This is a genomic window from Martinezella calliandrae (genome assembly GCF_030272695.1).
In the GTDB taxonomy this organism is placed as follows: domain Bacteria; phylum Pseudomonadota; class Alphaproteobacteria; order Rhizobiales; family Rhizobiaceae; genus Rhizobium; species Rhizobium calliandrae.
In genome coordinates this window covers 1-57,046 of record NZ_JARFYN010000039.1, presented here as the reverse complement: position 1 = coordinate 57,046, position 57,046 = coordinate 1, and the positions used below count along the sequence as shown (strand labels likewise).

Annotated in this window: 53 protein-coding genes, 1 other RNA gene and 3 pseudogenes; 31 read left to right on the top strand and 26 right to left on the bottom strand. The window is 59.9% G+C overall.

Going from position 1 to position 57,046, the window contains the following annotated elements:
- Positions 1-316 precede the first annotated feature (316 nt).
- Complete coding sequence (locus PY650_RS37185) at positions 317-691, bottom strand: BA14K family protein (protein WP_432761578.1); 375 nt, start codon at positions 689-691, stop codon at positions 317-319.
- A gap of 897 nt (positions 692-1,588) precedes the next feature.
- Here PY650_RS37185 and PY650_RS25065 point away from each other — a divergent pair.
- The 5 genes from PY650_RS25065 to PY650_RS25045 all read left to right on the top strand — a co-directional run bounded on the left by PY650_RS25065 (position 1,589) and on the right by PY650_RS25045 (position 8,516).
- The gene (locus tag PY650_RS25065) at positions 1,589-3,217 is read left to right on the top strand and encodes an L-lactate permease (RefSeq protein WP_285882296.1); all 1,629 of its coding nucleotides are present in this window, start codon (positions 1,589-1,591) and stop codon (positions 3,215-3,217) included.
- Positions 3,218-3,230: 13 nt separating this feature from the next.
- A complete protein-coding gene (locus PY650_RS25060; protein WP_285882295.1) occupies positions 3,231-3,452 on the top strand; it encodes an EmrB/QacA subfamily drug resistance transporter in 222 nt (73 codons plus the stop codon).
- Positions 3,453-3,531: 79 nt separating this feature from the next.
- Positions 3,532-5,193 carry a gamma-glutamyltransferase gene (gene ggt, locus PY650_RS25055; RefSeq protein ID WP_285882294.1) on the top strand — a complete coding sequence of 554 codons (1,662 nt, stop codon included), beginning with the start codon at positions 3,532-3,534 and terminating at the stop codon, positions 5,191-5,193.
- 129 nt (positions 5,194-5,322) lie between these two features.
- Positions 5,323-7,137: an SLC13 family permease gene (locus PY650_RS25050; RefSeq protein ID WP_285882293.1), complete on the top strand. Its 1,815-nt coding sequence runs from the start codon at positions 5,323-5,325 to the stop codon at positions 7,135-7,137.
- 545 nt (positions 7,138-7,682) lie between these two features.
- Positions 7,683-8,516, top strand: a complete 834-nt coding sequence (locus PY650_RS25045) for a DUF3037 domain-containing protein (RefSeq protein ID WP_285882292.1) — start codon at positions 7,683-7,685, stop codon at positions 8,514-8,516.
- A 119-nt stretch (positions 8,517-8,635) separates the two neighbouring features.
- On the opposite strand, the pseudogene PY650_RS25040 reads toward PY650_RS25045, so the two are convergent.
- Positions 8,636-8,863: pseudogene (locus PY650_RS25040) on the bottom strand (TraM recognition domain-containing protein); the annotation flags it as partial.
- A gap of 8 nt (positions 8,864-8,871) precedes the next feature.
- On the bottom strand, positions 8,872-9,465 hold the full coding sequence (locus PY650_RS25035; RefSeq protein ID WP_285882291.1) for a LysE family translocator: 594 nt from the start codon (positions 9,463-9,465) through the stop codon (positions 8,872-8,874).
- Between the two features lie 205 nt (positions 9,466-9,670).
- Here PY650_RS25035 and PY650_RS25030 point away from each other — a divergent pair, with 205 nt between their 5' ends.
- Complete coding sequence (locus tag PY650_RS25030; protein ID WP_285882290.1) at positions 9,671-10,516, top strand: aldo/keto reductase; 846 nt, start codon at positions 9,671-9,673, stop codon at positions 10,514-10,516.
- Here the strand turns inward: PY650_RS25030 and PY650_RS25025 are convergent.
- From PY650_RS25025 to PY650_RS25015, 3 genes are all read right to left on the bottom strand, one after another.
- Entirely contained in the window at positions 10,513-11,487 is a 975-nt protein-coding gene (locus tag PY650_RS25025; RefSeq protein WP_285882305.1) for a capsular polysaccharide export protein, LipB/KpsS family, read from the bottom strand. The two genes, PY650_RS25030 and PY650_RS25025, sit on opposite strands and share 4 nt — an antisense overlap.
- 151 nt (positions 11,488-11,638) lie before the next feature.
- Complete coding sequence (gene ilvN, locus PY650_RS25020) at positions 11,639-12,211, bottom strand: acetolactate synthase small subunit (RefSeq protein WP_285882289.1); 573 nt, start codon at positions 12,209-12,211, stop codon at positions 11,639-11,641.
- A 117-nt stretch (positions 12,212-12,328) separates the two neighbouring features.
- Positions 12,329-14,122 carry an acetolactate synthase 3 large subunit gene (locus PY650_RS25015; protein ID WP_285882288.1) on the bottom strand — a complete coding sequence of 598 codons (1,794 nt, stop codon included), beginning with the start codon at positions 14,120-14,122 and terminating at the stop codon, positions 12,329-12,331.
- Between the two features lie 328 nt (positions 14,123-14,450).
- Between PY650_RS25015 and PY650_RS25010 the strand changes: the two genes are divergently transcribed.
- Positions 14,451-16,478: an ATP-binding protein gene (locus PY650_RS25010; RefSeq protein ID WP_285882287.1), complete on the top strand. Its 2,028-nt coding sequence runs from the start codon at positions 14,451-14,453 to the stop codon at positions 16,476-16,478.
- A 6-nt stretch (positions 16,479-16,484) separates the two neighbouring features.
- Here the strand turns inward: PY650_RS25010 and miaA are convergent, their stop codons facing one another.
- Positions 16,485-17,381 (bottom strand): tRNA (adenosine(37)-N6)-dimethylallyltransferase MiaA, encoded by an 897-nt coding sequence (gene miaA, locus PY650_RS25005; RefSeq protein WP_285882286.1) that lies wholly within the window; start codon positions 17,379-17,381, stop codon positions 16,485-16,487.
- Between miaA and serB the strand changes: the two genes are divergently transcribed.
- Genes serB through PY650_RS24990 form a run of 3 tightly spaced genes read left to right on the top strand, consistent with a single transcriptional unit; the run spans position 17,380 to position 19,445 of the window.
- Positions 17,380-18,270: a phosphoserine phosphatase SerB gene (serB, locus tag PY650_RS25000; RefSeq protein ID WP_285882285.1), complete on the top strand. Its 891-nt coding sequence runs from the start codon at positions 17,380-17,382 to the stop codon at positions 18,268-18,270. The two genes, miaA and serB, sit on opposite strands and share 2 nt — an antisense overlap.
- 36 nt (positions 18,271-18,306) lie before the next feature.
- Positions 18,307-18,870 carry a GNAT family N-acetyltransferase gene (locus tag PY650_RS24995; RefSeq protein WP_285882284.1) on the top strand — a complete coding sequence of 188 codons (564 nt, stop codon included), beginning with the start codon at positions 18,307-18,309 and terminating at the stop codon, positions 18,868-18,870.
- Complete coding sequence (locus PY650_RS24990) at positions 18,867-19,445, top strand: GNAT family N-acetyltransferase (protein WP_285882283.1); 579 nt, start codon at positions 18,867-18,869, stop codon at positions 19,443-19,445. Before PY650_RS24995 ends, PY650_RS24990 begins: the two co-directional genes overlap by 4 nt.
- Positions 19,446-19,451: 6 nt before the next feature.
- Here PY650_RS24990 and PY650_RS24985 read toward each other — a convergent pair whose 3' ends face one another.
- From PY650_RS24985 to thyA (PY650_RS24965), 5 genes are all read right to left on the bottom strand, one after another.
- A complete protein-coding gene (locus PY650_RS24985; RefSeq protein ID WP_285882282.1) occupies positions 19,452-21,524 on the bottom strand; it encodes a DegQ family serine endoprotease in 2,073 nt (690 codons plus the stop codon).
- A 194-nt stretch (positions 21,525-21,718) separates the two neighbouring features.
- The gene (gene hflC, locus PY650_RS24980; RefSeq protein ID WP_285882281.1) at positions 21,719-22,648 is read right to left on the bottom strand and encodes a protease modulator HflC; all 930 of its coding nucleotides are present in this window, start codon (positions 22,646-22,648) and stop codon (positions 21,719-21,721) included.
- Positions 22,648-23,781, bottom strand: a complete 1,134-nt coding sequence (hflK, locus tag PY650_RS24975) for an FtsH protease activity modulator HflK (protein WP_285882280.1) — start codon at positions 23,779-23,781, stop codon at positions 22,648-22,650. Before hflK ends, hflC begins: the two co-directional genes overlap by 1 nt.
- Before the next feature lie 161 nt (positions 23,782-23,942).
- Positions 23,943-24,461 carry a dihydrofolate reductase gene (locus PY650_RS24970; RefSeq protein ID WP_285882279.1) on the bottom strand — a complete coding sequence of 173 codons (519 nt, stop codon included), beginning with the start codon at positions 24,459-24,461 and terminating at the stop codon, positions 23,943-23,945.
- A gap of 8 nt (positions 24,462-24,469) precedes the next feature.
- A complete protein-coding gene (gene thyA / locus PY650_RS24965; protein ID WP_432761577.1) occupies positions 24,470-24,805 on the bottom strand; it encodes a thymidylate synthase in 336 nt (111 codons plus the stop codon).
- A 479-nt stretch (positions 24,806-25,284) separates the two neighbouring features.
- Here thyA (PY650_RS24965) and PY650_RS24960 point away from each other — a divergent pair, with 479 nt between their 5' ends.
- Both PY650_RS24960 and PY650_RS24955 read left to right on the top strand, forming a co-directional pair.
- A complete protein-coding gene (locus PY650_RS24960; protein WP_285882278.1) occupies positions 25,285-25,620 on the top strand; it encodes a type II toxin-antitoxin system PrlF family antitoxin in 336 nt (111 codons plus the stop codon).
- A 1-nt stretch (position 25,621) separates the two neighbouring features.
- Complete coding sequence (locus PY650_RS24955; protein ID WP_285882277.1) at positions 25,622-26,107, top strand: type II toxin-antitoxin system YhaV family toxin; 486 nt, start codon at positions 25,622-25,624, stop codon at positions 26,105-26,107.
- A 9-nt stretch (positions 26,108-26,116) separates the two neighbouring features.
- On the opposite strand, the gene PY650_RS24950 is transcribed toward PY650_RS24955, so the two are convergent.
- From PY650_RS24950 to PY650_RS24940, 3 genes and pseudogenes are all read right to left on the bottom strand, one after another.
- Positions 26,117-26,521 carry a hypothetical protein gene (locus PY650_RS24950; RefSeq protein ID WP_285882276.1) on the bottom strand — a complete coding sequence of 135 codons (405 nt, stop codon included), beginning with the start codon at positions 26,519-26,521 and terminating at the stop codon, positions 26,117-26,119.
- 92 nt (positions 26,522-26,613) lie between these two features.
- On the bottom strand, positions 26,614-27,546 hold the full coding sequence (gene thyA, locus PY650_RS24945; protein ID WP_285882275.1) for a thymidylate synthase: 933 nt from the start codon (positions 27,544-27,546) through the stop codon (positions 26,614-26,616).
- A gap of 356 nt (positions 27,547-27,902) precedes the next feature.
- Positions 27,903-27,983 (bottom strand): annotated as a pseudogene (locus tag PY650_RS24940) (thymidylate synthase); the annotation flags it as partial.
- A 147-nt stretch (positions 27,984-28,130) separates the two neighbouring features.
- Between PY650_RS24940 and ssrA the strand changes: the two are divergent.
- The 4 genes from ssrA to PY650_RS24920 all read left to right on the top strand — a co-directional run bounded on the left by ssrA (position 28,131) and on the right by PY650_RS24920 (position 29,697).
- Positions 28,131-28,502, top strand: a transfer-messenger RNA (tmRNA) gene (ssrA, locus tag PY650_RS24935).
- Positions 28,503-28,621: 119 nt separating this feature from the next.
- Positions 28,622-29,128 carry an SspB family protein gene (locus tag PY650_RS24930; protein ID WP_285882304.1) on the top strand — a complete coding sequence of 169 codons (507 nt, stop codon included), beginning with the start codon at positions 28,622-28,624 and terminating at the stop codon, positions 29,126-29,128.
- Positions 29,129-29,181: 53 nt separating this feature from the next.
- Positions 29,182-29,376, top strand: a complete 195-nt coding sequence (locus PY650_RS24925) for a DUF4169 family protein (protein ID WP_285882274.1) — start codon at positions 29,182-29,184, stop codon at positions 29,374-29,376.
- Between the two features lie 108 nt (positions 29,377-29,484).
- On the top strand, positions 29,485-29,697 hold the full coding sequence (locus PY650_RS24920) for a ribbon-helix-helix domain-containing protein (RefSeq protein ID WP_285882273.1): 213 nt from the start codon (positions 29,485-29,487) through the stop codon (positions 29,695-29,697).
- A 131-nt stretch (positions 29,698-29,828) separates the two neighbouring features.
- On the opposite strand, the gene PY650_RS24915 is transcribed toward PY650_RS24920, so the two are convergent.
- The 4 genes from PY650_RS24915 to PY650_RS24900 form a co-directional block, all read right to left on the bottom strand.
- Positions 29,829-33,536, bottom strand: a complete 3,708-nt coding sequence (locus tag PY650_RS24915) for an AsmA family protein (protein WP_285882272.1) — start codon at positions 33,534-33,536, stop codon at positions 29,829-29,831.
- Positions 33,537-33,788: 252 nt separating this feature from the next.
- Positions 33,789-35,201, bottom strand: coding sequence for an FAD-binding oxidoreductase (locus PY650_RS24910; RefSeq protein ID WP_285882271.1), 1,413 nt, complete (start codon positions 35,199-35,201; stop codon positions 33,789-33,791).
- Between the two features lie 145 nt (positions 35,202-35,346).
- Entirely contained in the window at positions 35,347-36,126 is a 780-nt protein-coding gene (locus PY650_RS24905; protein ID WP_285882270.1) for a hypothetical protein, read from the bottom strand.
- 107 nt (positions 36,127-36,233) lie between these two features.
- Positions 36,234-37,115 (bottom strand): AraC family transcriptional regulator, encoded by an 882-nt coding sequence (locus PY650_RS24900; RefSeq protein ID WP_285882269.1) that lies wholly within the window; start codon positions 37,113-37,115, stop codon positions 36,234-36,236.
- A 36-nt stretch (positions 37,116-37,151) separates the two neighbouring features.
- On the opposite strand from PY650_RS24900, the gene PY650_RS24895 reads away from it, so the two are divergent.
- Positions 37,152-37,559, top strand: coding sequence for a DUF2000 family protein (locus tag PY650_RS24895; RefSeq protein ID WP_285882268.1), 408 nt, complete (start codon positions 37,152-37,154; stop codon positions 37,557-37,559).
- A gap of 68 nt (positions 37,560-37,627) precedes the next feature.
- Here the strand turns inward: PY650_RS24895 and PY650_RS24890 are convergent, their stop codons facing one another.
- Entirely contained in the window at positions 37,628-38,293 is a 666-nt protein-coding gene (locus PY650_RS24890) for a YiaD family glycine zipper/OmpA-like lipoprotein (protein ID WP_285882267.1), read from the bottom strand.
- A gap of 204 nt (positions 38,294-38,497) precedes the next feature.
- Entirely contained in the window at positions 38,498-39,511 is a 1,014-nt protein-coding gene (locus PY650_RS24885) for a flagellin N-terminal helical domain-containing protein (RefSeq protein ID WP_285882266.1), read from the bottom strand.
- 421 nt (positions 39,512-39,932) lie between these two features.
- On the opposite strand from PY650_RS24885, the gene PY650_RS24880 reads away from it, so the two are divergent.
- A complete protein-coding gene (locus PY650_RS24880) occupies positions 39,933-42,398 on the top strand; it encodes an ATP-dependent helicase (RefSeq protein ID WP_285882265.1) in 2,466 nt (821 codons plus the stop codon).
- Between the two features lie 151 nt (positions 42,399-42,549).
- The gene (locus PY650_RS24875) at positions 42,550-43,023 is read left to right on the top strand and encodes a VOC family protein (RefSeq protein WP_285882303.1); all 474 of its coding nucleotides are present in this window, start codon (positions 42,550-42,552) and stop codon (positions 43,021-43,023) included.
- Positions 43,024-43,152: 129 nt separating this feature from the next.
- On the opposite strand, the gene PY650_RS24870 is transcribed toward PY650_RS24875, so the two are convergent.
- On the bottom strand, positions 43,153-44,034 hold the full coding sequence (locus PY650_RS24870; RefSeq protein ID WP_285882264.1) for an amino acid ABC transporter substrate-binding protein: 882 nt from the start codon (positions 44,032-44,034) through the stop codon (positions 43,153-43,155).
- 184 nt (positions 44,035-44,218) lie between these two features.
- Entirely contained in the window at positions 44,219-44,731 is a 513-nt protein-coding gene (locus tag PY650_RS24865) for a DUF6428 family protein (RefSeq protein ID WP_285882263.1), read from the bottom strand.
- Positions 44,732-44,773: 42 nt separating this feature from the next.
- Between PY650_RS24865 and PY650_RS24860 the strand changes: the two genes are divergently transcribed.
- From PY650_RS24860 to arsK, 5 genes are read left to right on the top strand one after another with little or no spacing between them, the layout of a single operon-like run.
- Positions 44,774-45,127, top strand: a complete 354-nt coding sequence (locus tag PY650_RS24860) for an ArsR/SmtB family transcription factor (RefSeq protein ID WP_285882262.1) — start codon at positions 44,774-44,776, stop codon at positions 45,125-45,127.
- Positions 45,124-45,570: an arsenic resistance N-acetyltransferase ArsN2 gene (arsN2, locus tag PY650_RS24855; RefSeq protein ID WP_285882261.1), complete on the top strand. Its 447-nt coding sequence runs from the start codon at positions 45,124-45,126 to the stop codon at positions 45,568-45,570. The genes PY650_RS24860 and arsN2 overlap by 4 nt, the downstream gene beginning before the upstream one ends.
- On the top strand, positions 45,567-46,262 hold the full coding sequence (locus PY650_RS24850) for an aquaporin (protein WP_285882260.1): 696 nt from the start codon (positions 45,567-45,569) through the stop codon (positions 46,260-46,262). Before arsN2 ends, PY650_RS24850 begins: the two co-directional genes overlap by 4 nt.
- 4 nt (positions 46,263-46,266) lie before the next feature.
- Entirely contained in the window at positions 46,267-46,695 is a 429-nt protein-coding gene (gene arsC, locus PY650_RS24845) for an arsenate reductase (glutaredoxin) (RefSeq protein ID WP_285882259.1), read from the top strand.
- The gene (gene arsK, locus PY650_RS24840; RefSeq protein ID WP_285882258.1) at positions 46,688-47,863 is read left to right on the top strand and encodes an arsenite efflux MFS transporter ArsK; all 1,176 of its coding nucleotides are present in this window, start codon (positions 46,688-46,690) and stop codon (positions 47,861-47,863) included. The genes arsC and arsK overlap by 8 nt, the downstream gene beginning before the upstream one ends.
- Positions 47,864-47,952: 89 nt before the next feature.
- Here the strand turns inward: arsK and PY650_RS24835 are convergent.
- Positions 47,953-48,216: pseudogene (locus PY650_RS24835) on the bottom strand (Atu4866 domain-containing protein); the annotation flags it as partial.
- Between the two features lie 445 nt (positions 48,217-48,661).
- Between PY650_RS24835 and fucP the strand changes: the two are divergent.
- From fucP to PY650_RS24820, 3 genes are all read left to right on the top strand, one after another.
- Positions 48,662-49,945, top strand: a complete 1,284-nt coding sequence (fucP, locus tag PY650_RS24830) for an L-fucose:H+ symporter permease (protein ID WP_285882257.1) — start codon at positions 48,662-48,664, stop codon at positions 49,943-49,945.
- A 110-nt stretch (positions 49,946-50,055) separates the two neighbouring features.
- A complete protein-coding gene (gene pncA, locus PY650_RS24825; RefSeq protein WP_285882256.1) occupies positions 50,056-50,679 on the top strand; it encodes a bifunctional nicotinamidase/pyrazinamidase in 624 nt (207 codons plus the stop codon).
- Positions 50,680-50,760: 81 nt separating this feature from the next.
- A complete protein-coding gene (locus tag PY650_RS24820) occupies positions 50,761-51,846 on the top strand; it encodes a glycosyltransferase family 4 protein (protein WP_285882255.1) in 1,086 nt (361 codons plus the stop codon).
- Position 51,847: 1 nt separating this feature from the next.
- Here the strand turns inward: PY650_RS24820 and PY650_RS24815 are convergent, their stop codons facing one another.
- Entirely contained in the window at positions 51,848-53,245 is a 1,398-nt protein-coding gene (locus PY650_RS24815; RefSeq protein ID WP_285882254.1) for a polysaccharide biosynthesis protein, read from the bottom strand.
- 185 nt (positions 53,246-53,430) lie between these two features.
- Between PY650_RS24815 and panC the strand changes: the two genes are divergently transcribed.
- Together panC and panB are read left to right on the top strand one after the other, a co-directional pair.
- Entirely contained in the window at positions 53,431-54,306 is an 876-nt protein-coding gene (gene panC / locus PY650_RS24810; protein WP_285882253.1) for a pantoate--beta-alanine ligase, read from the top strand.
- Between the two features lies 1 nt (position 54,307).
- A complete protein-coding gene (gene panB, locus PY650_RS24805) occupies positions 54,308-55,129 on the top strand; it encodes a 3-methyl-2-oxobutanoate hydroxymethyltransferase (RefSeq protein WP_285882252.1) in 822 nt (273 codons plus the stop codon).
- 342 nt (positions 55,130-55,471) lie between these two features.
- On the opposite strand, the gene PY650_RS24800 is transcribed toward panB, so the two are convergent.
- A complete protein-coding gene (locus tag PY650_RS24800) occupies positions 55,472-55,741 on the bottom strand; it encodes a DUF2164 domain-containing protein (RefSeq protein WP_285882251.1) in 270 nt (89 codons plus the stop codon).
- 138 nt (positions 55,742-55,879) lie between these two features.
- Between PY650_RS24800 and PY650_RS24795 the strand changes: the two genes are divergently transcribed.
- Both PY650_RS24795 and PY650_RS24790 read left to right on the top strand, forming a co-directional pair.
- Positions 55,880-56,602, top strand: a complete 723-nt coding sequence (locus tag PY650_RS24795; RefSeq protein ID WP_285882250.1) for an AzlC family ABC transporter permease — start codon at positions 55,880-55,882, stop codon at positions 56,600-56,602.
- A 2-nt stretch (positions 56,603-56,604) separates the two neighbouring features.
- Entirely contained in the window at positions 56,605-56,916 is a 312-nt protein-coding gene (locus tag PY650_RS24790; RefSeq protein WP_285882249.1) for an AzlD family protein, read from the top strand.
- The last annotated feature ends 130 nt before the right edge of the window (positions 56,917-57,046 follow it).

Sequence of the window (57,046 nt, the reverse complement as noted above, 5' to 3'; positions counted from 1 at the left end):
GCGATGCCGATGCGAAAATCAAGGAGAACGCTGCAAAGGCGAAGGGAGGGTAAGATCCTAGGCGTCATGGATGGCGCCCGTCCAATTGGCCCGTTCGGATGGTCTGCAGCACGGTGCCGAATTATGGGCTATTGACCGGCACGACTTGGCTCCTCCGAAGAAAATCCCAGGAATCATTCCCCATTGGAAAAGCGATTTCGCCTGTCATCGACTACATGACTGAAGGCGGTCAGGTCGCGAACAAGATCGCCGATCAGAAATTTCTTTTGCTTCTAACCGACGAAGTTTTCCATCGGACCGAGCCGCCCATAGACGCTCACCGATATGGTGAAACGCATTGCCGGCGAGGACCATTGTAAGGCTGGAACGTGTTGTCAGAGACACGGTAGGACCGGAACCTGTTCATGCACCAAGAAACATGCCGGGAATTACGCGAAGGCGCAGTGGTGTGGTGAACTGGACGCGGGCGCGACACAGCGCTTCCGACAACCACCCCAGTTGTAAATGCCGCGGCGGGGTACCACCAGCCATCGTTGCGCCGTCGGCATCCTCGGCACTGCGATCGAGAGCCGCGATATCCACGCCAATAGTGCGAGTTTGAACGCCCAGACGTTGTGTTTCGCCCAGAAGAGCGGCGACCCGACTGCACTTGGATAACGTCTGAAACGCTTTGCGGCTCCGTGATCGACATCCTTTGGATTGGCGCCGCCTCTGCAGACAAGAACCAAGCCGGAACCATGAGAAAACTTAGAAGTACTGTCAGAACGCTTTTCGCCATGCTTGCGCTCCTTTGGCCTCTTAGGAAGCATATGTAGCTGTTTCGGCTTGCGGCAATAGGCGCTTCACCACAGTCGTCTGCCTTTAAATTCCCCACTGCGGCCACCGTCGGCATGCGTTAAGCCACCGGACAACCGAGGCCGATGGCATTCGCGCCGGCCGCAAGAATTTTATGGTACATGGTAGGTTTGGTTGTCCCTCACGCTTCACATATTCCAGATCGGCACCGATTGGTGGATCAGCGGCTCAGCATGAGGATTCCACTTCTGCGAAAACAAAACCTCCGCCAGGCCCGTAGCCGGTATGATCCGAACGAAGCGCGAGCATGAACTGACCGACGGGCGCTAATTTGGCAAGAAGTTGAACCAGACGTTTAGCATGCTGCCAATGAAATCCGGAAGCGGCAGCTCGGGTCGGCGTCAGCTTCGCTGCGGCAGATGACGGATTTGCGGCCGCTTGCGGACTGTCCGCAGCTGCGATTCCTTACACGAAAGCGGACATCCAAGGATTCGGCGCTGAGATCCGAAGCGGAGCCAAAGATCAGCTTCCGAACTCGTCGCATTCCATTCAAAACTAATGTACCGAAAAACTGAGCTGCTTAGCTTGGTCATCGGTTGTCAGGAAATCATTGTGATCGCGTCGCGCGATTCGCACCGTTGAAAATTTTCTCGGCTTGGCCGATAATTAGCATGCGAATTATGGCTTTCCTTGCAAAAGCCCGAAATCATGGGCTGTGCGGTTATTTACTGCAATCTGCGACATTGTCTCGGATTGCCGAGAATCCCGGTTTTGCTCGTAGGAGGAAGGGACCATGAGCAATGCGCAGGTGCCGGTCGATCTTCTGCATTGGATATTGGCAATTCTCCCCATCCTCGCGCTCCTGATTTTTCTCGTGCCGTTGCGATGGCGCGCTCCGGAAGCAGGGCCGATGGCCATGTTCGTTGCGGCGATCGTGGCGCTCGTGGCCTTTCGAACGCCCGTGCAGACCTTGGCCGTCGCTGGCGCGAAGGGGGTGTGGGATGCGATTTTCATCCTCTATGTCATCTGGCCGGCGCTATTCCTCTATCAAATTACGAAACAAGCCGGCGCCTACGACGCGTTGCGGCAGGGCATCGCCACATTCAGCCGCAACGAGCTGTTCATCATTCTGGCGCTGTGCTGGGTATTTGCATCTTTCCTGCAGGGCATTGTCGGCTTCGGCGCCCCGGTCGCAGTAGTCGTGCCACTGCTGATCACGGTTGGCGTGAAACCGGTTTATGCCGTAGCCATGGGTGTGCTCGCACACGCCTGGGCGAGGTTCTTCGGTACCCTCGGGGTCGGATGGCTGGCGCTGCTACGTGTGTCCAATGTGGAAGATCCCGTCAGGGCCGCTTTTGAATCGTCCCTGCTCATTCTCATTCCGACTTATCTGGCCGGCTTCCTTGTCGTGTGGCTCTATGGCAAGGGACCGGCGGTGCGACACGCGTGGCCGCTTGTCCTGATCCTCGGCACCATCCTCGGAGTCGGGCAGCTCCTCGTCGCCCTCTTCAGCCCCGAGCTGTCGACATTCCTGGCTGGCGCCATGGCGCTCTTGGCTCTCTATCCGCTGTCGCGTTGGAAGCGATACGGCGAACCGGTCAAGGGCATTGTCGAGCGGCCGGCCATGGTGGAACGGCAAGCGGGCGAACAGAGCGAGGCGGCGCCGGTGATGGGGCTTGCCATGTCGTTTCTGCCCTATGCCGTGCTGACGGCAGTAACCCTTGGTGTCCTCCTCATTCCCGCGATCAACCAATTCATGCGACAGGTTCAGGTCGGGCTTCCGTTCCCCGCTGTCGAAACCGGCTTTGGCGTCCAGAACGCCGCCGTTGAACGATATGCGCCCGTTACCGTCTTCACCCATCCCGGGATGATGGTGCTCATCACCGCGGTGATCGTATGGATCGTGTACCGGGCGGGAGGGTATTATCGCGCTTGGGGCGAGCGCCATACGCCCGAGAGTATCTGGTCTGCTCTGCTCGTCGACGCGGTGCCCGCATCGGTCCCGGTTATCGCGTTCCTGGTGACGAGCCGTATTCTGGATCATAGCGGCCAAATCCTCACGCTCGCCTACGGCATCGCGGCTGTCTCGCCGCCCTTGGTCTACGCGGGCGTTGCCAGCGTCATTGGTGCTCTCGGCGCTTTCATGACGTCAAGCAGCACTGCTTCTTGCGTGCTTTTTGGTGGTGTGCAGAGCAGCGTGGCTCAGCTCCACGGAATGTCCAGGGAGACAATCATCGCCGCGCAGGCCGCCGGCAGCGCATATGGCAACGCAATCGCGCCGGCCAATATCGTGCTTGGGACGAGCGTCGCAGGCGCAAGCGGTCAGGAAGGAGCGGTGCTGCGCATCACCATGCCTTGGACCGTCATCGTCGCTGTGTTGACGGGCCTGGCAACGATCGGTTTGGTTGTTTTTGCTCGATGAGCAGGTGGACGCCATGGATAGAAAGTTAAAGGCAGAGACTTGGGCGCTGCTGCTGCTGTTCGCCTCATTCCCGGTCGTCAGCTTCGGCACGACCGGTGGAAGCTACCTGGTGTGGTTGATCGGTCTGCTGAGCCTGGTCCTCGGCGGTCTGCTGCCCGTCTGTACCCGCTTCATGGATCACTCCGGCGATACGGTCAGGGATGTCGGCATGGAGTTCGACGATCGGACGTCCTAGAGCGCGGTCTTTCGGGAGAGACGCTTTGGCCGCTCCGTAGGTAGCCTATATCGCACCACGCTTTTGCAAGGAGGCTATGATGACTTCTTCAAATGGTCCGCGCACCGGTCGTCCGTCGACCCGTGCGCCCCACGGTATGGTTTCCACGCCGCATTACCTCGCGAGCGCGGAAGGGTTGAACATGCTCAGGCGCGGAGGAAGCGCCGTGGACGCGGCGATTGCGGCGAACGCGGTGCTGTGCGTCGCCTATCCGCACATGGCGGGGCTGGGAGGCGATGGCTTCTGGCTGGTTGCCGAGCCGGGGACCGGCGCGGTGCACGGCCTCGATGCCAGCGGACCGGCGGCAGCTGCCGCGACGCTCGACTACTATCGCTCGCGCAGCAAGGATGGCGAAATCCCGGCGCGCGGCCCCTTGAGCGTGCTCACCGTTCCCGGCGCGATCGACGGATGGCGTGCGGCACACGAGCGCTATGGGCGTCTCGCCTGGGGTGAATTGTTCGAGGGTGCCATCGTATATGCGGAGAAGGGCGTGCCCGTCACTCGCTCGCTTCGGGACTGGCTCGTCCAGGATGTCCCGATCCTGACGCAGTATCCGGCAACCGCCGCCATCTTCCTGCCGAACGGCCGTGCACCGGCCGAAGGCGACCGTCTGGTTCAGGCGGCTCTAGCCGCCACGCTCAAGGAATTGGCCGCCAACGGCGCCCGCGCATCCTTCTACGAGGGGGATATCGCGGCGCGCATCTGCACCGCGTTGCAATCCCAGGACTCGCCGCTGCGGGCGGAAGATTTCGCAGGCTATAGCGCGGAATGGGTCGAGCCGATCAAAGGCACCTACCGCGGCTACGATATCTACGAGCTGCCGCCCAGCACCCAAGGCTTCGTCGTACTGCAGATCCTCAATATGTTGGAGGGCTATGACGTGGCCGCATGGGGCGACGGCACGGCGGATTACTATCACCACATGGCTGAAGCCGTGAAAATCGCCTTTGCCGATCGCGAGGAATGGCTGACGGATCCCGAATTCGTCAATATTCCAATCAAGGAGCTGATAGACAAGGCATATGCCGGCAAGCGCCGCGGACTGATCGATCCCAAACAGGCGCAGGACATCTCAACGGTTCCCGCCGGCATTCCCTTCAAGAACCCGCACGAGCGCCGCGCGCCGGATGGCGACACCTGCTATTTCTGCACGGCCGACACGGACGGGATGGTCGTCTCCATCATCCAGTCCATCTATCACGACTTCGGCAGCGCCGTGATCGCTGGCGATACCGGCGTACTCATGCAAAATCGCGGCGCATTCTTCTCGCTCGACCCGCAGCACCCCAATCATCTGCAGCCGGGGAAGCGAACCTTCCACACGCTGATCCCGGCAATGATGATGCGCGACGGAAAGCCCCATCTCGCCTTCGGATCGATGGGAGGCGAAGGCCAGCCGCAGACGCAGGCAGCGATCGTGACCCGGCTCGTGGATTTCGGATACGACGTGCAGCAGGCGATCGAGGCGCCGCGCTGGCTGATGGGGCGCACCTGGGGGACAAAGTCGCGCAACATGTCGCTCGAGGGGCGCATTTCCGACGAGGTTGTCCGCGAGCTGAAGCAGCGCGGTCAGCCGGTTCAGATGGTGACGGACTGGAACGACAACATGGGGCATGCCCATGCCATCCGCATCGATCGCCAGCAAGGCTTCTACGAGGGCGGCGCGGACCCGCGAGGGGACGGGGCGGCGCTCGGCTATTGAACCGCCCGAAAGACGATGCGCAAGCGGAAGGGAGCGTATGTGCATGTCGAGCGCACTGAACCCGTCGCCGTCAAGCCATGACATCCGGCAGGCGCCCGGCACGCCGCGCTGGCTAACTCCGGTGAGACCGTGAACCATATCGCGATCACATTGTCGATCATTGGCCTGGCGCTGGTACTGTTTGCCTGGAACCCGGTGCCTGCGGTCGTGGTCGCAATCGGGGCATCCCTGGCGCTCTTCTTCACCGGTGTCCTCACCATGCCCGAGGCTCTGACCGGCTTCGGTGACCCCGTGGTGATCCTGATCGCCGCGTTGCTCGCCATCGCGGTCGCCGTCGAGACGACTGGGGTCGGCGCCTGGGCGGGCCAGCTTCTCCTGCGTCTCAGCGGTGCCAGCGAGATGATGCTGCTGGTGGCGCTTTCGGTCGTCGCCGCGATCTTCAGTGCGCTGATCGGCATGAACGGGGCCGTCGCCGCCATGCTGCCGGTGACCGTCACCATCGCGGTCCGGACTGGTATTGCGCCGTCGCACCTGATGATCCCGCTGGCGCTGGCGTGTCTGAAGGGCGCCAAGCTGACGCTGCTCGGCTCTCCGGTCAACGTCATCGCCGCCACGCAGGCGGAAGAGATGGGCGTCGGTCATATCGGCTTCTTCGAGTGGTCAGTGCTCGGCATCCCGCAGCTCGTCGGGTCGATCATCATCGTCATGTTGTTCGGGAAGCGCCTGCTGCCCGACCGGCGGAGCGAGTCCATTCCCGCCGACTTCAGCGGCCATGCCCAAACGCTCGTTCAGCATTACAACCTCGAGCACGGGCTGCACCAGCTGGCGGTGTCCGCCACCTCGGCTCTTATTGGTACGTCGCGCAAGGCTGTCGACCTCGGCCGGTATGCCGGTCTGCGCGCCGTCGCCTTCCTCGATTGCAAGGATGGCCGTCCGCTCGAACGCGACCTGCTCGATACCGGAGACCTGATCCTCGTCCGCGGTGACGGCCATGAGGTCGACCGCATGGCCGCCGACCTGCAGCTGGAGGTGCGCGAGCACGGCGACAAGGCGGCGCTGGGCGACGTCCTTCTATCGCGCGACTCCGGCCTTGCCGAGGTCGTCGTCCCCGAGCGGTCGGCCTTGATCGGAAGCACGGTATTCCCGGGCATGACCAGCAAGGACCACGAGGTGATGGTGCTGGCCGTACAGCGCGGCGGCGCCGAACTGGTCCGCCCGCGGCTCACGCTGCGTTCGGGCGACCACCTGCTGCTCCAGGGCAGCTGGCCCGCCCTGGAGCGATACCTGTCCAGCGCCCAACTGCTGGTCATCGACTCGCCCGACGAGGTCCGCGTGCAGGCCGTGGCGCTCGGCCGGGGCGCAAAGCGCCTCTTTGCGATCATGGCGCTGCTGGTGGTGCTCCTGGTCTTCAATATCATGCCGGCGCCGATCGCGTGTCTGCTTTGCGCGTGTCTCGTCGTAGTCACCGGCGTCGTGCGCCTGCCGCAGGTCTATCGCGGCCTCGACTGGAATACCGTCCTCCTGATCGGCGCCATGATCGCGCCCGCGCGGGCCATGGAGAAGAGCGGCGCCGCCGAGATGATCGGCAACCAGATCGTAACCATACTCGGCGGCTTCGGTCCGATCGCCGTGCTCGTAGGTCTCTTCCTTGCGGCAACCCTAATCACGCAGTTCATCTCCAATACCTCGACGGCCCTGGTGACGATGCCGATCGCGCTTGCGGCAGCAAGCGACATGCACGTGTCGGCGCTGCCGATGGTGATGAGCGTGGCGATGGGGGCGAGCGCCTCCTTCCTGACCCCGTTCGCCAACGGCGTGAGCCTGATGGTCTATGGGCCGGGCGGCTACAAGTTCGGCGACTTCTGGAAACTCGGCCTCGTTGTCCTGGCCTGGACGCTAGCAGTGACCGTCATTGTCACTCCCCTCTATTGGCCGTTCCACTGATGGCAAAAAAGCTAGCTCGGCTATCGCGTTCACTAGCCCTTTTCGTATTGGGTATGTTGCATAAAGAGCACGGCACGGTTTCAAGTATCTGGAAAATCCCAGCATCCGTGGAAACGTCCGCTCGAAGGACGGATGTGCCCCTACTGCGACCGATCTGTGGCGGATATTACTGCTAGCGGTCGGCCATCACGACAATTCGGTGGCGTTGAAGAAATAGCTTCGAACCGACTGACGATTGCCGATGGCGCACAGATGCTGTCGCGCCGGAATCAATCTGATGTTTGCTTTCGGGCAGACTTCGCTGCAGGCTCTACGACCGAGAAGGGGGCGCAAAGCTGCTGATATGCGATGCGAACCTCCTTGTCCTGTTAGGGGCCGTGTGCGAACCGTCAGGTTTTGGCTTGGTTTAGCAAAAGCTTCAGCATCCGACCCCATCGTCGCCGTTCGGAGGACTGCGGTCGCCGCCCGATCGAAATCGGTTTATCAATGGATCGCGTCGAAGCTATCCTCGAACGATATGAAGTGCAGGCGTTTTGGGAACGATAATGAAAAAGCATGCAATAAGCTATGCGATAATCCGTTTCCAGCCTCATGTTGAGACGGAAGAGTTCGCTAACATCGGAATTGTGCTCGTCGCGCCGCGTATGAGCTATCTCGACTTTAGGCTCGAGACTAAGCGCCTGGGCAGATTAACAAGCTTCTTCGATAGCGTCGAAGCAGCGACTATCCGTGCGGTGTTGAAAAACTATCATGCTGAGCTGACGCGGATCAAAGATATCGCAGGTCATAATGGTAACGGGCAGACCCGTTTCGAGTTCAAGCTCACTGATAATGCGGATCATCTGTTCCACGCGCTAACCAAAGACCGTGAAGGCATTATACGGTTTAGCGAAGTTCGTTTCGCGATGACGGATAGTCCGAAAAATAAGCTTGATGAGCTGTTTGACTACTATGTGGGAAGGAATTTCGCGAGTTCGGTCTACCGGGAAGGGCTCTTGGAGCGGCATGTTCGCAACATGCTTAAGCTCCGGGAGATCGACCGAAACTTCAAAAAGCGTTCGTTCAATGACGGCGTCTACTCGGCGACATTTCCGTTTGTTGAGATAGTCGATGACAAACCTGTTAAAATTCTGAAGCCGATCTACCTGGGACAAGACGACCCCACTCGCATCCTTGATCACGGAAATAAGTGGCTGTTTACAATTAACCGGCTGAAGCAGGTGCTTCCGCGCCATATCGTTTTTGCGGTCGAAGGACCGACCGGCCCTTCGTTGCGGCAGCGAGCATTCCGGGAAGCTATTGATCAATTTCGCGCAAGCGACATTCAAGTGGTCGACGCCACAAAAGAGCGCGAGTTGCTGCAGGCAGTTGATAGCTAACGAGGCTTTGAATCCGCGATGTCGTGACGAAGGCGATTGGCGTTGATGAGGTTAACAGCCTGCCTCACGCCAGCGTAGCCTTGATGACCTTGAGCGTTTCAAGGAGCTGGTCGGCAGTCATTGCCGACCAATTCCGCCGTCTCGATGTCGTTGACACCGAAGAGCTGAAGGAAGGCTGGCAATGGACAGAAACGTCCCTGTCCTTTTTACGTATGTAGCGCGGAGCTGGTGGACTTCTTGCAGGATCGGCCAATGCTGAACTCCGCAGCCAGCCATCAGTCCCATTGCGCGCTCGATCGGATCGAATGACCGAGCGCCGCAAACTCATCGAGAAGATAGAAAACCGGCACCGTCGCTACTTCAACATCGGCCAAAGGCTGAGCACCAGCAGGACCGCCATGGTGATGTTGAACCATTTGAGGCGAACGGGGTCGGAAAGCCAGTTGCGGAGCGCCGAGCCGAAACCGGCCCAGGTCGAAACGCTGGGAATGTTGACTGCCGCAAAGGCAAGCCCGACCAACAGCACGCTGAAGAGATAGAGTTGCGGATTGGTGTATGTCGCCATCGCGGTCACCGCCATCACCCAGGCCTTGGGATTGACCCATTGAAAGGCCGCGGCGCTCAGGAAACTCATCGGTTCGACGCCGATTTCCTTCTCACTGAGACTGCGGGAGGTGCCGATCTTCCAGGCGATCCAGACGAGATAGGCCCCACCGGCGAACTTGAGCGCAGTGTAGAGCAGCGGCACGGTATGCAGCAGCGCGCCAAGACCCAACCCGACGCCGAGCAGCAGCAACAGAAAACCGGCGCCTATGCCGAGCATATGCGGGATCGTGCGGCGGAAACCGAAATTCACGCCCGATGCGAACAGCATCATATTGTTAGGCCCAGGCGTAATCGATGTCGTGAACGCGAACAAAAGTAGAGCCAGGAATGTATTCAGCGCCATGAAACCTCTCCGGACACCGCACTTTGCTGGAAAGCGGTCGTCTATGCCGTGACGTGCATCTCTCGCAGCGGCACTTGTGTAATGCAACACTAATTCGCCGAGGATTTTCATGCCATGGCATGATTGTCATGGTGACATGAAAGGCGTCGATTGAAATCCCCACGAATGAACCTATCCTTCGCCTCTTCAGCAGCGAGGACAGGCCATGCACGACCCTATTCCGACCGTCACTCTTCCCTCCGACACCGCGGTTCCGGCACTTGGCCAGGGTACGTGGAATATGGGTGAAAAGGCCGCCCGTGCTAAGGACGAGATCGCTAGCCTGAGGGCGGGGCTCGATCTCGGCATGACACTGGTCGACACCGCCGAAATGTATGGCGAAGGCGGCGCGGAAGAAATCGTCGGCCAGGCGATCGAGGGGCGGCGCGACGAGGTATTCGTCGTCAGCAAGGTCTACCCCATGAATGCGAGTCGCAGGGGCGCGATCGAGGCTTGCGAACGCAGCCTGAAGCGGATGAAAATCGACCGCATCGACCTCTACCTGCTGCACTGGCGCGGAGAATATCGGCTCGCCGAAACGGTGGCTGCATTCGAAGCCCTGAAGGCCGCCGGCAAGATCGGCGCCTGGGGCGTTTCGAATTTCGATGTCGACGACATGGAGGAACTGCTGGCAGTTCCCGACGGCGGCAACGTCGCCACCAATCAGGTGCTCTATAATCTCGGCCGGCGCGGCATCGAATATGATTTGCTGCCCTGGTGCCAGGAACGCAACATCCCCATCATGGCCTATTCGCCGATCGAACAGGGCCGCCTAGTGCATCATCCGGAGCTGATCCATATCGCCAAGACCTATCAGGCAACGCCGGCGCAGGTCGCGCTTGCCTTTCTGCTGGAACGTGATGGTGTGATCGCCATTCCCAAGACCTCCAATGTGCAGCGGGTATTAGAAAACCGCGATGCCGTCTCGCTCGATATCACCGATGAGGATTGGGCGACCCTCGACGCCGCATTTCCACCGCCGTCGCGAAAGAAATCGCTGGAGATGCTTTAACTGCGGGCTTGCGAGCGCTGCTGCGCAAGGATCAGTTCGATCGCCTGGAAGACATCGATCTGGCGCCAGTCCGCCGGATTGCGATAGGTCGGATAACGCCAAAAGGCGGCTGCGGCGATCTGGTCGACAGTCCGCAGCTTGGCGCGACGCCCTGCAAGCGAGGCCTTTGCGTAGACGCCGAATTGATCTTCCGTCACCCCCCAGCCGGCATAGAAGGGCGCGGCATAACAGCGAACCGGCATACCGCGCAGCAGCGCATCGAAGCCGAGCGGGCTGGAGACCGTCCAGACCTCGTCAACGACCTCAAGGATCGATGCGGCTGATACGATATCATTGAGAAATATGGCTCCGGCCTTGCCGGCAGTTTCCGTCGCCAGATAGCCCTTGCGGTGGCCGGCCATGACATCAGGATGCCTCAGGATCAAACATTGCGCGCCGCTTTTCTGCGCGTCGGCGAGCATCCGCTCGAACGAGGCGTGCGAGCCTAGAGCCTTTCCGACCGAAATATCGCCGACGACCTGATCGATCAGGAGGATGCGGCGCTTCGTCGTCGGCTCGATCACGGGCGCCCTATGCGGCAGATGATTGTATTTGGAGAGCCGATGGCGGACGATCTGCTCGCGGATCGTCTTGCCCAACTCGGTGACATCTTCCGCGCCGGCGATCAGGCGTTCAAGGCGCGAAGGCCGGCTTGCATCCACCGGTAGACCGAGATCATCGACCACGATGGAAAAAGGGATGGCGCCAGCCTTGCCGAGGCCGACCGAGCGCAAAAAACCGTCTTCGAGATGCCAGCGCGGCAATCCGCGCAATCGCGAGATCGCCGCCACCGTCTTTGCCGGCATACGGCTACCCCAGGAAAGCACGCCGCCAATACTTGGCGATAGCGTCGTCGCGATCTTCTGGCCGCCGAAATATTGACCAAGCCAGGGAACGGCATTGCGGACAAAAAACGTGGCGCCGAGACGCATACCCGCCGGAGGATGCCAGCTCTTCTCACCGATATCAGTCGCAGCTTCTCCAGTCGAAAAATCCAACTTGCCACCCTACCTGAAACGGTGCGCGCCCCCGAGCGCTCAGAACCCACGCGACGCCCGAAAACCGGTCAACGCAGCAGGTCCGTTACATCCCCTGCGGACCGCGGTTCATAGCGGCGATGCCGGTGCGGCAGACTTCGATCAGACCGAGCGGCTTGATGATCGCGATGAACTGGTCGATTTTCGAGGATTTGCCGGTGATTTCGAAAATGAAATGCTCGATCGTAGCGTCTACGACCTTGGCGTGGAACGCATCGGCCAGACGCAGCGTTTCGGCACGGGTCTCGCCGCTCCCAGCCACTTTGAGCAGCGCCACCTCGCGCTCGATCGGCCGCTCCTGGCCGAGATCGCGGGCGCGTACCGTCAGGTCGACCACACGATGAACGGGCACGATGCGCTCAAGCTGCGCCTTGATCTGCTCCAGCACCGCCGGCGTGCCGCGCGTGACGACGGTGATGCGCGACAAATGTGCCTGATGCTCGGTCTCCGAAACGGTGAGGCTTTCGATGTTGTAGCCCCGACCGGAGAAAAGACCGATGACGCGGGCAAGCACGCCGGGCTCGTTGTCGACCAGCACCGAAAGCGTATGGCTCTCGGTCGTGGCGGTCTCGGGCGAAATGAAATAGGCGGAGCCCGTGGGTTGAAGGTGTGCGGTCATTGTCCTTGTTCCGTTTCCTCGGTTCTTATGTTCACGATGCCAGCGCGATGCTGATCACAATACGATTTGGTCCAGTGCCCCGGGACGCGGCAACTCTCCCGTGCCCCGGCGATCCGATCAAACGAGCTGCCGACCCTTGGCGTCGATGGCGTTGGCGACGGCTTCGTCGGTGGCTTCGTCCGGCAACAGCATCTCGTTATGCGCCTTACCCGAGGGGATCATCGGGAAGCAATTGGCGAGATTGGCAACGCGGCAATCGAAGATGACGGGCTTCTTGACATCGATCATTTCCTGGATCGCAGCGTCGAGATCGCCGGGCCTTTCACAGCGCAGGCCGACGGCGCCATAGGCCTCCGCCAGCTTGACGAAATCCGGCATTGCCTCGGTATAGGAGTTCGACAAGCGGTTGCCGTGCAGCAACTGCTGCCATTGGCGCACCATGCCCATATACTGGTTGTTCAGGATGAAGATCTTGATCGGCGCATTGTGCTGGATTGCCGCCGACATTTCCTGAATGCACATCTGTATCGAGGCGTCGCCGGCAATATCGATGACCAGGCTTTCCGGATGGGCGATTTGCACGCCGAGAGCAGCCGGCAAGCCATAGCCCATGGTGCCGAGGCCACCCGAGGTCATCCAGCGGTTCGGCTGTTCGAAGCCGTAGAACTGTGCCGCCCACATCTGGTGCTGGCCGACTTCGGTCGTGATGTAGGTGTCGCGGTGCTTCGTCAGCTCGTAGAGACGCTGGATCGCATATTGCGGCATGATGACATCGTCACTCGCCTTATAGGCGAAGGAATTGCGTGCCCGCCAGCGCGCAATGTTCGCCCACCAGTCGCCAAGACGATCGGCCGCGGGCTTATGGGACAGTGCCCGCCACAGGCGAACCATATCTTCCAGAACATTGCCGACATCCCCGAGGATGCCGATGTCGACGTGAACGTTCTTGTTGATCGAGGACGGGTCGATGTCGATGTGGATCTTCTTCGAATTCGGCGAAAAGGCATTCAGGCGGCCGGTAATGCGGTCGTCGAAGCGCGCGCCGATGCAGACCATGACGTCGCAATCATGCATCGCCATATTGGCCTCGTAGGAACCATGCATGCCGAGCATGCCGAGCCAGTTCTTGCCGGATGCCGGATAGGCGCCGAGGCCCATCAGCGTCGAAGTGATCGGGAAGCCCGTCAGCTCTACCAGCTCACGCAACAGCTTCGAGGCTTCCGGGCCGGAATTGACGACGCCGCCACCGGAATAGATGATCGGCCGGCGCGCATTCGCCATCAGTTCGACGGCCTGTGTGATCCTGTTGAGATCGCCCTGAACCTTCGGCTGGTAGCTCTTCTGGACATCGCGCGCATCTGGCGGTGTATAGGTGCCGGTGGCGAACTGAACATCCTTCGGAATGTCGACGACAACAGGACCCGGACGGCCGGACTGGGCGATGCGGAAAGCCTCATGGATGACGGCGGCGAGCTTGTTGACATCCTTGACCAGCCAATTGTGCTTGGTGCAAGGCCGCGTGATGCCGACCGTATCGCATTCCTGGAATGCGTCGGAGCCGATCAGCGTCGTCGGAACCTGGCCGCTCAGGCAGACCAGCGGGATCGAATCCATCAATGCATCCTGCAGCGGCGTGACGGCGTTCGTGGCGCCCGGACCGGAAGTGACCAGCATGACGCCGACCTTGCCGGTCGAGCGGGCATAGCCTTCCGCCGCATGGCCAGCGCCCTGTTCGTGGCGCACGAGGATGTGCTGGATGTCGTCCTGCTGGAAAATTTCGTCATAGATCGGCAAAACCGCGCCGCCCGGATAACCGAAGATGTGTTCGACGCCATTGTCCTTGAGCGCCTGCAACACGATCTCCGCGCCTGTCATCTGATTGCCGCTCGCCTGTTTATCTGTGCCGGTCATACGTTTGTTCCGCTATCTGCTGAGGGTTTGGGAAAGATGAAATCTCGATTTCGGGCATAAAAAAAGGCTCCTTTGGAGCCTGTTGTCTAGCGCATGGGTGGCTATCGCCGGATGGTTACACCATCCTGCCCATGCGCCGTCCCACCACGATAAGAACCGTCGATTTTTTCATGGGGCGAAGTGATAGACAGAAAATTTCTAAGCGTCAACGCATTCCGCAATAAAAAATCGCGGCCTTTCTCGATCCCTTTAAAATCTTGAGCGGATCGAAAGGGTTTTATTAAGGCGCCCTCCTTATGCTTTGCCGTCTAACGCTGGGAGTAGCCGTTTGCTCAACAAAGATTTGCAGACGTCCGGCAAAGCTGGGGACCTTGATCGTCGTGACAATCTGAAGCCGGGAAATCGCTTCCTCGGCCGTGTTGTTGCATGCAGCGGTTCCAGGGCAACCATCGCAGCGGTCGCCGAGGACGGCGCCACGGACCTGACCGAGCTTTGGTCGGTGGGCAAACTGATCTCGATCAGCGTTGGGGTCAATCGCGTTGCCGCGCTCGTCTACGCCATGAACACCGGCAACACCGGCTGGGGCGAAGGTCAGGACAATCTCTTCCGCATCGAAGTGGAATTGCTGGGCGAAGTCCGGGTCGGACCAAATGGCCGCGAGGAATTTTCGAGCGGCATCTCCACCTACCCCTATCTTGGCGCCATCGCTCACCGCATCCGCGCCACCGACCTCATGCGTATTTTCGATGCCGGCAAGGACAGTAGCTGCGTCGTAGGAAAGTTGACGCAGGACGAGAGCATCGACGCCGCCATCCATATCCCTTCGATGCTGGCAAAGCATTTCGCCGTGGTCGGCTCGACCGGCGTCGGCAAATCGACTGCCGTCTCGTTGCTGTTGCATAAGGCGATCGTTTCCGATCCCAAATTGCGCGTGCTGATCCTCGACCCGCATAATGAGTTCGCCGCCGCCTTTCCCAAGCATTCCGTCGTCGTCGATACCGATACGCTCGACCTGCCCTTCTGGCTGATGCGGCTCGACGAGTTTGCCGAGGTCGTCTTCCGCGGCCGGCCGCCGATCCCCGACGAACTGGACATGCTGCGTGACATCATTCCGGAGGCAAAACGCGCCTTTCGCGGCAGCGACTCGCCGCTGACGCGCCGTCAGTCGGAAAAGAGCTCGCTAACGGCTGATACGCCGGTTCCCTACCGCATGGCCGACCTGCTGGCGCTGATCGACGAGCGTATCGGCCGGCTCGAAGGGCGGCAGGAAAAGCCGCATCTGCGGTCGTTGAAGATGCGCGTCATCTCGGCGATCAACGATCCGCGTTATCATTTCATGTTCTCAAACAACACGATCAGCGACACGATCATGGAGACGATCGCGCAGATCTTCCGTATTCCCGGCGACGACAAACCGATATGTACTTTCCAGCTCGCCGGCATCCCTTCCGAAGTCGTCAATTCCGTCGCCTCCGTGCTTTGCCGCATGGCCTTTGAACTGGCGCTCTGGAGCGAAGGCGCGATCCATATGCTCGTCGTCTGCGAGGAGGCGCACCGTTATATCCCCGCTGACCCGACCCTCGGCTTCTTTCCGACCCGGCAGGCGATTGCCCGCATCGCCAAAGAGGGCCGCAAATATGGCGTGTCGCTTGGGATCATCACGCAGCGTCCGGGCGAACTCGACCAGACGATCCTGTCGCAATGCTCGACGGTGTTCGCCATGCGCCTTGCCAACGATCGCGACCAGGACATCATCCGTTCAGCAATTCCGAATTCTTCGATTTCCACGACGAGCTTCCTGTCGTCGATCGGCAACGGCGAAGCCATTGCCTTCGGCGAAGCCATCGCAGTCCCCATGCGCATGCGCTTTTCCCGTGTCGAAGAGCACCTGTTGCCGAAGGCCAGCGGCAGCATCACGAAAACGAGCGAGGAATCACCCGATACTGTGGACCTGCGTACCATCGTCAGCCGCATGCGCTCGGCCTCGGGGCCAGATATCTCTGCCTTCCAGCAGAGCTACACGGCCTCGAGTAGCGCAGTGATCGATATGGACGAGGATTTTGGCGACGATGATCCCGGGCAGCCTGCGCCCGCGCCACAACCCGCAAGCTCTGCCAATCAGCCGATGGAGCCCTATCGGCCCGACATGCTGCCTCGCGCCCCAGCGCCGGCTTCGGCGTTCGGCACGGCTCCCCAGACATCCATCGATAGCCGGCTTGCCGAGTTGCGTCGCGACTTCCGTGATAATGATGGTTCGGTGAAAGAGGTTTCACCTTCCGTGCGGCGCGAACCCAGCTTGTCGGTGCGCGACAGCATCCTGAAGAAACCGCTGAGCAGCCTTTACAACAAGGATTGACGCTGGCTACGGGCTGATGCGCTCCCAGCTCTCGTCCATCTGGTTGCGAAACCAGGTCATCTGCCGTTTGGCGTATTGCCGCGTCGCGGCAGCACCGGTTTCAAGAACCTCTTTGCGCGTCATCTGCCCCCGCAGCATTGCGGCAATTTGCGATACCCCGATCGCCCTCATGACCGGCATCTCTTCCGGCAATTTCAACGCCAGCAGAGCCCGCACTTCATCTTCGGCGCCGTTCGCGAGCATCTTCTCGAAACGGCCATTGATGCGCTGATGCAAAGCGGCGCGATCGGGAAGCACGACGATCTTTTGAGCTCGATGCGCTTCGACGACAACGGGTCCGGTCTTGCCCTGAAAAGCGGCTATGGATTGTCCCGTGGCTTCAATCACTTCCAGCGCGCGCACGATACGCTGGCCATCCTGAAAATTGAGGCTTTCCGCCACGGCGGGATCGCGAACGACGAGCTCCCGATGCAACGCCTCGGCGCCCTCTATCAACAGCCGCCTCCGCAAATGGTTGCGGACCTCCGGCGGGATGCCAGGCATGTCGGAAAGTCCACCGGTCAAAGCCTTGAAATAGAGGCCGGTCCCCCCGACAAAAACAGGCATTCGCCCTTCGCTGCCCAATTGCGCCACCAACGCTGCCGCCTCGCGCAGCCATGCCCCGGTGGAATAGGCTTGCCCTGCCGGCACGTGGCCGTAAAGATGATGTGGTATGCCCTGCATATCTTCTTGCGATGGCCGGGCCGTTAGCACGCGCAACGTGTCGTAGACCTGCATGCTATCGGCGTTGACGACGACGCCGCCATGCTCGCGCGCCAATTCCACCGCAAGCGCGGACTTGCCGCTGGCGGTCGGCCCGGTTATCAGGATCGCGTCGATGTCGCTTATAGGATTTCCGATCATGGCCTTCGTTGCCACGCTTATTGCCAATCCGTCAAACCCTGTTCTCGTTCCGGCGATCGCCGAGCAAGCGGCAGATGTCGTCAAGGCGTTGGGACTCTACTGGCTGGCCGACGGCATCGCCTGCGATATCGCATTGCGCGACGGCGCCGACCTTGAGGCGGCGGAGGCCAATATTCTGGCGGTCATTGCCGGTGCCCCGATCGATCTCGTCATCCAGGAGGCGCAAACGCGTCGAAAGAAACTCCTGATCGCCGACATGGATTCCACCATGATCGGCCAGGAATGCATCGACGAACTGGCGGCAGAAGTTGGACTGAAGGAGAAGGTCGCCGACATCACCGCCCGCGCGATGAACGGTGAAATCTCTTTCGAGCCCGCTTTGCGCGAGCGCGTCGCGCTATTAAAGGGCTTGCCGATCGCCGTTGTCGACGACGTCATCGCCAAACGCATCACTCTGACCCCCGGCGGCCCAGAACTGATCGCCACCATGAAAGCCAAGGGCTACTACACCGCCCTCGTCTCCGGCGGCTTCACTGTCTTTACGAGCCGCATCGCAGCCACGCTGGATATCGATGAGAATCGCGCCAACATCCTGCTGGAAGAAAACGGCATCCTGACCGGCCTTGTCGCCGAACCTATCCTCGGCAAGCAGGCCAAGGTCGATGCGCTCAGCGACATCGCGCAAAAGCTCGGCATCTCCACCGACGACGCCATTGCCGTTGGCGATGGCGCCAACGATCTCGGCATGCTTCAACTCGCGGGCTCCGGAGTGGCCCTGCATGCCAAACCAACCGTATCGGCTCAGGCCAAGATGCGCATCGACCATGGCGACCTGACCGCGCTGCTTTACATCCAGGGCTATCGGAAGACGGATTTCATTAGAGCGTAGCATCGACGGATAAACGAAGGCGATTGGATGTCATCAATGATCATTGCCGAAACCGAACGTCTGGTCATCCGCAACTGGCGCGACGAAGATCGTGATCTCGTCTTCGAGATCAATTCCGACGATGCTGTCATGAAGTTCTTTCCCTTTCGCCGCAATCGGGCGGAAGCGGATGCGTTTTTCGATCGGGTCCAATCCATGATCGCCGAGACCGGGCTTGGGTTCTATGGGTTGGAACTCAGAGGCAGTGGCGAGGCCATCGGTTTTTGCGGGCTGGCACGGACGGATCATTTGGAACCGTTCGTACCGGCAGGCACCATCGAGATCGGCTGGCGGCTGGCGGCGCGCTACTGGGGCAAGGGGCTGGTGAGCGAGGCGGCGCGGGCACTTCTTGCCTACGGTTTCGAAACGCTCGATCTTGATCAGATCGTTTCCTTCGCGGTTCACAACAACTTCCGATCGACGGCGGTAATGGAGAGGATCGGTATGCATCGGGTCGACGGCGGGGATTTCGATCATCCGGGCGTCCCCGACACCTTCCCTCACCTGCGCCGCCACGTGCTCTACCGGCTGTCCGCAGCCGAGTGGCGCGCCCAGCAATGACGATCATCGAGACGCCGCGATTGATCCTGCGCCCATGCCAGGAGAGCGATCGCGATCTCTTCTATGAACTCAGTTCCGATCCAATCGTCCTCAAGTTCTTTCCTTTTCGCCGCAGCCGCGAAGATGCCGATGCCGCCTTCGACATCATCATTGGAATGACACCGGAGGACGGTTTCGATCTTCTTGTGCTGGTCTTGAAACAGAGCGGTCAGCCAATCGGTTTTTCCGGACTTTCGAAGCCGAAGTTGGAACCGTTCCTGCCCCCGGATGCCGTCGAAATCGGCTGGCGACTTTCGGCCCGCCATTGGCGCCAGGGCTATGCCAGCGAGGCGGGCGCCGCCTTGTTGCGCCACGGTTTCGGGGCGCTGGAGCTCAATGAAATCGTGTCCATCGCCGTTGACGACAACGATCGTGCCCTGGCTGTCATGCAAAGGATCGGCATGCGCCACGATCCGACCGGAGATTTCGATCATCCGGATATACCTGCCACTCATCCGCAGCTAAGTCGCCATTCGCTCTACCGCCTGAGCGCCGCCGAATGGCGCCGGCAGGAGGTCCAAACCGGCAAGGTTTGAAGCGGTTTATTCCAACGCTACCGCGATGAAACGCAGATCTCCGTTCGGAGAGGCGATCATCATCTGCGCGTTGCGGCGACCCTCCCGCTTCAGGGATGCAACCTTTTCCGCGGCCGCAGTCGGCGTCTGCACGAATTCCTGCGCCACTTCGACGACGACTTCACCGGGCTTCAGCCCCTTGTCCGCCGCGGCCGAACCGGGCGCGACCTGTGTGATCACCACACCGTCGACGCTGTCGGCAATGCCGAAGCTCTTGCGGTTTTCGGCGTTCAGCGTCGCGAGTTTCATGCCGAGCACGTCTTTGCTGGCCTGCGGCTGCGGCGCTTGCTGTTGCTGATCGTCATCGGGCTCCTGCTGGCCGTCCGCTCCGTCGTCGTTGCCGTCACCGTCATCGGGATTGATGACGCCGTCGCTGCCGCCATTGTTGCCACTATCGTTGTCGTTGGGCGCGAGCTGCGGCGGCTTGTCGCCGCCGTTCTTACCACCCTGATTGTTGTTCCCGCCGCTCGCTGCGGCAGCCTGATCACTATTCTCGAGCCGACCAAGCGTGACCTTGACGGTCTGCTGCTTGCCGTCGCGCATGATGACGACGTCGACTTCCTTGCCGACAGGGCTCTCCGCCACGACGCGCGGCAGGTCGCGCATTTCGTCGACGTCCTTGCCATCGAATTTCAAGATGACGTCGCCAGCCCTGATCGAACCATTATCCACCGGCCCGCCCTTGATGACGCCGGCCACCAACGCGCCCTTGGCGCTATCGAGGCCGAGGCTGTTGGCAACATCGTCACTTACCGGCTGGATACGTACGCCGAGCCAGCCTCGACGGGTTTCGCCGAAGTCCATGAGCTGCTTGACGACGCCTTCCGCCAATTCTGATGGCACCGCGAAGCCGATGCCGATGGAGCCGCCGCTCGGCGATATGATCGCGGTGTTAATGCCGATCACCTCGCCCTTCATGTTGAAGAGTGGTCCGCCCGAATTGCCCTTATTGATCGCCGCGTCGGTCTGGATGAAATTGTCATAGGGACCGGCATTGATGTTGCGGCCACGGGCCGAGACGATGCCGACCGTTACCGAGCCGCCCAAGCCGAAGGGATTGCCGATTGCCATGACCCAATCGCCGATGCGCATTCTGGACGAATCGCCGAATTTCACCGCGATCAGCGGATGCTTCGGCTCCACTTTGAGCACGGAAAGGTCGGTCTTGGTGTCGGTGCCGATCAGCCTTGCCTTGAGCTTGGTGCCGTTCGGGAAGATCGCCTCGATATCGTCGGCACCTTCGATGACGTGGTTGTTGGTAACGATATAGCCGGATGGATCGATGACGAAACCGGAACCGAGGGAGCTGACCTTGCGGTTGCTGTTGTCGTTGTTACGGTTCTTGAAGAAGTCGTTAAAGAATTCCTGGAATGGCGAATTGTCCGGCACCTTGGGCGCAGCCGGGCCATCGCCCTCATCCTTGACCTTTTGCGAGGTGGAAATGTTGACCACCGCATCCAGCAGACCAGATGCCAGATCGGCAACCGAGGCCGGACCGGCATTCATTGCCGGATTGCCAGTGGTCGGCGGCGTCGGGTAATTGGGCGCCACGTATGGATTCTGGTTCGTGGCCGTAGAGCCGCCCATCGGCGCCTGAGCCGGATTGGTCGCTGTGGCCGGCGTCTGACTATTGGGAGCCGCGGGCGCCGGCGTGCCTGGCTGGGTATTGCTGTTCGGTGCACCCGTGGCGGCAGCCTGACCCGTTCCGCCAGCCGTTGCCGGTGCGGTCGTTGCGGGGTTGGCGGGCGGCGCTTGTGTCCCCGTCGCCGCTTCGCCGTTCGGGGCAGCAGCCGAACCGACCGCCGGTGCAGGTGTGGCGGCCAAACCGGTCGCAGGCGCGACCGTCGAGGTATTCGTATCGGCCGGAAGCTGCGTGCCTGTCGTTGCGCCGCCATTCGGCGCCGGCGTGTCGGTGGAAGGCGTCTGCGTCGCCTGCGCATACGCCCGGTCGATACCGGCTAGCGTCGGACCGGCAATCAGCGCCACACTGGCCAGGAGAGCGAACGAACGTCTGAAAGGCGGGCGATTGGTCGAGGCCATCAGGCATCCTCATCGAGAAAGTAAATTGTATAAGCATCAACATAAGGCGGAATGATGAAGCGCGAAATCACCTTTTTGGGAAATCCCCGCGCGTCTGGCCGGCCTTAGGGATTACATTGAAAATGACGCGGGGCATCATGAAAACAAGAGGCCGCCGACTGGCAGCCCCTTGGATTTCCGCGGTTTGCCGCGTGTCAATTCGCCGGTTTCGCCGTCGATGGCGCAGCCGGCGCCGGAGGCCAGCCAGTGGCGCTCTCGAAATATTTGAAGAATTCCGACTGGTTCGGCGGCAGGACCAGCGTCTTGCCGCCCGAGGCGAGCGACGCGCGATAGGCGGCCATCGAGCGATAGAATTCGTAGAAGCTCGGATCGCGCGAGGACGCATCGGCGAAGATGCGGTTGCGCTCGGCTTCACCCTGACCACGCAGGATTTCCGAATCCTTCTGAGCATCCGCGATGATCTCGACCACCTGGCGGTCGGCGATGGCGCGGCGACGCTGACCTTCTTCGTTACCGCGCGCGCGGATGAGCTCCGCCTCTGCCAAACGCTCGGCTTTCATGCGGTCGAAGGTCTGCTGCGACACTTCCTGGGTGAGATCGGTGCGTCGAATGCGAACGTCCTCGATATTGAGGCCGAGGGACTCTGCATCGCGATGCAGATCGTCGCGCACCTCCGTCATCATCGAGGCGCGCTCGTTCGACAGCGCGGCTTCGAAACCTCGCAGGCCGTATACCCGGCGCAACGATGCATCGAGGCGCGTCCTGAGGCGCGCTTCCGCTGAATCGCGATCGCCCGATACTGTCTCGCGGAACTTGCGGGCATTGGTGATCCTGTAGACGACGAAAGCATCGACCTCATAGAACTTGCCGCCCGAAACCTGAACGCGGATATTGTCCAGATCGAAGCGCAGCGCCTGATCCTGGATATATTGCACCCGATCGGCATCCATGAAGGCGAAGGGCAGCTTGAAGTAGAGACCGGGCTCGGTCTTGACGGCGCGTATCTGGCCGAACCGCAGAACAATCGCCTGTTCGCGGGCGCTGACCACGAAGACCGAGGAATAAACGATCAGCAGCAGCACCGCGAGCGCGATGAGAATGGCTGGCAAACGGCTGGATGACATTATTTGACCTCCGGCTGAACTGCGGTCGCAGGCTTGTCGGACAGTCCGCCCGTCTGGGTCGTGGACTGCTTGCCGAGGTCATTCAACGGCAGATACGGCACGACACCCTGCTTGTTATCGATGATGATGCTGTTCGAATTGCCGATAACCGACTCCATGGTTTCCAGGAATAGGCGCTTGCGGGTCACTTCCGGCGCCTTGACGTATTCGTCGAAGATCGAAATGAAGCGTTGCGCCTCGCCCTGAGCCTCTTTTACGACACGGCCCTTGTAGGCAGCCGCGTCTTCGCGGATTTGCGCCGCGCGACCACGGGCCTGGCCAAGCTTTTGATTGGCGTATTGATTGGCCTCTTGCACCTGCTGGTCTTCATTCTGCTCGGCGCGCTGCACCTCGTCGAAGGCATCGGCCACTTCGCGCGGCGGCGACACATCCTCGATCGGCACGGCATTGATGGAAATGCCCGAGCCGTAGCGGTCCATCGTATCCTGAATGATGTTCCTGACCTCGATCGCGATTTCCTGGCGATTGTCGCGATAGATATCCTGCGCCGGACGGCGGCCAACGACTTCGCGCATGGCGCTTTCGGCGACCTGCTGCAGCGTCTCGTCGGGAGTTTCAAGGTTGAAGAGGTAGGATTGCGGATTGGTGATGGTGTAGAGCACCGAGAACTGTACGTTGACGATGTTCTGATCGCCCGTCAGCATAAGGCCGGCATTCGAGCTCGAGCTCGAACGGCCGCCGATATTGCGCTGCTGTTCGGTAACCTTGACGATCTCGACGCGATCCATCGGCCAGAAATGGAAATGCAGGCCAGGCATGGACACGTCGGCGCGTGGGCGGCCAAAACGGGATTCAACGCCACGCTCGTCCGGCTGAACCGTATAGAGACACTGGATAAGCCAAAAAATGCCAATGACCGCCGCAACGATGACAAAGGCGCCGCCATTGAAGCCGCCCGGCACCAGTCGCTTCAGCCGGTCCTGACCACGACGAATGATATCCTCAAGATCCGGCGGTCCACCGCTGCCGCTTCCGCGCGATCGGTTCGGTCCCTGCCCCCAAGGCCCCTGATTATTTCCGCCGCCACCGCCGCCCCATGGGCCGCCGCCGCCATTCTGATTGCTCCAGGGCATCAAAACCTCTTTGTCTATGGACTCCCAGTATCGCGCAGACTTTGAAATTCGCAGGCGGCGGCGATTGTCTCCCGTTATAGGTATCGGCGCATCTGCTTTCAACGCAACTTCAGGAAGTTCGTCGGATTTATTGGAAAATAGTTGATTTTTGCGCGCAGCTTTTATGCTCTTCGCCTGAAATAGCGGACGAAACGCGTCGGATAATTGTCCTTTTCGCCTGCCGGCACGGCAAGCTCGCTTTCGATCTGCCAGAGCGCCGGGTCGATCGCCGGGAAGGATGTGTCGCCATCCACCTCTGCTTCCACATGCGTGATCGAAAGCCGATCGGCAAGGCTGATCGCCTGCCGATAGATCTCGCCGCCACCGATGACGCAGATCTCATCGACACCGCTCTCTTCAGCGAGCCGGCCCGCGACATCGATGGCTTCTTTGAGCGAATGCGCCGTCTCGACGCCTTCGGCGGCAAAACCGGGATCGCGGCTGATCACCACGTTTGGCCGGCCTGGAAGCGGCTTACCGATGGATTGAAACGTCTTGCGCCCCATGATGACGGGCTTGCCGAGCGTCATGGCCTTGAACCGCTTGAGATCGGACGACAGCCGCCACGGCATATCCCCGTCCCGGCCGATGATGCCGTTGCGCGAGACGGCGACGAGAATGGTTTTTAAAGGTTCGGCCATTTTCCCCCTCAGACGGCGATCGGCGCCTTGATATGCGCGTCCGCCTCATATCCTTCCAAAGTGAAATCCTCGAACTTGAAATCGAAGATGTTCTTCACTGCCGGATTAAGACGCATCGTCGGCAATTTCTTCGGGGTGCGGGTCAGCTGCAGCCTGACCTGCTCGAAATGGTCGGAATAAATATGCCTATCACCCAGCGTATGCACGAAAGAGCCTGGCTTTAGCCCCGTCACCTGCGCCACCATCAATGTCAACAATGCGTAGGAGGCGATGTTGCACGGTTTTCCGACATCGCTAGTTTTCTCAAATATTCGGTACACTGTAGAGCCGTGGTGCTGCAGAATCTAAGGATAGGTAATAGTCGCACAGAAACGAAGATGGAGTCTACGTCTCTATCACGCACTCCGGTGCCTCTCGCCAGTCGACAACTCTTCTTCATAAGAAGCACGCGCGCCGATCGCCCTCAGGCGATCGAACAGCGCGCATTCCGCTTAGAAGACATGGCCGAGGAGCGGAGCCCAACTTCGCAGCGGACGAGATCTTGTCGACCACAGCGATATTGGCAATCAATCACTCTGGTCGTTCGTCATCATAGGATCCGGCGACAAAGTTGGCGCGAATGCCCCAGCCTTCCGTCCCACTAGGTGCGAGGAAAATCACCCCGCACTTGCCGTAGTGGCGGAACAGTTTCTCAACGCTTGCGATGCCGGCTGCACCCCTCTGGGTAGGCTTGGAGGTAGTGCGTATGGAGGTCGTCGGCGGCGGTTGACATGGTAAGGGATATTCCTTACATTCTGCTCGAGTGATTTTATGGAGGCTCGTCATGGGAGCGCTACTGAAAGAACATAGCACCATCACCGCCAAGGGACAGACCACCGTACCGAAGTCCGTTCGGCAGGCGTTGGATGTTGACTATGGCGGGCGCATTACCTTTTTCGTTGATGAGCAGCGTCGTGTGTATATCCAGAAGGCCGAGGTTGAAGAAACCGCCGATCCCGTGATCGACCGTTTTCTTGAATTTCTCGCGAGGGATATGGCCAAGCATCCCGAGAAGTCCGTCCGACCCTTTCCGAAGTCCTTGCTTGACCGGGCAATTGCCCTCACTGCAGGCATGACGGTCGATCTCGATGCCGAGATCAAGGGGGACGTCTCGATCTGACATGCTGACGATCGATGGCTGGACCGTCCTCTCACACCCTCTTTTTCTCGATCAGTGGGAAAGGCTGATCGAGACGGTCGAGGCGCTCAAGACGAAGAAACCGGAGGACTATCAAAAATCCGCCGACGCCAAGCTGCTCGCGGCCTTGGTCCAGCTCGTCACCGTCACGGTCCCGTCAGACCCGACAGCAGCGATCTATCGCCAAGGCACCACCCTTGGCGATGATCGCAAGCACTGGTTTCGCGCTAAGTTTGGCAACGGCCGTTTCCGGCTCATCTTCCGCTATAGCAGCGCCAGCAAGATCGTCATCTTCGCTTGGGTAAACGACGAGAACAGCTTGCGGACTTACGGCTCCAAAACCGACGCCTACAAAGTCTTCAAGGGGATGCTTGACAACGGCAACCCGCCTGACGACTGGGACGCGCTGCACAAGCAGGCTTCTGACCCTAAAGCTGTTGCACGACTGGCAAAAACTTCTCACTCCTGATCGTGACGGCTAATCTTTGAGAAGGTGTCCTTCGCGCCGTGCTCTCCGCCGCGCTGGAATCACGCATGGAACATGCGGCGCAAGCGCCGCCTTCGTGACACCGAGCCGAGCAGCATAGTGGGTCCGGTCTACCTTGCCTCCTCGGCTGAACTTTAGCGTTCCATTGGCGTGATCCTGCGAACGCAGTGCGATCAGTAGTTTCTTCGTCTTCCATCGCCCACTTTTCTCTTCGTACTCAAGGAAGAGGTTCTTGTAGTATTGCGTGTTGCTGCATCCAGCGTGGCGCCCATAGTGTCGCCTGTTGATGAAACCGGCTCTGGAAAACACCAGGCAGTTGCTCTTGAAATCCTGCTCCAGCATGCTGCGCAGCTTCTCCTCCGCAGACATCCCGGGCGACATGATTTGTTCGAGCACGGCAAGGATCCGCGCGCACCGAAGGGTTCGGCGTCGCTTATGCGACGCTCGCTATGCAGTCAAGTTCAGCCAGATCGACTTATGTAACTTCGCTAGACCGCGACAGGAGCTTCGATCGCCGGATGCGGATCATATCCCGTCACCTCGAAATCCTCGATTTTGTAGCCATCGATGCTGTCCGGCCGTCGCAGAAGACGGAGCTTCGGGAACGGTCTAGGCTCACGCTTCAAGATCGTCTCCGCAAGCTCGAGATGGTTGAGATACAGATGCACGTCGCCACCGACCCAAATGAGTTCGTTCGGAACCATGTCAACTTGCTGTGCCACCATCGCCAGCAGGGCGGCCTGCTGGCAGACGTTAAATGGATTTCCAAGACCCAAATCGTTGCTCCTAGTTCCGACCATAAGCGAAAGCTTCGGGCGGAGTGGTTCGCCCTGAGCTGTCTCCGACCCCATTCCGCTTACAAAGAACTGGTAGAAGTTGTGACACGGATTCAATGCCATGAGGTCGAGATCTGCGACGTTCCATGCGTGGAACAGCATTCTCCGGCTCGTCGGGTTCGTGCGAAGCGTTTCGATCACGGTCGCGATCTGGTCGTATTCGCGCCCATCTGGTCCGACCCAACGCCGCCACTGCTTCCCGTAGATAGGACCAAGGTCACCCCACTCGAGCGCGAACTGCTCGTCCTCGACAATGCGGGCCTCGAAATCTTCCTGGGAGATCTGCTGACCCGTGGCCTTGCGGTACTTGTCCAGAGGCCAATCGGTCCAGATCCGGACGTTCTCCTGCAAGAGAGACCTGAGGTTCGTCTGGCCAGTGAGGAACCAAAGCATCTCCTTCACCGCCGTCTTCCAAAACACGCGCTTGGTGGTGTAGACCGGGAATGTGCCATCCGACATGTCGAACCGCATCATTGCGCCGAACGAGGCCAGGGTCCCAACGCCTGTTCGATCGATACGTTTATCGCCTTTGGTGAGCACGTTCTCGACGATATCGAGATACTGATATTCGGGATGTCGGGCCATGAATCCTACCTTGAGTTCCGTGCGCAATCGTGACGTCCAAGAACGGGCAAAACAACCGGTCTGGGATTGAAAAGCACGACATATTCGCAACTTTTGATCTTACTACGTATTTTTACGCACCCGATGATTGGGACGATATCGACGAAAAACTCCTCATCGGCACGGGGATTTCTCGACCAATCCGTGAGCGGCGATATGGTTTCGACTTCGTATCGAGAGAACGTGAGTACGGGTACGCTTATCGTGCCGGCAAACGACGTTGCGGCCTCAACACTGAAGCTAGTGACCGATGGGACCGGTACACTACGGTCCTCGTCAATGAATCCTGGAGTTACAATGGCTTACGGTCGAAGATAGCGCGTGCCTTTGCCGGTGCGATCGCCGCGGTCGATGCCGTTGTCCATCACATGCTTCAAAAGATCCAGATATTGCTTCATCGCACCGCCACCGATTCCATTTCCCCTCAATTTAATGGCAAGTCGGCGCGAAACCAACCACGGGCAAAGCTTGATCCCTGCAATTCTCGCGCCCGGCGGGCGGCTATCGCTGCAAACGGAGGCTCAAGCAAAGCATTTATGACAAATCCCCTTCCCTTCGCCTGAGGAAAACACTATATCAGCCTTGCCGGTCTTCGGGCCGGCTATGGCGATAAACGAGCGGTGTAATAAACCTATTGGACCCGGGGGCGGTACCCGGCGCCTCCACCAAAAACCGACCGGGCCAAACTGGCTAAAGACCGGCTTTTGATGGGGGCGAAACAGGATCGACAAGGGTGTAAAGATCGACTTTTCGCTCGGCATTGTACCACCGTTATCGGGCTAAAATTGTAGTTGCAAACGACAACTATGCGGAAGCTCGTCTCGCTGCTTAATCGCAGTGTGGCACTTCAAATAAAGTCCTAAGGGGTCGCACTCTTAGGCGGGGTTCGAAGGCACCTGGCAACAGAAGCCTTCACCTTCTCCCTCTCTTCGATATTATGTATGATCAGGTCATGACTCGCGCGCGGGGGTTTCCCGTCGGCGCACGGCGTGGCATAAGCCTTAGAAAAAACATGGCCAACGAAAGACAGGAAAGTATGGGGCAGGATCATATCCGCTACGACATTTTGGCACAGGACGCCCTGCGTGGGGTCATCCGCAAGGTGTTGACTGAAGTCGGCGCCACCGGCCGTCTGCCGGGTGACCATCATTTCTTCATCACCTTTCTGACAGGTGCGGCCGGCGTACGCATTTCCCAGCACCTGAAGTCGAAATATCCGGAGCAGATGACCATCGTCATCCAGCATCAATTCTGGGATCTGAAGGTCACCGAGAGCCAGTTCGAAATCGGCCTTTCCTTCTCCGACGTACCGGAAAAGCTGGTCATCCCGTTCAATGCGATCCGGGGCTTCTACGATCCATCCGTGAATTTCGAGCTGGAATTCGATGTACCGCTCGCCGACGACGAGGAAATTCCATCCGGCGAAATCACCGCCTATCCGGTGACGGCCGAGAACGGCGAAGAGCCCGCGTCCGCCAAGGACGGCGAAGAGAAGAAGCCGGGATCGGTCGTCTCCCTCGATGCATTCCGCAAGAAGCAATAGCATTCGGGAAGCGTAAGCTTCCCCTTTCGCATCGACAGTCGGGGGAAACATCGATGAGCGCCGAGATCGTCAACCTACGCCAGTTCCGCAAAAAGCAGGTTCGCTCTGAAAAAGAAAAGCAGGCGGAACAGAATCGCATTACCTTCGGCCGCACCAAGGCGGAGAAGCACCTGACCAAGGCGCTCAACGACAAGGCCGAGAAAGCGCATGAGGCGGGCCGCATCGAACCGTCCAAGACAGACGATTGAATTGCCGAACTAAGATCGAAATCCCCCTGAAATCAGCCAGTTATTCCAGCATTTTGAATCATTCCTAGAATTACCTCTCCTGTTTCCGAACTTTTGATCGATCCGCCGATGATCCGAAAACATTCCGCGACGCTCCACGGCCACCGCACGAGCTTTTCCCTTGAAGACGCCTTCTGGACCGAACTGAAGGCGATCGCCAATGCGCGTGGGACGTCGCTTGCGGCGTTGATCTCCGAAATCGACGACGGGCGCGATCCGGCGAGCAACCTTTCCTCGGCGCTTCGGCTCCATGTGCTGAAATGGCTGAAGGATCGCGGCTAAATCAGAACGAACGCGATCGATCTCTTATTCGCTTGGCTGCGAGCCTTCTCTTGGCTGAGAGCCTCTCGCCGCCCCCGGGCAATCCCCTTTGAAAACAGAGGAGGGCTCTCGGATGACCGGCGGAATGGATCCTACCGGGCGATGCCGGGAAGGCTGTTGAAGTTCAGCGGCGCCCCCGGCTGTGGGGATTGTCCATTGAGCAATGGCACCTGCTGCGCTTCCGCCTTCGCGCGGGCTTCCGCGTCAGCCTTCGCCTTGGCCGCAGCTTCCTCCTGTTTTTCCGCTTCGGCCTGGCGAGCGAGCTCCCTCAGGCGCTTCTCCTCTGCCCCGCGCTGCTGCTCGATCGCCGCATCGCGCTGACGCTCGGCCTCGCGTGCCGCGGCGGTATATTTGTAGAGCGCCACCTCGCGCCGCAGCCGCTGTTTTTCCAGCACGCTGGATTGAAGCCGCTCGACGCGGCGGCGCTCTCGTTCGAAGGCGCGCAGCGACAGGAAGCTGGTGATGTCGGTGACATCCATCGTCCGGCCCGGCGTCGCCAACGGACCGGCGAAATCGAGTCGCAGCGCCGGTTCGGCGCCGTTCAGCGCCTCGTTGCCGGCTTTGAAATCGATGCCGAGCGAGCCCCGCATGCGCTGATCCGGCAGGCTGATTTCGGCATTGCCCGAAAGCTTCGCCAGATCGTTGCCGGCATTAATATTGGTGGCGCGGATGACACCGGTCGAAATGTTGAACGGTATGCTCATCGCCGGCAAGGCCGCTTCGCCGTTGTTGAGCAAAGTCTGCACGATCGGCAGTACCTTGTCGGCCGTGATGTCACCCTGGATCTGGTCCGTGGCTGACAGGAGCGGCGGCAGCACAGCGAGATTGAGGCCGCGTACATGGATGTCGCCAAGCTTGATCTCACCCGAGCCGCTGGCGTTAGCGGCCAGTTCCCCGAGACTCTTGCCGCTGGCTTCCATGCTCAGCCCCAAACCAAAACGGCCATTGGCAAGTGGCGCACCATCCCGCTGCCAGGAGACGGCGGTAAGGTCTCCGTTGGCAAGATCGAGCTTCGTCTGCATCAGGCCTGTGCCGTCGGAATTCGCAAACATCAGACTGCCGCCAAGTGTGCCGCCGTTCCAGGCGCCGGCGATATCGTTCAGCCGCAGTTCCTCACCCTTATAGGCAGCATTCGTGCTGAAATTCGAGATCGGACCGAAGATGCCCGGCCACAACTGCTTGACCGAAAGCTTGACGTTGAGGTCGAGCCCGCTGAACATCGGCAGCCCAAGCTTGGCTTTGGTAAGGTTGCCCGTTGCAGCGTCCGTCATCGGCCCGTAAATCGCCTCGCCGAACCAGCCGAGATCGGCCTTGTCGAGCGCCAGCTCGCCGGTCGCTTTGACATTCTGTGCCTTGCGATCGAAAGTCAGCGCGCCCGAAACATTATTGTCGGCAAGCTGGCCCTTCATACCCGACATCACGATCTTGTCGGGATCGAGCGCAGCATTCGCCTGGAATTTGACCGGCAAACCCGTCCCCATCTGCGGCACGCCGATACCGTTCATGACGAAATAGGGATCGATATCGGCACTCTCCAGCGACAGCGCGATGTTGCCGTTGAGGAAGTTGTTGGGACGCACGTCCACCTTGCCGTTGGCGGTGAACGAAGTCCTGTCGGTGGCAAAGGTTAGCGCCGCATCCGCCGGATCGGTACCGTTTGCCGTTACCTTCAGCGTCAGGCGGCCGTTGGCATCGGCCTCGACGGGCAGCGGATCAAGCCCGGCCTGTCCGAACAGGATCGAGGTCACCGAATTTTCGAGCGTCGCCTCCAGCGTCGTCGTGCCCTTGCCGGTCAACGCCAGCAGGTCCGACATGCGGTAGTCCAGATTGACGCGGCTGCCGTTGGAAACGCCGGCGAGCGTCACCGTCAGCCCGTCACCCTGAGCGCCGCCAAGAGTGAGCGCGCCGCGCAGTGCAGTATTCCCATACCATGCGGCGTTGCGCACCAGCCGATCCATGGCCGGGTGTCGAGGCAGATGTTGGCTCAGCATTTCGAAGAACGGGCCGGGGTCGCCCGCTTTGAAAGTGATTTCGCCTGAGCCCTTATAGTCCAGCAGCGAACCTTCGGCTCGGCCTGTCGCGGTAATTTCGGCGCCGGCGACGTCGCGAACAGCAAGCTTGTCGAGCGTCAGCGCCCCATCAGCAATCGAAAACGACGTCTCGACATTGGCGGCCTGGACGCCGAAAGCGGCGAATTTATCCGCTTTCAGATGTGCCGTAATCCGATGGTCGAGCAGGGTCTCGCCGGCGTCCTGGCCGGTGAACAAGCTTGTGAGCGCCCTTAAAGCATCAAGATCGAGCGCATCACCGCTGAGATCGACTGCAAGCTTCGGCGCCTGGTTGTCAACCGGCGCCAGCCGGTCGAGCTGGCCCTTGAGCGTTGCCGAACCGACGGCAATTTCAAGATTTTGGAAGCGCTGCTCCTCATGACGTAGGCTGACATCGGCGGAGAAGCCTGCCTGTCGCAATTGCCGGATCGCCGGGTCGACGGAGCCCACCAGCCAGGAGGCCAGGCCGGATGGCTGATTGGAGGCGACGACGAGATTGCCGACGAAATTCGGCTCGCCCTGCAGCACCAAATTGCCCCTGGCCTCAACCTGGGTGCGTCCCGGCAGCGTGCCGATCGCATGGTCGACCTTCCAGCCGGTTCCGGCAGGTTCCAGGTCGAGCTGCACATCACGGATGGTCGTATCGCCGGCAACGATCGCCGGCAGGCGGAAAGTTGCCTTGCCGGGCACCTGCGGTATCGGGACTTCGGCCGCAATCGCAATCAGACTGTTCAGCCGCTGTCGCGCCGAAACAGATGGATTGCGGTTCGTCTTGCCATTTGTGCCCTGGGTATTGCCGAGGCGGTTGACGTCGATCTGCTGGCCGTCGGCGGTCAGCAGAAATTCCGGATTGGTGCCGGTGTCCAGCGTCGCCTCGCCTGTCACCACATAAGGATCGTCCGCAGCACCCACCTCGAGACGGTATTCGGGAACCCGTATGCGTTCATTCGTGAGCTCGAAGCGACCTTTGACGCGGGGTTGAACCTGTTCGTCGGCGGGCTTGTGTGTCTGCTTGTCTTCAATCCCCGCCGTGAACAGGCCGCTATAGTTCGGCTTGCTGTCGACCAGCTTCAACTCGCCGTCGAGATCGACATTGAGTGGATGGCGGTCCGGCAGCAATCGGGTGCGGACACGCAATACGCCGTTGTCGTCAGGCTGGCTGCTGGAAATGCTAAAATTCCCCTGCTCGCCGTCGAGCGCTGCTTCGCCATCGATTCGCCAAGGTCCGGCGAGCGAGCGCGCGGACATTTGCGCGTTGAGGCCGGTGACGTGTCGGGTGCGGCCGGATTGCTCGTCGATGAACTGGATATCACCGCCATCGACATGCACGCCCTCGAGCACGACCGACTTTGCGGGAATTTCTGGCCGGCTGCCGCGCATCCAGTCGAGCGTGCCGTCCTTCAATAGCCGCAGGCGCACTTTCGGCTCGGAAACGCGCATGTCGAAGATGAGGGCTTCGCCCGACAGAAATGGCGCCAACTCGGCGTCCATCGAGAATTGGGCGATCTGCACCAACGGCGTTCCGTCGGCGTCCTGCCCGACGCGGACATCATGCAACGTCACGGAAGGAAAAGGCAAAAGGCGAGCGTCTACGGTGCCATGAACAGTCACCTTCTTGCCGATGATCCGACTCGCCTGATCTTCGAAATTCTTCCGAAAATCTGTCCAGTCTATGAAGAGCGGAGCAAGCAGCGCCACGAATAGCACCACCACGAGCACTCCCCCCAGGAAAACCAGGACCTTACCTAACAATGCGCACCGTCTCCATTCTGCATTCCACTTACGAGTATCGAGGCGTCATGCATCCAGACGGACGCATAAAAGACGCCCTGGATCGTCAGCTTGAGCTTGGTCCCGATTCAAAACTGCGACGCAATTCTTGGGACCATGCTGAAGATCTAGGGCACCTTAACCGCTTTCCATGACGCCATCTGAAAACGGGATGTTCTAGCCTAACGCCATTCATGTCGGGAGCAAGCCAAGATCATGGCAATATTTCATTTTTCAGTTGGCGTGGAATATTTTGCCGGGGTTGAAAATCGCATCGGGATCGAGCGCCTGTTTGACTTGGCGCATCAGATCGACGGCGCCGCCGAGCTCATCTTCGAGAAACGACATCTTGCCCTGCCCTACCCCATGTTCGCCGGTGCAGGTCCCATCCATCGCAAGTGCACGCGCATTCAGCCGGGCAACGAAGGCCTCGATGACGGCGATTCCTTGCGGGGTCTTGTCGTCGAAAAGCGCCAGGACGTGGAAATTGCCGTCACCGGCGTGACCGACGATCGGGGCCAGCAATCCGTGCTCTTCGATATCGGCCTGGGTGGCGACAACACATTCGGCGAGTCTTGAGATCGGCACGCAGACATCCGTCGAAAGCGCCGCCAGTTCCGGCGCCAAAGCCCGCGCCGCCCAATAAGCATCATGGCGCGCCTTCCAGAGCCTGTTGCGCTCTTCGAGATTGGCGGTCCAGAGGAATTTTCCGCCGCCGCATTCGGCCGCGATCTCGCCGAACTGGGCCGACTGCAGCGCGACCGTCTCGTCCGTACCGTGAAACTCCAGGAACAGTGTCGGCTGCTCATCAAAGGTCAGGCCGGAATGGAGATTGCAGGCTCGCATCTGGACGGCGTCCAGCAGTTCGATGCGCGCGACCGGAATGCCCATTTGGATGGTCATTATCACCGCATCGCAAGCTGCTTTGACGCTCGGAAAGACACAGGCACCACCGGCAATCTTCTGCGGAATGCCTTGCAAGCGCAGCGTCACCGACGTCAGGACACCAAGCGTTCCCTCGGCACCGACAAAGAGCCGGGTCAGATCGTAGCCGGCGGACGACTTCTTGGCGCGGCGTGCGGTACGAATCTCCTCGCCATTGGCTGTGACCGCGGTAACGGCCAGAACATTGTCCTTCATCGTGCCGTAGCGCACCGCATTGGTACCTGAAGCGCGCGTCGACGCCATACCGCCGATCGATGCATTGGCGCCGGGATCGATCGGGAAGAACAGGCCGGTGTCGCGCAGATAGGTATTGAGCTGCTCACGAGTGACGCCAGGCTCGACGGTGCAATCGAGATCCTCGGCATTCACTTCAAGCACCCGATTCATCCGGCTGAAATCGATGGAAATTCCGCCCTGCGGCGCGTTCACCTGCCCCTCGAGCGAAGACCCGGTACCGAAAGCTATGATCGGCACCTTATGTTCAGCGCAGGCCCTGACGACCGTTTGCACATCCTCGCTCGTCTCGGCAAAAATAACCCCGTCCGGAAGTTGCGCCGGGATATAGGTTGTCGTGTGGGCATGCTGGGCGCGAAAGCTCTCGCCAGTCTGGAAGCGCTCACCGAAGGCCTGCTTCAGGATGCCGACAACGGCGGCAATGCCCGCCTCGTTGCGCCTCCCCGCCTTCGCATCAGCCAGAGCCATCTTTCCGATCTCCCATCACAAGTGCCGCAAAAGGTGTTAACCCTTTTTTCGGTTCTATGAGACATCGGCGCGACGCTGTCCAGTCATGAAAATAGCCTGCAGCTTCCGTCAACGGGCTGCATCGGCTACTCCAAATCGAACTGACTTAATTGCTGCCGGCAAGCGGGCGCATCTGCAGATCGAAACTCGACTTCACCACATTGTTCGAGATGATCGCAAGCGTGGTTTTTCCCTGCCGGCAAAGGTCGCTCGAAAGACGATATTCGTAGCCGTTATTGAGAAAGGAAAACTGGCCGGCCATCACGCCAGTCTTGCAAGGATCAGCATCTCCCGCCGGCGCTGCAACCAAGGATGTGTAGTGACCGCCGATCTGGATGGCGTTCGACGTCTTCTTGTCGACGCCGATATAGTTCAGATCGCAGGAGCTCGTAATGCCGGCAATACTGGTCGCCCCATCGGCATTGCAGGCGCTGTAGACATAGACGTAGTTCTTGTCCGATTCGAACGCGACGCCATTGTTGAATTTCACCTCCGTCGCTTTGCCGTTGAGCTGTGACGGCGTCCCGTCCTGGGATACGCTGAGATTGCCGCCATTGTAGCTGAACGCATAGCCGGAAACATGGCTCGGCGTCCCATCTGCCTCGTGGGCGTTGAGTTCATTGCCACTGTAGATATCCGCTTTGTCGTGCTTGTCGTTGAGCACCACCAGCTTCACATCCTTGCAATCATAGTTGCCACCGCACCGATCAACGATGAAGGCTTCATGCCCTTCGACCTGCAGGGACAAGGCGGGGTTGGTTATAAGAAGACCAACCGATAATACGGCGACGGCCAGCACATGGCGAGGCCCTAAACCGGCACGAAAAATCACTGGTGCGATACCGGCCTCGCGACCCTTGCCCGCCATTAGATCCATTGAAGCCATCTGACCGATCTCCCTCGCCTTCACAGGTTGTATGGGCAATGGGGTCGGCCTGTCCAGCCGGGGAGATGCAAGGAAATAAAACATCACCGGCCGAAAGACGCGGCCGGCTAATCTCGCACCGGCGAGCGAGCGGTTTCAAGCATTCCACCCCAAGCACCCGGCGCCATGCCGAACGCCTTCTTGAAATGCCGTGTCAAATGGCTTTGGTCGGCAAACCCGGTGGCGGCAGCGACTTCGGCGATCGGCTCGCCATCGGCAATCATTGCCTTGGCCCGCTGCAGCCGTCGCATCAGCAGGAAGCGATGCGGGCTGGTTGCAAAAGCGGCGCGGAAATGACGTGAAAGCGCAAAGCGGTCGAGGCCGGTGATGCGCTCCAGCTCCTTTGAACGCACAGCACGCAAGGCATGCTCTTCGAGATAGTCGCGCGCCGTTTTTACATGGCTCCAGGCAATGCTTGTCAGCGGCTTTTGCGGCAGGCGCGCATGCGAAGAAAGCCCGGTTGCCACCCGTGAGACGAAATCATCGACGAAGAGTTCATCCAGTTCCCGGTCGAGTTCGCCGAGCGCTGCCAATAGCAGGCCGGCAAGACGGTCATCCTCGACAACCGGATCATCGACAAAGGGGAGCCCGATGCCTGCCGGCTCCAGGCACTGCATCAGCATCGACGGCTCAAGATAGAGCATACGGTAGAGCAAGCCATCGTCGGTCGCGGCACCGCCATCATGCAGTTCGTCCGGATGAAGGACAATCACCCGGCCCGGCAGGCTATAGCGCCGCTCGCCACGATAGCTGAAGGTCTGCACGCCACGGATTGTGACACCGAGCGCATAGGTGTCGTGCCGGTGCGGCTCGAACGCATCACCATGGAATTGCGCCTGGATTCGCTCGATGCCGGGGTAAGCAGGTGCCGATACAATGCGGTTTGCTTCCGGCATCGCGCACAAACGTTCAAGACCCTCGAATATCTGGCCGGGTACATCCTCGCGCAACGGCTCATTCCCAGACTGACGTGAAAGTGACTACCGATGTTTGATACCAAAATCGCGATCGTTGTGCGAAACAATCTTCAATCCTGGCAGAAACTGAACGTAACTGCCTTCCTATCAACCGGGATCGTGGGGCAGTTTCCCGATGTCATCGGCGAACCCTATCGCGATCGCGCTGGCAACACGTACAACGCGCTGTCGATCCAGCCGATGATCGTGCTGTCTGCCGACGAAGCGACGATTGCCGCGATCCACCGCCGCTCCCTGGAGCGCGGCGTCATTTCTTCGATCTTTATCGAGGAAATGTTCTCCACTGGTCACGACGTCGCCAATCGGGCGGTCTTCTCCGAATTTGCACCCGAGGACGCCAAAGTGGTCGGCATCGCGCTGCGCGCCGACAAGAAAATCGTCGACAAAATCACCAAGGGCGCAACGATGCATTCGTGAATGGGCTGCAGTCAAATAAAACGGCCGGGTCGAAAACCTGGCCGTTTTGTTTGAACATTGATCTCGGATCAGCTTTGAGTGATAGGCGCGATCTGGATTTCGACGCGGCGGTTTTGCGCGCGGCCGGCTTCGGTGGCGTTGGTGGCGACCGGCTGGCTCGGGCCGAAGCCGACGGCAGACACGCGTCGCTGGTCGATGCCCTGGCTGCCGAGATAGTTGGCAACCGAACCAGCACGGCGCTCGGACAGATCCTGATTATGCTGCAGGCTGCCGGTCGAATCCGTGTGGCCGTTGACATCGATCAGCGTGCGGTTGAACTTGCGAAGCACGATGGCGACCGAATTCAGCGTCGGGAAGAATTCCGGCTTGATCGCATCCCGGTCAATGTCGAAGGTGATGGCCGACGGCATATTGAGGATGATGCGGTCGCCGACGCGCGTGACCGAAACGCCGGTGCCCTGCAACTGGGCACGCAGCTCGGATTCCTGTTGGTCCATGTAATTGCCGATGCCCGCGCCCGCGAGAGCGCCCACACCGGCGCCGATCAGCGCTGCATTGCGGCGCGAGGCCGGTGAATGGCCGATGAGGAGGCCGGCAACTGCGCCGACACCGGCGCCGATCGCAGCCCCGCCGGCGGTATTGGACACTTTCTGCTCGCCCGTATAGGGGTCGGTTGTCGTACATGCATTGAGAAAGGCTGCCGAGACGGCAAGGATGGCAAATTTCTTGATCATAGAATCGTCGCTCTCCGGTTCGATGGTCCGCAGCAGATATGAAGCAATGCGGCAATATGATGAAATGGAATATGCGTCTAGATGCCGACGGCCTCTGCCGCCATAGTGCCAGAGCGCCTTTCCTCGAAACCAACCGCTTCGGGGAAATAGCGCCCACCCAGCCGATCTCCGCCGATTTCCCTTTAAATTCATGGCCTTGCGCGATCAGAGATTTTGGAAAAGCTGTCTGACCGTATCGTAGCTTGCATTGGCTATCGACAGCGATTGCAGCCCCAGTTGCTCCTGAGTTTGCAGCGCCAACACCCGGCTTGATTGCTTCTCCATGTCGGCATCGACCAGCTTGCCGACGCCGCTGGTGAGCGAATCACTGAGATCGCTGGCGAATTGGTTTTGCAGGCTGACGCGCGTCTCCAACGAACCGAAGGCCGATCCTATCGTGTTCAGTTGATGCAGCATGGCTGTGACGGTATTGACCATATCCGTCAACCCGCCCTGCGTCGTATTGGCGTCGAGCGAGATTTCCACCTGTCCGCTCGTGTCGCCGTGCTTGCTGGTGATCAGCACATAGTTCTTTGCTGCTCCCGCCTCAGTTGCGAAGGCAGTGGAGGTGAGCACGCCATAGCCGCCGGTGCCGCTTGATCGATCGTCGATCAGATATCGTGCATCCGTCGACACCATGGGCCCGCTGGTCGAGCTGACACCGTCGTAATTCAGCATGCCGATCGAAATCGTGCCATCGGTATGGCGGATGAGCGAGCCCGGGATGCGATGTGGCTCGGTAGGGTCCTCACCATCCTGGAGCATGACCCAGTTGACGCCGTTGAAGCTCGCCGAACCGCCGACACTGCGAAGCTGGTCCTTGAGCTGGCTGATTTCCTCGTTGAGTTTGGTCTTGTCGACGCTGCCCTCATAGGCGGTCACCAATTTCGATCTGATCTGAGTTACGATGTCGATGGCGCTGTTGATACCCGTGGACGCGGTGCTGACCGTGGCAGCGGCAAGTCCGAGTGCATCCTGTACCGCCGAGACAGCGCCGATGTCGGAGCGCGTCAATGTCGAGATCGTCCAATAGGTGGCGTTGTCCTTGGCCGTCTGCACGCGCAGTCCGGACGACATCTGACGCTGCGCGACTTTGAGATCGGCCTGCGTGTTTCTAAGGACTTCAAGGGCTGTGTTGACAGGGGAGCTAACCCTTATGAAGGTCGAAAAAATACTCACGACACATGAACTCCGAACGCAATAATACGCAACAAATACAAGGAGACATTGGAACCCATTCCGCGGGCATTCATGCGCGCGGGCCGAGCGTGTCGGCGAACGATGAGCCCGGCAAAAACAACGCCTGAACTCGAGCGGTTACGGGCACCTATGATTATCAAGCATGCTTAATAAAGCGATAATCGAAACGTATTATTCACCACAAACCTTCGTTGAACCCAGAAATGATCCATCATGCTGTGATTGTGATCATTGCGCGGCCCTAAGCTTGGCGACCTTCGCGCCATCCACTGGTGAACGGTCGCAAATATGTGCGGGGCGAACTGTTCAATAGGCTTTTGCACGAAAGAATGTGCACTTTTTGTTCTATTTCCGGGCCGTTTCTTTTGCCTTTCAGGGCAGAATCATTACATTGAGCCGCATGACCATCGGACATGACGATATTCCCTTCTTTGACGAGGAGCCGGAGCGACTTGCTCCGCGCCGGCCAGCACCCGCACCTGGCCCCGCCGGTGGCGGTATTGCGGCCCGCGCCATGGCGGCGCGCGATAGCGGCCGCCGGCCAGATTATCTCGCCGGCCTCAATCCGGAACAGGCTGAAGCAGTGGAGACGCTGGATGGACCGGTTCTGGTGCTTGCGGGCGCCGGCACCGGCAAGACGCGGGTGCTGACGACGCGCATCGCCCATATCTTGTCGACCAACCGCGCTTTCCCGTCGCAAATCCTCGCCGTCACCTTCACCAACAAAGCTGCGCGCGAAATGAAGGAGCGCATTACGCTGCTGGTCGGCGGCGCCGTCGAGGGCATGCCCTGGCTCGGCACGTTCCACTCGATCGGCGTCAAGCTGCTGCGCCGCCATTCAGAGCTCGTCGGCCTCTCCTCTAGTTTCACCATTCTCGACACCGATGATGTCGTGCGCCTGATCAAGCAATTGATCCAGGCGGAGGGGATAGACGACAAGCGTTGGCCCGCCAAGCAATTCGCTGGCATGATCGACACCTGGAAAAACAAAGGCCTCGGCCCGGCCGATGTTGCCGAAGGCGACGCGCGCGCCTTCGCCAATGGCAAGGGCCGCGAACTCTATAGCGCCTATCAGGCCCGCCTGAAGACGCTGAATGCCTGCGATTTCGGCGACCTTTTGCTGCATCCGATCAATATGTTCCGGCAAAATCCGGATGTATTGAAGGAATATCACCAGCGTTTCCGCTATATCCTCGTCGACGAGTATCAGGACACGAACACCGCGCAATATATGTGGCTGCGTCTGTTGGCGCAGCGCCCGAAGGGCGAACTGCAGAATGTCTGCTGCGTCGGCGACGACGATCAGTCGATCTACGGCTGGCGCGGCGCGGAAGTGGACAACATCCTGCGCTTCGAGAAGGATTTTCCTGGCGCCAAGGTGATCAAGCTGGAGCGCAACTACCGCTCCACCGAGCATATTCTCGGCGCCGCTGCACATCTCATCGCCCATAATGAGGGCCGGCTCGGCAAGACGCTGTTCACCGACCGTTCCAATCCCGACGACATCAAGGTGCAGGTGCACGCCTCCTGGGATTCCGAGGAGGAAGCCCGCGCGATCGGCGAAGAGATCGAGCAGCTTCAGCGCGACAAGCACAATCTCAACGACATGGCGATCCTCGTGCGCGCCTCCTTCCAGATGCGCGAATTCGAAGACCGTTTCGTCACGCTCGGCCTCAACTATCGCGTCGTCGGCGGCCCGCGCTTTTACGAGCGCCTCGAAATTCGCGATGCGATGGCCTATTTCCGGCTCGTCTGCCAGCCGGCCGACGATCTCGCCTTCGAGCGCATCATCAATACGCCCAAGCGTGGTCTTGGCGATACCACCGTGCGCGCGCTTCACGACTATGCCCGTGTCCGCGATATTCCGATGCTGGCGGCAGCCGCCGACATCATCGAGACGGACGAGATGAAGCCGAAGGCGCGCAAGGCGCTGTTCGACGTCGTGCAATCTTTCCGACGCTGGCAGGGATTGCTCGAAAACACGCCGCATACCGAGCTTGCCGAACAGATACTCGAAGAGTCGGGCTATACCGACATGTGGAAGAACGACAAATCCGCGGAAGCACCGGGGCGCCTGGAAAACCTCAAGGAACTCATCCGCTCGATGGAAAGCTTCGAATCCATGCGCGGCTTCCTTGAGCATGTCGCCCTCGTCATGGACGCCGAGCAGAACGAGGATCTGGACGCCGTCTCGATCATGACGCTGCACTCGGCAAAGGGCCTGGAATTCGACACCGTTTTCCTGCCCGGCTGGGAGGAAGGACTGTTTCCGCACCAGCGCTCGCTCGACGAAAGCGGCCGTGCCGGCCTGGAGGAAGAACGCCGCCTCGCCTATGTCGGCCTCACCCGCGCCAAGCGCCGCTGCCACATCTGGTTCGTCTCTAACCGTCGCATCCATGGCCTCTGGCAATCGACCATCCCTTCCCGCTTCCTCGACGAATTGCCAGAGACGCATGTCGAAGTCGCCGAGATGGAGCAATCCTACGGCGGTTACGGTCGCGGCGGCTATGGCCAGTCACGCTTCGACAAGGCCGATCCCTTCGCCAATACCTATTCCACCCCCGGCTGGAAACGTGCGCAAGCCAACAAGACGGACGCAACCCGCGACAATTGGGGCTCCCGCTCCGGCCACGCGGTGGAACGCATCGGCTACGGCGAAAGTGGCCCTAGAACCCGCACCATCGACGGCGAACTTGTCGCCAAATCCACCTCCTCCGAGCCCTCCCGCTTCGCGGTCGGCGACCGGGTCTTCCACATGAAGTTCGGCAACGGCAATATTTCTGAGATCGAGGGCAACAAGCTGACGATTGATTTTGATAAGGCCGGGCAAAAGCGCGTGCTGGATGGGTTTGTGGAGCGGGCGTGAGTGGTGCCGACGGCACCGCTTGGCCGCAAAGCGCACGCTTCGAGCATCGGCGGCGCTTCGCTATTGACCAAGTAAAATGGCCGACATGGGCTGGCGAAAAACGGATTGCCTCTTAGTTCAAGAGGGGATCCACGAGCGAAGGGACTACGCAATGGCAAAGAACACGATCTGCGTGTGGTATGACAAAGATGCTGAAGCCGCCGCCCGCTTTTATGCCGAAACATTTCCGGACAGTGCAGTGGGCGCGATCATGCGCGCGCCTGGAGATTATCCGAGCGGTAAGCAGGGAGACGCTTTGGTTGTCGAATTCACCGTTGCGGGCATTCCTTGTATCGGCCTGAACGGCGGCTCCGGGGTCAAGCACAGCGAAGCCTTCTCGTTTCAAATTTCGACCGACGATCAGGAAGAAACCGACCGCTACTGGAACGCCATTGTCGGCAACGGCGGCCAGGAAAGCGAATGTGGCTGGTGCAAGGACAAGTGGGGTGTGTCCTGGCAGATCACGCCGCGCGTGCTGATGGAAGCGCTCGCTGTAGGCGGCGATGAAGCCAAACGTGCTTTTGATGCCATGATGACCATGCGCAAGATCGACGTCAGGGCCATCGAAGCCGCCAGGCGAGGCTGAGGTGCCATGGCATCTCTATGCCGCCGCCAGGGCATGTCGCACAAAACTGCGCAATGGTTTTGCGACAACGAGAGGCGCAAGATCAAGAACCTAAAGCGCAACGACGAATCCTAGAGATCGTGATGCGCTTTAGGGCACATGCTCCATCATGATCTGCGTGTGCAGCATCGGCGCGTCGCTTCCGAAATAGGTTTGGAGCAGTGGCAGAAAACCGTCCGACAGATAGAAATCCGTCAAGGCGCGGTCGACCACCAGGCGGAAATCGCCATCGTCGCGCCTGAGGGCGATTGCATAGGGTTCATGCGTGAACAGACGATCGCCTACCTCTAGCGAGGACGGATTGTGCGCTCGCTTGGCGAGGCTCATGAGCAGCACCTGATCAGCGAAATAGGCGTCGATCTTGTGTTCCTCCAGCGCCTTGAGCCCTTCCTCATGCGTATTGAAATCGGCAATCCGTGTCTTCGATATCTCGGTGCTTTGCGCCTTACGCAAAATCGCGTCCGTCGTCGTGTTTGCGCGCACGCCGATGACGCTGGTGGACGCGAGATTCTGGCTGACGGCTCGAGGAGCGGGCTTGTCCAGGAAAAGGGATTGCAGATAGTCGGGCGAGTCCCTGCGGAGCAGCGCGCTCGCTCCGGTCAGGAAGATTGGCTGCGAGAAGTCGACGATTTCCCGCCTTTCCAGATTAACGGTGACTGCGCCGCAAAGCAGGTCCACCTGACCGCTCTTGACGCTATCGAAGCCATTGGCGAGCGTCATCTCGACGTATTCGCGCTTCACCTGCGGGACCACATGTTCGATTTCGTCAGCGACCTTGCCGCAGAGGTCGACGGCATATCCTGTCGGTTTTGCGTCAGGCTTGCTGGAGGAGAACGGCGCTTCGTCAACAACGTAGCCGATGCGCAGGGTTCCGCGCTCCCGCAGCGTGTCGAGCGTCCCGGCGCTCGCCGCGGAGGCCTGCATGCAAACGGCAAGACCGACGAGCAGCAGCCATCTCATGTGCTTGGCCATTTCTGCATCAAGGACGACGGCACCAGCATATCCTCGTCTCCGTAAAGCGGATGATCACAAGGGCTGCACGCAGATTATGGCCTCGCCGCCATTTGTCAATCGTAGATTGCTTAATCAAGGAGCTGACGGCTACACGGCTTTCGCTTGATTTTCCGCCGTCGGCCTAAAGCCGGCGTCCTCGAATTCAGCCGCAGCATTTGCCCGCACTGGTCGGAGCGCAGCAGGACGTAGATTGGGTTTGCTCCGCCAGCCACCGATCGCGTGGTTTGCAACTCGCCGCACGGGGGGCCAGGTCCACGTGCACAGCCCCGCCTTGAACGCTCGGGACAGCGGCGCAATAAAGCTGCATCGGGCGGACACCATCGCTGACCTCAAAGGTCAGCCGCGCCGATCGGTCGAGTTGCACATGGTCGGACACCTTGCGGATGATCGCTGCGAACTTGCCCGCCGGCATGTGCCTGCGGTCGTCTTCCTCGATATCCCAGAGCTGCACGAAGATCTCCGACCAAGCTTCCGGATTAGCGCCGCAATCGAGTGCGGAAAACTGCCCGGCTTTGACTTCGGTTACATGATAGCCCGGCTTTACCGGCTGGCGATCATAGTGGAACACCAAGGGGAGATCTTCGGAAGCTGCCAAGCTGTCGAGCAACAGGCCAAGGCTGATATCCTCGGAGAGGGTCTTGTCGATCGCGTTCATTTGAGGTACTCCTCGTTTCAACATTTCAAGGATTATTGAATTATGGACGAACGTCAAGCCCTCGCCTCGTTCGGTGCGCTCTCCCAGGAGACGCGCCTACAGATCGTCCGCATGCTTGTCGTTTCTGGCCCTGAAGGTATGGCGGCTGGGTCGATTGCGGAGAAACTTGACGTGTCGCCGTCGAACGTCTCGTTTCACCTTAAGGAATTGGATCACGCAGGCCTCGTAAGCCAGCAACGCGAGGCCCGTTCGATCATCTACACCGCAAATTACGACGCGCTTGGCGGCCTCGTGCGCTTCCTGATGGAAGACTGCTGTGGCGGCCATCCAGAGATCTGCGCGCCCGTTAAGGCTGCGCCAACCTGCTGCCCGCCCGATGAGGGATGTGTCCGATGACCGACCCTGACATTTGGATGGACGCGATCGCAGCGAACGCACCGCAATTGCGGGAAGCCCTGGCAGATGCTCGCCTTCCCACCGACGATTTGACTGAAGACGGCCGTCGGTTTTTCCGCTTCTCGATGGGCAGGACAACAGTTGCCTTCGGCGGGATCGAACTTTACGAGGCGAGCGCGCTGTTGCGCTCCTTCGTCGTGCTGCCGGGCCATCGCGACCGAGGCATTGGTCAGGCGGTCATGCAGAAACTCCTCGACAAGGCGCGTGATGGTGGGGCAAGCGCGGCCTATCTGCTGACCGATACTGCCGCTCCCTTCTTTAAGGCCTGTGGCTTCGAGGAGATCGAGCGTGATGCCGCCCCGAATGCCATCCTGGCGACGCGCCAGGCAACAAGCATCTGCCCTGCCTCTGCCGCCCTCATGGCCATGGATCTGAAACGATGACCCCTTTCTCGCTCTCGCGCCGGCTGACAGCGGAGGTTCTCGGCACTTCCTTTCTGGTCGCCACCGTTGTCGGCTCGGGCATCATGGCGGACAGGCTGACGGCTGACACCGCGCTCGCGCTGCTTGCCAATACGCTTGCAACGGGGACGATCCTCGTGGTGCTGATCACCTTGCTGGGGCCTATCTCCGGCGCTCACTTCAACCCGGTCGTATCGCTGGTTTTCGCCATGCGTCGCGAGCTGAAAGCGACATTCGCCCTTGCCTACGCGGCAGCGCAAGTCGTCGGAGGCATCCTTGGAACATTCCTCGCGCATGCCATGTTCGAGCTGCCGCTGCTTCAGACCGCGACAACCATCCGCACTGGAGGCGGACAATGGCTTGCCGAAGTCACGGCGACTTTTGGCCTCGTCTTCGTCATTCTTGCCGGCTTGCGGTTCCGTTCCGAGGCGATCGCTTGGTTGGTCGGCCTCTACATAACCGCCGCATATTGGTTCACGGCCTCCACGTCGTTTGCCAATCCCGCGGTCGCGATTGCACGCTCATTGACGAATAGCTTTGCCGGCATCCGTCCGATCGATCTTCCAGGCTTCATCATCGCGGAAGTCCTGGGCGGTCTCCTCGCGCTCGTTCTTTCAAGCTGGCTGTTGATGGAAGCGCGCACCGCTCAATCTCAACACACACATGGGAACTAGCCTCATGACCGTGAACGTCACGATCTATCACAATCCGGAATGCGGAACCTCCCGCAACACGCTGGCGATGATCCACAACGCTGGTATCGAGCCGACGGTCATAGAATATCTGAAGACGCCCCCGAGCCGCGAACAGCTCGTGAAAATGATCGCCGATGCAGGTTTGAGCGTGCGCGAAGCAATCCGCCAAAAGGGCACGCCCTACGCTCAGCTGGGCCTCGACAACCTGGATCTGACTGACGACCAATTGCTCGATGCCATGTTGAAAGACCCTATCCTGATCAATCGTCCGTTTGTCATCAGCCCGCTGGGAACGCGTCTGGCGCGGCCCTCGGAGGTCGTTCTGGACATCCTGCCGGACACCCACAAGGGTCCATTCGCAAAGGAGGACGGCCAGCAGGTTCTCGACGCCGAAGGCAAGCGCCTTGTCTGAACGCGTGCCGCTTGCCGCCGTCGTGGCGCTCGGCGTTACCCAGATCATCGGTTATGGCACCCTCTATTACAGCTTCAGCATTCTCGCCCCGGACATGGCCGCATATTTTGCCTGGTCGATCGAATGGGTTTTCGGTGCCCTGTCGGCCGCCCTTTTGATCAGCGGTCTGACGGCACCCTGGCTAGGGGTTTTGTTCGACAAGATCGGTGCGGGCCGCATGATGACGATTGGTTCAGCGGTTGCTGCCATCGCGCTTGTCGCCTGCTCCTATGCGCCGAACAAGGCAGCCTTCATGGCCGCGCTGATCGCGGTCGAAGTCGCCGCCAACTTGGTGCAATACGGGGCGGCCTTCGCTCTTCTCGTTCAACTCCGGCCACAGGTGGCTTCGCGCAGCATCACCTATCTCACTCTTATCGCCGGCTTTGCGTCGACGATGTTTTGGCCGATCACCAGCGCGCTGCACGCGCACCTGACTTGGCAGAATGTTTACCTCGTCTTTGCGGTCATCAATCTGCTCCTCTGCATGCCGATCCATGCTTGGCTTTCGCATGCCGCATCCGCACGCCGGGTGGCGTCGTCAGCTGCCTACCCGAGAATAGAAGGCGTTCTGGCACCAGCGCGCCGCCGACTTGGGTTCGGCCTGATGGTCATGGGGTTTTCGCTGATGTCGCTCGTCAGTTCGGCCGTGCTGGTGCACATGGTGCCGCTGCTATCCGGCCTAGGGCTGGGGACTACCGCCGCCCTGACCGGGACACTGTTCGGCCCATCGCAAGTCGGCAGCCGCCTTATCAACATGGTCTTTGGCAAGACCCTGCCAGCGCTCCATTTGGCCGTGATTGCTGCGATACTCATTCCTGGCGGGACGCTTATCCTTCTTCTGACCGCCCCCTCCGTCCCTGGTGCCATGGTCTTTGCCGTGGTATTCGGTATGGGTAATGGGCTTCTGAGCATAGTGACAGGCACGCTACCACTGCAGCTCTTCGGCAGCGATGGCTACGGGAAGCTGCAGGGAAAGATGATGGCGGCGCGGTTGATCCTGTCAGCCCTGGCGCCATTCGTTCTGGCGCTCGGCATGGCAAACATGGGCATCACGCCGTCGCTCAGTATTACCGCAGCATTGGGAGGGCTTGCCGTCGTCGCCTTCATTTTCATAGCGGTCTTGCGATGATTGTGATGCCAGCGGCGGGGTAGCGACAGAGAAGCCACCGCGAAATGATGCCGGTCTCGCAGTGGCGCTGTTTGAGAGCCCAATATGTGGCGATATAGGATCATGCTGGCGTGATGGAGTTCGCCGTCCATGAAGTCTCCATCGGCGGTAAAGCCGGTATCGTCCCAATAGTCGATGTGATTGCCGCGAACTACATATCGCCCCTGGTAGGCGCTTTCGCGCCGGCCGCGCGCTTCGTCATAACGGCCGTCCGGCAGCAGATTGTGGCGCACATAGCCGTCGGCAGTAACCCGCATGCCGGCATAGGGATGGTCTTGTCGAACGGACGCAGATGCGTTTGGCTTGTTGTTCATGGTGTGACGAGGGCATGCCGATGGATGAAGTCTTTCTGATTATCGGCGCTTCGAGCGGGGTCGACGAGGTATTGCCCGCGAACTGAAATGCGCTCAGCGCTGGAGAAGACCGAGGCACTGATCGATCACGTCAGGCGCTTTCCGGCCGGCGAAGACAGTTGATAGGCAGCGTGAGTGCCGTTAGCGGCGACCTAGAAGCGATACCCGGAGAATTCAAATCTACCAAAGCTTCCGGCCATCCCTCGCCTTCATTCGCATCGCTGCATTGCACAATCGGCATTGCTAGCACGCTACCAATCTCGGACCAATCGCTTATATCGAGGAGTGCGGGTCGCGTTACGGCGCCTTCCCCGCTTTCGCAGGAAGCCGTTGCCAGCTTGCCGTTCGGCATGCCCAAAGGGAACTCCACCCTTGCCTGGCAAAACTAAAATTCGAGGATAATGAAATGGCTGGCATAGCAACAAGCTCTGCGGCTGCTGGCGGTCGTGCGTCCACGCACCAGGGCCAGGGCAGCTATCAATTCGCGCTCGTCGCACTGACTTCGCTGTTTTTCATTTGGGGTTTCATCACCTGTCTGAACGACATTCTGGTCCCGCATCTGAAGAGCGTCTTTCAGCTCAATTACACCCAATCAATGCTGATCCAGCTCTGCTTTTTCGGCTCCTATTTCATCGTCTCGCTGCCGGCCGGCGCGCTGGTCAAGCGCATCAGCTATAAATGGGGCATTGTCGTCGGCCTCGTCATCGCCGCCGTCGGCTGCGCCCTGTTCATCCCGGCTGCCAGCCACCGCGTCTATGCCCTCTTCCTCGGCGCCCTCTTCGTGCTCGCCGCCGGCATCACCATCCTGCAGGTCGCGGCCAACCCCTATGTCACGGTGCTTGGCCCGCCGGACACCGCCGCAAGCCGCCTTAATCTGACGCAGGCGTTCAATTCGCTCGGCACCACCATCGCTCCGCTCCTCGGCGCCATGCTGATCCTATCGGCCGCGACGGTCGCCGCCACCAATGCGACACCGGAGCAGCTCGATGCGATACGGCTTGCCGAAGCCGGCGCCGTGAAATTCCCCTATCTGCTGCTCGCCGCAGCCTTTCTTGTGCTTGCCGCCGTGTTCGCCGCGCTGAAGCTGCCGGAGGTTGAAGACGAGGAGACGATCGAGCCCATGCGCGGCGGCGGATCGGCATGGCAATATCGCCACCTCGTGCTCGGCGCGGTCGGCATCTTTCTCTATGTCGGCGCGGAAGTCAGCGTCGGCAGCTTCCTCGTCAATTTCCTGAGCCAGCCGGACATCGCGCAACTGTCCGAAGCCGATGCCGCCCATTACGTCTCCTACTTTTGGGGCGGCGCCATGATCGGCCGCTTTATAGGCTCGCTCGTCATGCGCCACGTCGACGATGGCAAGGCGCTGGCCTTCAATGCAGTGATCGCCGCCATCCTGCTGCTGGTAACCGTGCTTTCGACCGGCCATGTCGCCATGTGGTCGGTGCTGGCGATCGGCCTCTTCAACTCCATCATGTTCCCGACGATCTTCAGTCTCGCCCTCCATGGTCTCGGCAAATATACCAGCCAGGGCTCGAGCATCCTCGTCCTTGCCATCGTCGGCGGCGCCATTCTGCCGGTGATCCAGGGTACGCTTGCTGATACTGTCGGTATCCATCTCGCCTTCCTGATGCCGATCCTCTGCTATGCCTACATCGCCTACTATGGTCTGAAGGGCCACAAGCCTGCGTAACCTTTGGAAAACCATCGCGCGCCGTCTGACCGTCACGCGGGCGCAAAAGGCTTGATCCGGGGCGCAACGCTTGGCATCGTTGCAGTGCGACAGAAACGGAAGGACGGGCCATGAGAGCGCTGCTTTTGATCGATATCCAGAACGGTTTCTGCCCCGGCGGCAATCTCCCGGTGCCCGACGGGGATCAGGTGGTGCCTGTCGCCAACAGGCTGATCGATAGCGGCAAATACGACATGGTGCTCGCCTCCCAGGATTGGCATCCCGCCGGCCACGGCAGTTTCGCCTCCACCCATCCAGGCAAGAAACCCTTTGAGATGGGCATGCTCTCCGGCAAGCCGCAGATGATGTGGCCGGATCACTGCGTCCAGAATACCGAAGATGCCATGTTTCACCCTGACCTGAATATCGATGGTATCGACTTCATCCAGCAGAAGGGCCAGAACCAGGCCGTCGACAGCTATTCCGCCTTCCGCGACAATGATCAGGCGGCCCTTACCGGCCTTGCCGCACATCTGCGCGCCGAGGGTGTCACCGAACTCGATCTCTGCGGGCTGGCGACGGATTACTGCGTGAAATTCTCGGCTCTGGACGCCATTGAAATGCTGCCGGGCGTTACCGTCCGCTTTATCGAGGACGCGAGCCGTGGCATCGATCCTGATGGCGTCAAGGCCGCGATCAACGAAATGCGGACGCGCGGCGTCGCCATCATCCACAGCAAAGAAGCGCTTGCCTAAAATTCCCCCTATCAGGCTAAACCTTCCCTAAAGAAAATAGCGCAAGCTGTTCCCGGTATTGGATATATCGGGACATTTTTCGTGCAGTCGATCACCATCAACGGCCGTTTCCTAAGCCAGCCTTTGTCGGGCGTGCAGCGTTTCGCCCGCGAGCTAACGCTGGCGCTCGACCGTAAGATCGCCGCCGGCAGCGTGCCAGCGGCGCTGAAGGGCATCAACTGGCGGCTGGCCGTGCCACGCGATACTCCGGTCGATATCGGGCTCTCGGCCATATCGGTCGACGCCTTCAGCTCCGGTCCTGGCCATGTCTGGGAGCAGACGGCGTTGCTTGCGCATTCCCGCGGCGGCCGGCTGATCGGCTTCGGCGGCAGCGGCCCGCTGCTGCATCGCCGCCAGGCCGTGGTCATCCATGATGTGACGATCTTCCGTCATCCCCAATCCTTCAAGCGCAGCTATCGCCTGCTGCACGGCGCGCTCGGCTCGGTGCTGACCCGCACCGCCAAGATCGGCACCGTATCGGAATTCTCGCGCAAGGAACTGGCCTCCGTCTTCCATGTCCCTTCCGACGGCATCGATGTCGTCTACAACGCCGTCGATCATTTCGCTGCCATCGAGCCGGATGAGACGATCATCGAACGCCTGGGCCTCAAAACCAACGGCTTCTTCCTGCTGGTCGGCACGATGAAGCCGAACAAGAACCTCGATTTCGCCATCCGCGCCTTCGAGGCACTGGGCGATCCCGATCAGAAGCTGGTGGTCGTCGGTGGCACGGCGCCGACCGTATTCAAATCGGATGGTCCCGCGTCGAATGATCACATGCTTTTTCCCGGGCGGCTAAGCGATGCGGAGATCGCCGCCCTCGAGCGCCATGCCACCGCTTTCGTCTTCCCGAGCCTCTATGAAGGTTTCGGCATCCCGCCGCTGGAAGCGATGACGCAGGGCTGTCCGGTGCTTGCCGCAGACATCCCCGCCGTGCGTGAGGCCTCCGGCACCGCCGCGCTCTATTTTGATCCGACGCACCAGGATGAACTAATTGCGGCGATGCGCCGGATCGCAGGTGACGAAACGTTACGTGAGGACCTGCGCAAAAGGGGCCGTGAGAATGTTGCCCGTTTCTCGTGGGACCGCAGCGCCGACCGGGTGCTGACCATGCTGGAAGATCTCTAGTTCAAGACGCAGTCTGCCGGCGGAACATTTTTGTGAAATAGCTGTAGAGGCCGAGCAGACAGAAGGCCGCGCCGCCTGCGATCCCAGCGCAAACCGAAATCCATAGCGAATAATCAAAGCCGGCCGTCGCCAACACCGGCACCGCAAGTCCGGCGGCGGAAAGCACGACCGGCTGCCAGACGAAATTAAAGGGCAGTGCCATCAGTACTTTCACGCCGACCATCATTGCCATCAGCGCGCCCACCATGCCGCCGGCCATCAGCGAGGCGTCGCTGAAGGAGGCAAGAGAACCGCCCGCAAGCGCGCCTAGATTGAGCAGCGCGCAATCCACCGCCGCCAGTAGAAAGATCGAAAGCAGCCGATGGCGCAAATGCGAAGGCGTTGGCAGCATGTTGAGCGTCAAGGCCCGGCAGACCGACAGGCCGGTGACGAACGGTGCTGCACTGAGAAAACCGTCGCGGAGGCCCTGCGCAATGACGAAATGACCGATCGGTTGCAGCAACGCAAAGATCCCTGCCGCCGTCATCAGTGTGAAACCCGTCAGCAGCGAATAATAAGCACCAAGCTGCTGTCTGAATGCCGGTGTCGCCCCCTCGCGGTCGTAGGTTGCGACCAGATCGGGATACTGAATGGCCTGCAAAGCCGAGACTATCAGCACGAAAGGCCGTTGCAGCAGGTCGAGCGCCAATAGCGCACCCGCTGCCCCTCCTGCCCCCAATGCCGCCGTCAGGATCGACTTCAGCCCCAGCGGCGCCAAGAGCCCGATGACCGAAGCACCGGCCGCGACGCTGCCATAGACAAAATGCTTTCGCACCAGCGGCAGTTCGATACCGGCCGCCTCGCGCAGGCTGTTGCGGGTCAACAACATTGCCAGCGCACCATAGGCGATATAGCCGGTGAGCAGGCCCGCCACTGCAGACGAAAAATTCGGCATGATCGACGCACCGGCCAAAGTGCCGACTGCCAGAATAGTGGCCCGCGACCCCTGCAGTCGCGAGAAGGCACGAAACTCCTGACGGAACCGCAGCATGGTCAGATGCAGGTCGCTACCACCCTGAAAGACCGCCACTAGCCCCCCGAGCACGGCGATCTGCGCCGGCACGGCAAAAAGGGTCGACGCGACCGCAGCCACGAGACAGATCACGGAGCAAGCGGCAAATTCGGCGGTCAATGCTGTCCGCTCCGCCGCCTCGCTTCCCGGCGCCTGGCCCGGATAGAAGCGACTGCAAGCGAAACGCACCCACTCGAAACAGAAGATCGCCGCAAACTGGCTGATGGAGATGAACAGCGAATAGGCTGCGTAATCCGCCGGCGACAGCAAATGCGCGACGGCGATCAGCAGCCCGAAGGCCACCGCCGCCTGATAAAAATATGCCGCCAACGCTATGATCTTTGCCATGGCGGCAGCTAACATCAAAAAGCTGAGAAAAGCGCTAATCTATATGCGCAACAGATAAAATGGACCAGGGCCATAGGCGTCCTTGAATTGCTTTTCTGCACCGCACACGTTAGAAGGACCCGCCAATTCAGAGGGTGGGAGACCCAGAGGTGTTGGGCGGCGCCTGTCCGTGGAGGAGTGTCAGCATGGAAACGATCAGCACGATAGCTGCATTGCGCGAACACCTTGCTTCCTGTCGCAGAGCTGGCAAAAGCATCGGCCTGGTGCCGACCATGGGCTATCTTCACGCCGGCCACATGGAGCTGGTGGCGCGCGCCAGGGCTGAAAACGACATTGTTGTTGTTTCGATCTTCGTCAATCCGCTGCAATTCGGCGCCAACGAGGACCTTGCAAAATATCCGCGCGACCTGGAGCGCGACAGCGCCATGCTGCGCGATGGCGAAGTCGACTTCCTCTTCGCGCCCGGCGTAACCGACATGTATCCGCGACCGATGGCGACGCTCGTCGATGTGCCGAAACTTGGGATGGAACTGGAGGGCGCGGTTCGCCCCGGACATTTCTCCGGCGTCTGCACGGTCGTCACCAAGCTTTTTAACATCGTCCAGCCCGACAGAGCCTATTTCGGCGAAAAGGACTATCAACAGGTGGCCATCATCCGCCGCATGGTAGACGATCTGGCCGAACCGGTCCGCATCGTGCCGGTGCCGACCGTGCGCGATGCCGATGGCGTGGCGCTGTCCTCGCGCAACACCTATCTGTCGAAGGAAGAACGCGCCGCCGCCGTCATCGTGCCGAAGGCGCTGGCTGAAGCAGAACGGCTCTATGCTGAGGGCGCCGATGATCCCGCCTATTTCGAGGCATCGCTGCGTGCATTTATTGCGAGCGAGCCGCTGGCAACTCCCGAAGTCGCCGCAGTCCGCAATCCCGATACTCTGGAGCCGTTGACGAGCTTGCAGGGCCAACCCATCCTCGTCGCTCTCTTCGTCCGTGTCGGCTCGACCCGGCTATTGGACAATCGCGTCATTGGTCTCAAGCAGACCGAAAACCACAAGGCCGCCTGAGATGAGCACGATCGGACAGACCAAACGCACCACCACTGCTCAGATCGAAGCGATGAAGGGCACGCGCCCCCTTGTCAGCCTCACGGCCTACACGACGCCGATCGCCCGTCTTCTCGACCCGCATTGCGACCTGCTCCTGGTCGGCGATTCTCTCGGCATGGTTCTCTACGGCATGGAATCGACGGTGGGCGTCACGCTGGAGATGATGATCGCCCATGGTCAGGGCGTCATGCGCGGCGCAAAAAAGGCCTGCGTCATCGTCGACCTGCCCTTCGGCTCCTACCAGGAATCGAAAGAACAGGCCTTTCGCAATGCGGCACGCATTTTGAAGGAAACAGGCTGCAACGGCGTCAAGCTGGAGGGCGGCGAAGAAATGGCCGAGACCGTCGCCTTCCTCACCCAACGTGGCGTGCCGGTCTTCGGCCATGTCGGACTGATGCCGCAACTGATCAACACCACCGGCGGCTATCGGTCGCTCGGACGCTCCGACAAGGAAGCAGACAAGATCCGACGGGATGCCAAAGCAATCGCTGAGGCCGGAGCCTTCGCGCTCGTCGTTGAAGGTACGGTGGAGCCAGTCGCCCGCGAGATCACCCAGTCGATTGCCATCCCCACCATCGGCATCGGCGCGTCAGCGGCCTGCGACGGCCAGATCCTCGTCTGCGACGATATGCTTGGCCTCTTCAACGATTTCAAACCTCGCTTCGTGAAGCATTTCGCCGAATTGGCGCCGATGGTTTCAAAGGCGGCCGAGACCTATGCGCAAGAGGTGAAGGCACGGACGTTTCCGGGTGCGGAACATGTGTTTGTGGTGAAAAAATAGCCGGACATGCCGCCGATCGGCGTCAGCGTTGCGCTTCCGCTCGAAGTTCACGGCGATTTTCATCCCTGGAATGTGCTTGGATCTCTTCGGAGAGCAATCACCGTTGATTGGCTTGATGCCCCAAGCTGAGACCCCCTTGGAGATGTCCACCGAAGCTATGTGCATCGTTATGACCGCGACCTGGCGACAGCCTATGTGGATGCCTATGCGCGGGCGAGCGGCGGGAACCTACGGCCATCCTCGCCTGGCTTGCCTATGTTGCGGCGGCTCGATTGTCGCAGCCAGTTCCGGATGAGGCCTGCAGTTTGATGGGGCTGGTCGAGGGCGACACGCCGAGCTCAGTCACCGCTTCTCCGGCGGCGAGTGGCTTGCCACCTCCTTCTCCAACAGATAGATCGCCTCGCCGAAATCCTCCATCTTCGCCATCAGCGCCGCATGCGCGTCGCTAAGGCCCTGATTGTAGAAATGCGGGCCGATTTCGGTGGTGAAGAAATCGAGCAGGAATTCTGCCGGCAGCGCACCAATCGTCTGGTCGAGTTCGTCGGAGAAATAGCGCTGAATCCGGGCCACGATCGCGGCCTTTTCCTCTTTCGAAAAGCTAATCTTTTTCACGGGTTAGGCTCCGAGGTTCTCGGGAAAATCGATTGGCTAGATCAGCGAAATCAATTGTCCTATCAAGGAAATTGAATTGCCGATGCTCACCGCGCAGCTTACAGGGCGAAAGGTTTTCCATAAAGGACTGAGCGGACGATGGGGCGCGCGGAATTTTTTGAGGGGTTGAAGGGTGGTATTCCCGTCGGCCTCGCGGCGGCGCCCTTTGGCGCGTTGTTTGGGGCCCTGGCGCGCGACCAGGGCATGTCGCTCGGCGAGCTGACCCTGATGAGCGGCACGGTCTATGCCGGCGCCAGCCAGATGGTGGGCATCGATCTTTTCGGCCACAATGTCCAGGCATGGCTGATCGTGCTGTCGATCCTGGCGGTCAATTTCCGCCATGTGCTCTATTCGGCGGCAATAACCCGCTATGTCAGGCATTTCTCGCCTATCGAAAAATTCTTCACCTTCTTCCTGCTGGTCGACCCGCAATTTGCCGATACGGTCAAGCGCGGCGAGAGCCGCAAGCAGGTTACCTTTGCCTGGTACCTTGGCTTTGCGGCCATGGTGTACGTCCCCTGGGTGGTGCTGAGCTTCGTCGGCGGCCTCATTGGCAGCATGATCGGCGATCCCAGGACGATCGGCCTTGATATTTTGCTGCCCGTCTATTTCCTCGGCATCGTCATCGGCTTTCGCAAACGCAACAATTTCCTGCCCGTGGTCATCGCAAGCACCGCCGCCTCCGCCATCGCCTTTCGCTATGTGGGCTCGCCCTGGCACGTCAGCATCGGCGCGCTTGCCGGGGTTGTCCTTGCGGCCGCGCTGCCGACGGTCAAGTCGAACCGTAAGCCCGACCTTGTCACCGAAAATCACGAGGTCTGAGTATGACCGATTTCAATCCGCATATGGTCCTGCTGATCTTCGCCGCCGCCGTCGTGACCTACCTCACGCGCATCGGCGGCTACATCCTCATCACCAAGATGACGCGCATCCCTCCGCGTGTCGAAGCCGCACTGAATGCCGTACCAGCGGCCGTGCTGACGACACTCGTCGCACCCGCCTTTTTCATTGGCGGCTGGGATACGAAAGCCGCCATGGCCGTGGCACTGCTGGTGGGTCTGCGCTTCTCGCCGACCTACATGCTGATCGCGGGATGGGTCGTCGTGATGGCATGGCGGCGGCTTGCCGGGATTTAACACCCGCTCTCCAGAACCTAAACAAACCTGTTGCATAGCTGATTAAAGCTAGGCAGCCGCCTTGTTGTCTGGTTCCTGCTTCCCGCGCAAGTCCACGACTTGTCGCATCGAGGCTCGTTTCACGCGGGGC

Coding starts and splice junctions, on each gene's coding strand:
- pncA (WP_285882256.1), top strand. CDS start 50,056: ATGAGAGCGCTGCTTTTGATCGATATCCAGAACGGTTTCTGCCCCGGC.
- PY650_RS24890 (WP_285882267.1), bottom strand. CDS start 38,293: ATGATCAAGAAATTTGCCATCCTTGCCGTCTCGGCAGCCTTTCTCAAT.
- PY650_RS24970 (WP_285882279.1), bottom strand. CDS start 24,461: ATGGCCGAACCTTTAAAAACCATTCTCGTCGCCGTCTCGCGCAACGGC.
- PY650_RS24865 (WP_285882263.1), bottom strand. CDS start 44,731: ATGAACGCGATCGACAAGACCCTCTCCGAGGATATCAGCCTTGGCCTG.
- PY650_RS24795 (WP_285882250.1), top strand. CDS start 55,880: ATGGGGCGCGCGGAATTTTTTGAGGGGTTGAAGGGTGGTATTCCCGTC.
- PY650_RS24790 (WP_285882249.1), top strand. CDS start 56,605: ATGACCGATTTCAATCCGCATATGGTCCTGCTGATCTTCGCCGCCGCC.
- PY650_RS25065 (WP_285882296.1), top strand. CDS start 1,589: ATGAGCAATGCGCAGGTGCCGGTCGATCTTCTGCATTGGATATTGGCA.
- PY650_RS24815 (WP_285882254.1), bottom strand. CDS start 53,245: ATGGCAAAGATCATAGCGTTGGCGGCATATTTTTATCAGGCGGCGGTG.
- PY650_RS24875 (WP_285882303.1), top strand. CDS start 42,550: ATGGCAAAGAACACGATCTGCGTGTGGTATGACAAAGATGCTGAAGCC.
- PY650_RS24925 (WP_285882274.1), top strand. CDS start 29,182: ATGAGCGCCGAGATCGTCAACCTACGCCAGTTCCGCAAAAAGCAGGTT.
- PY650_RS25030 (WP_285882290.1), top strand. CDS start 9,671: ATGCACGACCCTATTCCGACCGTCACTCTTCCCTCCGACACCGCGGTT.
- fucP (WP_285882257.1), top strand. CDS start 48,662: ATGGCTGGCATAGCAACAAGCTCTGCGGCTGCTGGCGGTCGTGCGTCC.
- ggt (WP_285882294.1), top strand. CDS start 3,532: ATGACTTCTTCAAATGGTCCGCGCACCGGTCGTCCGTCGACCCGTGCG.
- PY650_RS24995 (WP_285882284.1), top strand. CDS start 18,307: ATGATCATTGCCGAAACCGAACGTCTGGTCATCCGCAACTGGCGCGAC.
- PY650_RS24990 (WP_285882283.1), top strand. CDS start 18,867: ATGACGATCATCGAGACGCCGCGATTGATCCTGCGCCCATGCCAGGAG.
- PY650_RS24960 (WP_285882278.1), top strand. CDS start 25,285: ATGGGAGCGCTACTGAAAGAACATAGCACCATCACCGCCAAGGGACAG.
- panC (WP_285882253.1), top strand. CDS start 53,431: ATGGAAACGATCAGCACGATAGCTGCATTGCGCGAACACCTTGCTTCC.
- PY650_RS24850 (WP_285882260.1), top strand. CDS start 45,567: ATGACCCCTTTCTCGCTCTCGCGCCGGCTGACAGCGGAGGTTCTCGGC.
- PY650_RS24955 (WP_285882277.1), top strand. CDS start 25,622: ATGCTGACGATCGATGGCTGGACCGTCCTCTCACACCCTCTTTTTCTC.
- PY650_RS25035 (WP_285882291.1), bottom strand. CDS start 9,465: ATGGCGCTGAATACATTCCTGGCTCTACTTTTGTTCGCGTTCACGACA.
- PY650_RS24870 (WP_285882264.1), bottom strand. CDS start 44,034: ATGGCCAAGCACATGAGATGGCTGCTGCTCGTCGGTCTTGCCGTTTGC.
- serB (WP_285882285.1), top strand. CDS start 17,380: ATGGCCTTCGTTGCCACGCTTATTGCCAATCCGTCAAACCCTGTTCTC.
- hflK (WP_285882280.1), bottom strand. CDS start 23,781: ATGCCCTGGAGCAATCAGAATGGCGGCGGCGGCCCATGGGGCGGCGGT.
- PY650_RS24860 (WP_285882262.1), top strand. CDS start 44,774: ATGGACGAACGTCAAGCCCTCGCCTCGTTCGGTGCGCTCTCCCAGGAG.
- PY650_RS24920 (WP_285882273.1), top strand. CDS start 29,485: ATGATCCGAAAACATTCCGCGACGCTCCACGGCCACCGCACGAGCTTT.
- PY650_RS25015 (WP_285882288.1), bottom strand. CDS start 14,122: ATGACCGGCACAGATAAACAGGCGAGCGGCAATCAGATGACAGGCGCG.
- panB (WP_285882252.1), top strand. CDS start 54,308: ATGAGCACGATCGGACAGACCAAACGCACCACCACTGCTCAGATCGAA.
- PY650_RS24880 (WP_285882265.1), top strand. CDS start 39,933: ATGACCATCGGACATGACGATATTCCCTTCTTTGACGAGGAGCCGGAG.
- miaA (WP_285882286.1), bottom strand. CDS start 17,381: ATGATCGGAAATCCTATAAGCGACATCGACGCGATCCTGATAACCGGG.
- hflC (WP_285882281.1), bottom strand. CDS start 22,648: ATGTCATCCAGCCGTTTGCCAGCCATTCTCATCGCGCTCGCGGTGCTG.
- arsC (WP_285882259.1), top strand. CDS start 46,267: ATGACCGTGAACGTCACGATCTATCACAATCCGGAATGCGGAACCTCC.
- PY650_RS24930 (WP_285882304.1), top strand. CDS start 28,622: ATGGGGCAGGATCATATCCGCTACGACATTTTGGCACAGGACGCCCTG.
- arsN2 (WP_285882261.1), top strand. CDS start 45,124: ATGACCGACCCTGACATTTGGATGGACGCGATCGCAGCGAACGCACCG.
- PY650_RS25060 (WP_285882295.1), top strand. CDS start 3,231: ATGGATAGAAAGTTAAAGGCAGAGACTTGGGCGCTGCTGCTGCTGTTC.
- PY650_RS25045 (WP_285882292.1), top strand. CDS start 7,683: ATGAAAAAGCATGCAATAAGCTATGCGATAATCCGTTTCCAGCCTCAT.
- PY650_RS37185 (WP_432761578.1), bottom strand. CDS start 691: ATGTCGATCACGGAGCCGCAAAGCGTTTCAGACGTTATCCAAGTGCAG.
- PY650_RS24985 (WP_285882282.1), bottom strand. CDS start 21,524: ATGGCCTCGACCAATCGCCCGCCTTTCAGACGTTCGTTCGCTCTCCTG.
- PY650_RS25025 (WP_285882305.1), bottom strand. CDS start 11,487: ATGCGTCTCGGCGCCACGTTTTTTGTCCGCAATGCCGTTCCCTGGCTT.
- thyA (WP_285882275.1), bottom strand. CDS start 27,546: ATGGCCCGACATCCCGAATATCAGTATCTCGATATCGTCGAGAACGTG.
- PY650_RS24910 (WP_285882271.1), bottom strand. CDS start 35,201: ATGGCTCTGGCTGATGCGAAGGCGGGGAGGCGCAACGAGGCGGGCATT.
- ilvN (WP_285882289.1), bottom strand. CDS start 12,211: ATGACCGCACACCTTCAACCCACGGGCTCCGCCTATTTCATTTCGCCC.
- PY650_RS24905 (WP_285882270.1), bottom strand. CDS start 36,126: ATGGCTTCAATGGATCTAATGGCGGGCAAGGGTCGCGAGGCCGGTATC.
- PY650_RS24895 (WP_285882268.1), top strand. CDS start 37,152: ATGTTTGATACCAAAATCGCGATCGTTGTGCGAAACAATCTTCAATCC.